This window comes from Pseudomonas sp. PAGU 2196 (genome assembly GCF_022179005.1).
GTDB classification, from domain to species: Bacteria; Pseudomonadota; Gammaproteobacteria; order Pseudomonadales; family Pseudomonadaceae; genus Aquipseudomonas; species Aquipseudomonas kermanshahensis.
This window is the reverse complement of sequence record NZ_BNTL01000020.1, coordinates 115,343-173,013: the sequence shown is the minus strand read 5'-3', so window position 1 is coordinate 173,013 and position 57,671 is coordinate 115,343. Positions and strand designations below refer to the sequence as shown.

The window sequence follows — 57,671 nt, the reverse complement described above, 5'->3', positions numbered from 1 at the left end:
GGCGCAGCGCAAGGCTATCGAAGCGCACCTGCTCAGGTCGGCGCAGGCCTGAACAGCCGCCGCTTCACTGGCCTTGAGCAGGCCGAGCGCGTAATCTGCGGGCCATGTTCGCCACCACCCGCCTGTTCTGGATCCTGCTGCTCGCCTGCCTGAGCCCGTTGGCTCTGGCCGAACGCCTGCGCCTGGTGTCCGACGACTGGGCACCGTACGTGTACCAGCAAGACGGCCAACCCCGGGGCATCGACTACGAAGTGACCACCCAGGTATTCAATCGCCTGGGGGTAGAGGTGGAATGGCAGTTCCTGCCCTGGAAGCGCTGCTTGGCGATGATCGAGCAAGGGCTGGCCGACGGTATTGTGGATGTCTTCCAGTTCGACACGCGCAGGCCCTACCTGGTCTACCCAACGGAGCCCATGTCGGATGTCGAGTTCGTGCTGTTTCAGGCCCGCAGCCGCCGTCATGCCGTCACCGGCCTGGACGATCTTGCGGGCCTGTCCGTCGGCACATCGCCCGGCTACACATATGGCGCCGCGTTCAACGATTCGCCGCGTTTTCGCCGCGAATCAGCCCCTACCCATGAAGCCAACTTCGGCAAACTTCTGCTGGGCCGTATCGATTTGCTGATTACCGACCGCAGGGTCGGGCGCTACCTGATGCGCCAGCTGGGCCTTGAACAACGCATCGAAGAGCTGCCCTGGGTGGTCAGCCGACAGACGCAATACCTGGGGCTGACCCGCAAACCCGGGCGCGAGGCACTGGCCCAGGCGTTCTCCGAAGAATTGCAACGCTTCAAGCAGGAACCCGCCTACGCCGCTATCAGCCACCGCTACATAGGCGACATCGGAAACATTCTCAACGCCGTTGAGCAGCAGGAAAGCAGCACGTCGCGATAGCTCTGTTATACTCGGGCCTTCCCGCCAGGCTTACGCCCGGACGCTCGGCCTAGCAACAGGCATCCCGATCGGCAACGACGCACCATCGCGTCAGCCCTCCGCTTCCTGGATGTGCAGTGAAAGCCAAGCTGGACCGGACGCGATCGCATCTCACCGATGCCCGTCGCGCCAGGCAGAACATCCCAACGGGCCCAGCCCACACGAGAACAGGATTGCCCATGTCCTTTGCTTCCCTCGGTCTCTCCGAGGCTCTTGTCCGCGCTATCGAGGCTGCGGGCTATACCCAGCCGACTCCGGTGCAACAGCGGGCTGTTCCCGCCGTGTTGCAAGGCCGTGATCTGATGGTCGCCGCCCAGACAGGTACTGGTAAAACCGGCGGTTTCGCCTTGCCGATCCTCGAGCGCCTGTTCCCGGGTGGCCACCCTGACAAGTCGCAGCGCCATGGCCCGCGCCAGCCTCGCGTACTGGTCCTGACTCCGACCCGCGAGCTGGCCGCCCAGGTGCATGACAGCTTCAAGGTCTATGCCCGTGATCTGCCGCTGGTCAGCGCCTGTATCTTCGGCGGTGTCGGTATGAACCCACAAATCCAGGCCATCGCCAAAGGTGTCGATGTACTGGTCGCGTGCCCTGGCCGCCTGCTTGACCTGGCTGGCCAAGGCAAGGTCGACCTCGCCCACGTCGAAATCCTGGTCCTCGACGAAGCCGACCGCATGCTCGACATGGGCTTCATCCATGACGTGAAGAAGGTCCTTGCCCGCCTGCCGGCCAAACGCCAGAACCTGCTGTTCTCGGCCACCTTCTCCAAGGACATCACCGACCTGGCCGACAAGCTCCTGCATAACCCGGAGCGCATCGAGGTCACCCCACCGAACACCACGGTCGAGCGCATCGAGCAGCGCATCTACCGCCTGCCCGCCAGCCACAAGCGTGCGCTGCTGGCACACCTGATCACCCAGGGTGCCTGGGAACAGGTGCTGGTCTTCACCCGTACCAAGCACGGCGCCAACCGCCTGGCCGAATACCTGGAAAAGCACGGCCTGACCGCCGCCGCGATCCACGGCAACAAGAGCCAGAACGCCCGCACCAAAGCCCTGGCCGACTTCAAGGCCAACGCGGTACGGGTACTGGTTGCCACCGACATCGCCGCCCGCGGCCTGGACATCGATCAGTTGCCCCACGTGGTCAACTTCGAGCTGCCCAATGTCGAGGAGGACTACGTCCACCGTATCGGCCGTACGGGCCGTGCCGGCCGTTCGGGTGAGGCCATTTCCCTGGTCGCGCCTGATGAAGAGAAGCTGCTCAAGAGCATCGAGCGGGTCACCAAGCAGAAGATTGCTGACGGCGACCTGATGGGCTTCGACGCAAGCCAGGTCGAGGCCGAGAAGCCGGAAGTGCGCGAACGCCCGCAGAACGCCGGCCGTGGCGGTCGCAACCAGCCACGCGGCGAAGGCGGCAAAGACGCCAACGGCGGCCGCAAGGACAAAGGCAAGGACAAGGGCAAGACCCGGCAGCACGCTGCAGAGAAGCCTGCCGAGAAGGAAAAGGCGGGCGACAAGCCGCAACAGCGCAAGCCGCGTGACAACAAGCCACGCCAGCAGCAAGCCAGCCAGAACAGCACACCGAAAGCACCGGCCGACCGTGCCCCGGACGAGTTCCTGGATGACGAAGTCGACAACTTCGGCAACCGCGCTGACTACGTCAGCCCGTACCAGGGCAAGAACCAGGGGCGTAACCGTCGTCCTGGCGGTGGCACTGGCGCAGGTCAAAACCAGGGCCAAGGTGCGGCGGCTCCGCGCAGCAACAACGGCGGCCAACCTCGCACGGGTGGCCAGCCACGCAGCGCCAGCGGCGAGAAACGCCCACCGCGCAACAACGCGGGCGGCGGTGCACGCCGTGACAACAACGGCGGTGGTCGCGGTCGCCCGGCGCGCGATGATGCTGCGCGCCAGGAACCTGCAGTCCGCAGCTCGCGTGAGCCGCAGAACCAGCCAGTGATCATCCGCAAGGAATCCAAGCTCGATCGTTACCCAACGCCTGAGCAACTGGACGATCTGCCAAGCCGCCCACGCGGCGAGCGACCTGCGCTGCTGACGCGCAATCGCTGACATTGAAGTGATCTATGCGGTGGGCTGCTAACGGCCCACCGCATAGCATTCTGCGGATGCTCCCCCACCCTGCAACCTAGCAGTCCTGCGAGTTTCATCATCGTTTCATTGCGCTCATCGTAATTACTCACTCCCCACTGAGTAATAGAAGTGCGCACTACAGAAACCCAGCAGCACCGCAACGCGCAACGTGCACTCATCGACTGCATCGACGCCCACGCCATTGAACAAATCGCAGCTTCAAGACCGCTGATAGAAACGCTTTCGTTGAGAGCGGGTTCCCGCATCGATGTGCGTGGCAGCACGTCAGCTAGAAAAGGCGTAGTCGAAGCCTTTTCAGAAAACCGATGGAAAGGCATCGCCAGTGTGCAGCCCGATGGCACCTTTCATAATGGCGCTGTTCCTGCGAGTTACCTCAAAAGCAAAGACACAATCCTGGTTCGCATCGTCGATGGCGAAGCTTCCATTCCTGTCCTTGCCAACAGCTACTTCGTCCACCCACGCTCGGTCTGGGTCACTCCGACTCCGACTAAACAGGCAGATCAACAAGCCTATCGATGGCTACTTCAATGGGCAGATTACAAACCCACCGGCTACAAGCTTCCGGCGAACACCCGCGCCTCGGTCTTTCTGGAGGGTGATGACTCCAATGTTACCGTGACGATCGGCATTCAGGGCCTGGCGCAGCAAACGGACCGCAGCCAGCAAACCCAGAACATGCGCGAACATCGTCTGCAGCGAGGGGAAAACACACTGCCCCTCGATCCGCTGGGCGGCGTGGTACATATCCGCAATAACGGCACTTCGGGCTGCCGAGTGATTTTCGACGAGGCGCTTCAACCCATCCCGTATTACATCCTCCACCAAACACCGCCTTCGGACTTTCAAGAAATGCTCGTGCGCAGCGACGCTGTGTCCGAGGTGCAGCTTGTCGGTGACCGCGTTGCCATTTCAGCCTACACCGATACCTACAAACGGTTTGCCAATGCCGATGTCGGCGACATTGTCCGCTCCCACCAAGAAGTGCTGAGCATCCACGTACAGGCCTGCGGCCTGGACAGCTCATCGCCAAGGCACCAGCGTAGCGATATGTGGATACACGCTGTGGAGGCAGCGTCGACGATTAACCCAAGCGCAACAACGGGATTGATCCTTCTGCCGCATGGAAGTAACCCAGGTAACGAATACATGTGCGCATTGCTTGCAGGTGAAGCCCACAAACGCTGGGTGACGCTGCATGAGTACGGCCATCACTTTCAGAACGTCGTCAATGCCGTCGCACCCATGTTCCGCGAGAACTCGGTAAACATCTACGCGCTTGCCGTCGGGCGCGTTCACAAACACGACTACAGCGACATTTTCCCTACTCGCTGGCCGGCGTTGAAAGCGTGGCTGGCCAAGCCGCGCGACCAGAAGCGATACATGGAATCCCCAGACTCCCTCGCCATTTTTGAACAACTCAGGAAGGGCTTCGGCGACCACTATCTGCCCGCCTGGGATCGCTACATTCGTGACAATCCACAATGCACGGGCGACTTGATCGGTTTCGCCACTTCCCTGTCCCTGGTCGCAAACTGCAACCTCGCTGATTATTTGGCGGATTGGGGAGTCATCACAATAAGCGATGCCACATGGCATGCCCTGCAGGCCTTGGGCCTTCCAGCGCCTGCGGCGGGGTTGACTGACCTGGTCCCGTATCTCTGACACTGCAAAGCAAAACGCCGGGGATGAGCATCAATCGCTCATCCCCGGCGTTTTTATTCAAATGAAGCGAATTACTTCTGCTTCACGCCTTCAAGGCTGATATCCAGGTCCAGGGTCTGCGAAGTCGCGCCTGGGCCTTTGATGCCGAAGTCGTTCAGGTTCAGCGTGGTGGTGGCATTGAAGCCAGCACGTTCGCCGCCCCATGGGTCTTTGCCTTCACCGTTGAAGGTGGCCTTGAAGGTGACCGGCTTGGTCACGCCGTGCAGGGTCAGGTCACCGGTCACGTCGGCAGTCTTCTCACCGGTCGATTTGACGGCGGTCGACACGAACTTGGCGTCCGGGTACTTCTTCACATCCAGGAAGTCTTTGCTAGCGATGTGCTTGTCACGCTCGGCGTGGTTCGACCACAGGCTGGCAGTCTTCAGGTCGACGTTGATCTTGCTCGCTTCAGGCTTGGCGCTGTCCCAGCTGAAGTTGCCGTCGAAGTCCTTGAAGGTACCGTGAATGAAGCTGTAGCCCAGGTGGCTGATCTTCCAGTCGACGAACGCGTGCTGGCCTTCCTTGTCGATCTTGTAGTCAGCGGCCATGGCCTGGCCAGCGGAGAACAGTGCAGTACCGAGCGCCAGAGCGGCAAAAGTCTTTTTCAACATCCTTTCTATTCCTTGCAATTGAGGTTGAGAGTCAAGCTTTGCGGCCCAGCATGCGGATCAGGGTCGCGTCACGGTCTATGAAGTGGTGTTTCAGTGCTGCCAGGCCATGCAGCACGGCAAAAATCACCAGGCCCCAGGCTAGCCAGAGATGGATCACCCCAGCCAGGTCCGCCTGATCGGGCAGGTCGCTGACCAGAGCCGGTACTTCGAACAAGCCGAATACCGGAATACCGACGCCGTCGGCGGTGGAGATCAAGTAACCGGCGATCATCACCGCGAACAGCCCAACATACAGTGCCAGATGGCCCAGCTTAGCGGCCACGCGGGTGAGTGCCCCGTGGTTGGCCGGTGCCGGCGGTGGCGGGCTGATGAAACGCCAGAGCACGCGCAGCAGCATCACCGCCAGCAGCACCAGGCCGATGCTCTTGTGCAGGTCAGGGCCCGACTTGCGCCAAGGGTCGTAGTAATCCAGGCCGACCATCCACAGCCCCAGGCCAAACAGGCCGAAGACTGCCAGCGCGACACCCCAGTGCAGGATGATGCTGACCACGCCGTAGCGAGAAGGTGAATTGCGCAGTTGCATGTTGGCGTGTTTCCCCGTGAAAGCTGTGCACAGACTAACGCGTAACGTATCGAATAAAAGCGGAAAAAATTGCTTCGGATTATCGAGAAATCCGATGGATATTGTGAAAGCTTCCTATTAAGGAAACATTAACGATAGTCGGTGAGTTCAGGGTTGCCAGTGCCGGCCTCTTCGCAGCACAAGGCTACGCCTACAGGAGGAAGAGGCCGGCACTGTCGGTCAATCAACCCGCCTTGGCCTGGGTATTGGCCACTGGCTTCTTCGCGGGCTCTGATTTGACCGTGGCCTTTTTCGCTTCGACAGGCTTGTGCGCCTGTTTTGCCGCCGGCTTGTGTGCCGGGGCATGCTTGGCAGGCGCGGCTTTGGTCGCGGCAGGCTTGGCAGCAGCAGGTTTTACCGCGGCTTCCTTGGCCACAGGCGCCGGTGCAACCGGCTCTGGAGCGGCCTGTGGCGCCGGTGCCGGGGCCACTTCGTCGGCCTTGGCAATCGGCTGGGCTTTCACCTCAGGCTTGTCAGCCCCACCAAACAGGCGCTTGAAGAAACCTGGCTTGTCCTGCTTGGCCTCTTCTTTCACCGGCTCGGCCTTGGCAGGGGCTTTTTCCACCTTGTCGCTCTTTTCAGCCTTGTCAGAAGCACCACCGAACAGGTTGGAGAAGAACCCGCCCTTGTCCTTGGCCGCCGCGGCGCCTGCTGCTGCTGCTGCCACCGGTACGGCCTTGGCCGGGTCGAACGACTTGCCGGCCAGCAAGTCCTGCACCTGGCCCGCCGCGCGTTGACCGCTGCGCAGGGCGCCTTCCAAGGTGCCTGGGTAGAGGGCGTCAGTGTGCTCACCGGCGAAGCTGATGCGCTGCACCGGTCGCTCCCACAGGCGCCAGTACTTGCTGATCTGCCCTGGGCCGTAGGCCAGGTAGGCGCCACCGGTGCCAGCGTCAGTGCTGTAGCGTTTGACTTCGTAGCCGGTGAACGAACCGCGGGCCTGTGGATAAAACGCATGCAGGCGGATAAGCACTTGGTCGACCATCTGCTTGTCGCCAAACGCCTGCAGCAGGCGGGCGTTGTCGCCGGACAGGTTGATCACCACATTGGCACCACCCTTCAGCGCCGGCTCGATCCACAACATGCCCAAGCCAGCGTTACTGAAGATTTCACCGGACATACGGGCCCGGCTTTCCCACACTGGCTTGTTGAACTTGAGCATCAACTGGTCGCGCCAGCCATAGTTGGTGCCCTTGAGCGCCGCCAGGTGCTGGCTGTCCAGGCCCGGGGTCATCTGGATCTTGGCCAGGGCGCGCAGCGGCACAGCCATGACCAGGTAATCGGCCTGGTAGCCCACGCTGCCAACCTTGACGGTGACGCCGTCCTTGTCCTGCACGATGGCAGTGACCGGCGAGCTGGTCTTGATGGTCTTCAGCTGTTTGACGAACGCCTGGGCCAACACCGGGCTGCCACCGGGCAGGCGCGCGGCACGCAGATCGCGGTCGCTGACACCACGGTAAACGCGGTTCTGCTGAGCGAAATACAGCAGCGACAGGCGCGACGGCTCATCGTAACGGGTACGGATCTGCTGGTTGACCAGCTGACGCGCGGTGGCCGGCAGTTGCAGCTTGTCGAGCCAGGAAGACACGTTGATCTGATCGAGGGCGAACAGCGTGCTGGTCGCCTGGGGGTTCAGCGGGTCGTCGATCGAACGGGCCAGGTCGTCGAGGGTTTTCTCATAGCGCTTGAGCGCCTCGGCAGTGGCGGGCTGCTTGGTAGCAAGGTCCGTCGCACTGAAGTACTCACCGTCGATCAGGTAGCCTGGCGTACGCACGAACTCTGGCGCCGGCAGTGTTTCAAGTTTGAAACGGTCGAGGTACTGGTTGAGTACCGGCTGTGCCTTGGCGTTGCCGATCCACTCACTGGTGGCCAGGCCCGAGCGACCGCCCATGCCCGACTTGGCCTCCAGCAGCGTCACCTGCCAACCCTTGCTCTGCAGTTCATAGGCTGCAGTGAGGCCTGCAAGGCCCCCACCCACCACGATAGCCGTAGGTGTTTTGTCCTTTGCCAGCGCGGCACCGCTGGACACACCAATCAATACCAACGCGCACAGGCGCACCCAAGCAGCAGCCATGTCGGCGAACTCCGAGTCAGACGTTACAGAAATAATGAGAGGCAGGAATGCCCCCAGAGAGATGCGTTAAGAATACGTCAGCTCTGCCAACCCTGCCAGCACGGCGACATCAAGTCCTTTTGGCAACTGACATTTTTGCCAGTAGCCGTGTCACACGCGGGTAGGCGATGCTGGCGACAATCGCCAAAGCCCATCAGGAGGGCCTGCGCATGATCTTCGAGGAGCATTTCACCGGTGTCGTGCCACAGTTTCTCAGGTACCTGGAGCCACTGGATATGCCCTCAGGCCTGAGCATTCTCTCCAGCAGCACTTCCTGGTCGGGCTTATACGAGGCATTCAAGGGCGAGGATGGCACTGAGTTGGTGATAGGCGAACACTCTGAAGTCCAGATTGCTTTCACAGAGGAAGTCGAAAGCTTGTGGCTGGAGTACTACGTGGTGAGTGATTTTCCCTACGATAACGTGAACATGCTCTTTGATGCGCAGAACCATCATTACGACCTGCTCGCTCCGACACCTCGCAACTTCTATTGGCTCACCGTCGAAGGCAGCGGCTACCGGGACTTGAGGCCCGGCCCTATTGCCACTCAACCTTATGAACAAGTCATCGACGGCCCCTTCCGCCGCCTGACCATCTCCACCTCGCAGGCCGGCACGGTGCACATTCGTAAGCTCGAATGGACCGGTACCCGACGACATTGACCGCCAGCGGTTGTGGTGCCCTCCAGCTTTGCTTAGGCTTACGCGGTCCAAGCCAGCAGCAAAGCCAGGAGAAGTACCCATGGGCCTCAACGATCAGTGGATGCAACGTGACCTCAAGGTCCTGTGGCACCCCTGCACCCAGATGAAAGACCACGAGCAACTGCCGCTGATCCCGATCAAGCGTGGTGAAGGCGTGTGGCTGGAGGACTTCGAAGGCAAGCGCTACCTGGACGCCGTGAGCAGTTGGTGGGTTAACGTGTTCGGCCATGCCAACCCGCGCATCAACCAGCGCATCAAGGACCAGGTCGACCAGCTGGAGCACGTGATCCTGGCCGGGTTCAGCCACCAGCCGGTGATCGAGCTGTCCGAGCGCCTCGTCGCCATGACCCCAGCCGGGCTGGACCGGGTGTTCTACGCCGACAACGGCTCATCCTGCATCGAAGTCGCGTTGAAGATGAGCTTCCATTACTGGCAGAACATCGGCAAACCCGAGAAGAAGCGCTTCGTCACCCTGACCAACAGCTACCATGGCGAAACCATTGCCGCGATGTCGGTGGGCGACGTGCCGCTGTTCACCGAAACCTACAAGGCGCTGCTGCTCGACACCATCAAGGTGCCCAGCCCAGATTGCTACCTGCGCCCTGAGGGCATGGGCTGGGAAGAACACTCGCGCAACCTGTTCCAGGCCATGGAACAAACCCTGGCCGAGCACCACGCCACCATCAGTGCGGTGATCATCGAGCCGCTGATTCAGGGCGCAGGTGGCATGCGCATGTACCACCCGGTTTACCTGAAACTGCTGCGCGAAGCGTGTGACCGCTACGGCGTGCACCTGATCCACGACGAAATCGCCGTTGGCTTCGGCCGCACCGGGACGATGTTCGCCTGCGAACAGGCCAGCATCCGCCCAGACTTCCTGTGCCTGTCCAAGGCACTGACCGGGGGCTACCTGCCGCTGGCCGCGTGCCTGACCACCGATACCGTGTACCAGGCCTTCTACGACGACTACCCGACCCTGCGCGCGTTCCTCCACTCGCACAGCTACACCGGTAACCCGCTGGCCTGCGCCGCAGCGCTGGCGACCCTGGATATCTTCGAACAAGACAACGTGATCGAGGCCAACAAGGCCTTGTCCGTGCGCATGGCCACGGCCACCGCGCACCTGGCCGACCACGCGCATGTCGCCGAAATCCGCCAGACCGGCATGGCCCTGGCCATCGAGATGGTCCAGGACAAAGCCGGCAAGGTCGCCTACCCCTGGCAGGAGCGCCGTGGCCTGAAGGTCTTCGAGCACGCCCTGACCCGCGGCGCGCTGCTGCGCCCGCTGGGCAGCGTGGTGTACTTCCTGCCGCCGTATGTGATCACGCCCGAGCAGATCGACTTCCTCGCCGAGGTGGCCAGCGAAGGCATCGACATCGCCACCCGCGACAGCGTCAGCGTTGCCGTACCGGCCAACTTCCACCCCGATTTCCGCGACCCGGGCTAGGCCCGAAAGCCCGCCGCCGACCCTGTGGGAGCGGGTTTACCCGCGAATGCGATGTTGCCCCCACCTTCGCATTCGCGGGTGAACCTGCTCCCACAGGGTCACATGATCCCTTTTCGTCCGAGCTGAACCATGAGACTGTCCCGCTTCTTCATCGACGCCCCCCTGAGCCTTGGCGAGCATGACCTGCCCGAAGCCCAGGCCCACTACATCGGCCGCGTGCTGCGCATGGCCCCCGGTGACGCCGTGCAACTGTTCGACGGCAGCGGCCAGGAATACCGTGGCCAGTTGCTCGAAGTCGGCAAGAAAACCGTGCGCGTGACGCTGGACCAGGCCCTGGCTGGCCAAGCCGAATCGGCGCTGCACATCCACCTCGGCCAGGGCCTGTCCCGTGGCGAGCGCATGGATTGGGCCATTCAGAAGGCCACCGAACTGGGCGCCAACGAAATCACCCCGATCGTCAGCGAGCGCTGTGAAGTGCGCCTCAAGGACGAACGCGCCGACAAGCGCCTGGCCCACTGGCGCCAGGTGGCCATCAGTGCCTGTGAACAGTGCGGCCGGTCGAGCCTGCCGGTGATCCATCCGCCGGTGACACTGGCCGAATGGATCAAAACCACCGAAGCCGACCTGAAACTGGTCCTGCACCCGGTGGCCGAACCACTGACCAGCCACGACACACCGTCACGCCTGGCCTTCCTGATCGGCCCCGAAGGCGGCCTGAACGACGCTGAAGTCGACCAGGCCAAGGCCGCCGGCTTCCACGCCGCGCGCCTCGGCCCACGCGTGCTGCGCACCGAAACCGCGCCAGTGGTGGCGCTGTCGGTGGCACAGCAGTTGTGGGGCGATTTTTAACCCGGCGCCTAAAGTACGTAGAACGACACGGCGATGAAGTGCAGCAGGCTGCCGGCGATCACGAACAGGTGCCAGATGCCGTGCCAGTGGCGAAAGCGGCTGTCGAAGGCAAAGAAGATGATGCCCACCGTGTAGAACACCCCGCCGGCCGCCAACCAGGCGAAACCGGCGGTACCGAGGCTGCGCAGCAGCGGGTTGACCGCCACCAGGACAATCCAGCCCATCACCGCATAGATGATGATCGACAGCACCCGCGCCTCGGAGCGGGGCTTGATCTCCTGCAGCATGCCGATCACCGCCAACCCCCAGACCACCCCGAACAAACTCCAGCCCCAAGGCCCGCGCAAGCTGACCAGGCAGAACGGGGTGTAGCTGCCGGCGATCAGCAGGTAGATCGACAGGTGATCGAGCTTGCGCATGATCACCTTCGCCCGCCCACGCGTGCTGTGGTAGAGGGTGGAAATGCTGTAGAGCAGCAACAGCGTGCCGCCGTAGATGGAGAAACTGACGATCTTCCAGGGGTCGCCCTGCAGGCCCGCGACGACGATCAGCCAGATGGCACCGATGCAGGCCAGAATGGCGCCGACCAAGTGGGTCCAGGCGTTGAAGCGTTCACCGTAATACATGCAAACACAGACCTCCTGTGAGGGGCTGGGTTCCAAAAACCTGCGCGGTCCTCTGGTAATTCAACCCTTTGTAGGAGCAGCCTTGTGCTTTGATTAAGGATGCGACGACACAGTAGATCTGCGCAGCGTTTTGCGGCCTCTTCGCAGCGCAAGGCTGCTCCTACAGGGACCGCGCTATCCGCAGTCTATCCTGCGAGAGGTTGCAGATCCGCGTCACGCACCAGCCGTTCCAAGGCCACCAGGTCCGGCACCCGCGCCACCTGCTCGCCCACCTGCACCGCCGCCAGCTCCAGGCTGCCCAGCGCCACATCCACATAATTGAGCTGGCTGTCGAGCTTGCACGAGCGTGGGATGTCCTGCAGCAGCACCGCCAGGTAGCGCAGCCCGGTATCGCCAAGGGCATTGAGCACCACGATGCGCGCGCGCTCGCCACACGGGGTTTCGCCGCCGCATGCGGCCTCGAAGCCGATCAGTGGCAAACGCTGCTTGCGCCAGTCGATCCAGCCCAGGTGCCAGGTGGGCTCGCCACGCTGGCACACCAGGTTGCGCTGGCCGAACAGTTCGGCCACGGCGACATTGGGCAAGACCAAGGTACGGTCGCCCAAGGGCAACAACAGGCCGGTAAGGCTGCTGCGCTGGCCCGAGATCAGCTCAAGCATGGGTTTGGCTCCAGTGGGCAATGCTCTGCAGCAACACAGACTCCTGGTAAGGCTTGCCCAGGTATTCGTTGACACCAATGGCCATGGCCCGGTCGCGGTGCTTCTGCCCGGTGCGCGAGGTGATCATGATGATTGGCAAATCCTTCAGGCGCTCGTCACGGCGAATGCGCGTGGCCACCTCGAAACCGTCCATGCGGGGCATTTCAATGTCCAGCAGCAACACATCCGGCCGATGCTCTTCCAACTGCGCCATGGCATCGACCCCGTCCTTGGCAGTGAGCACGCTCATGCCATGACGCTCCAGCAGCCGGCTGGTGACCTTGCGCACGGTGACCGAATCGTCCACCACCATCACCAGCAGTGACCGGCGCGGCGCCGGGCCGAACAACTGCCGCTGGGCATCGCCGCCGCCCGGCAAGCGCGCCAGGCGCCGTTGCTGGCCACGCAACTGGCCCAGCAGGTCGAGAATCAACACGACCCGGCCGTCGCCCAACAAGGTCGCGCCAGACAACCCGGCGACCGCAGCGAATTGCGGGCCCAGGCTCTTCACCACGATCTCCCGGCTGGGTGACAGGCTGTCGGCCTGGATGGCGAATGACTGCTCCTGGGAATGCACCAGCAGCACCGGCAGCGGCACGCTTTGCCCAAGCAGGCTGGGCCGTGGCTGGCCTTGCAGCAATTCACCCAGGTAACGCAGGTCATAGGTGTGGCCTGCGTAGACGTAACGCGGGGCATCCAGTTGGTAGCAGGCCGCCAGCTCCGCAGGCGGCACGCGGACAATGCCTTCGATGGTATTGAGCGGGATCGCGTATTGGTCCTCGCCCAGGTGCACCATCAGCGCGCGGTTGATCGACACCGTGAACGGCAGGCGGATCAGAAAGCGTGCACCCTTGCCCTGGGCCGACTCGATGGTCATCGAGCCCCCCAGCTGCTTGACCTCTTCGTGCACCACGTCCATGCCCAGGCCACGCCCGGAAATCTGGGTGATCTTCTCGGCGGTGGAAAAGCCGGGGCGCAGAATGAACTGCAAGACCTCGTGATCGCTCAAGTGCGCCTGCGGGTCCAGCAGGCCACGCTTGATCGCCTTGCGCCGCACGGCCTCCAAGGGTACGCCGGCGCCATCGTCGGTCATCTCGATGACGATGTCGGCGCCCTCGTGCAACAGGGTCAGGTGAATCGTGCCGTGCTCCGGCTTGCCGGCAGCCAGGCGCGCTTCGCGGCTTTCCAGGCCATGGTCGACGGCGTTGCGCAGCATGTGCTCCAGGGGCGCCACCATGCGCTCGAGCACGCTGCGGTCCAGCTCACCTTCGGCGTTGCCCACCACCAGTTCAACCTGCTTGCCCAGTTCGCTGGCCACCTGCCGCACCACGCGTTGCAAGCGCGGCACCAAGCGTTCGAAGGGCACCATCAGGGTCGCGGTCAGGCCTTCCTGCAACTGGCTGTTCACCCGCGCCTGCTGCTGCAACAGGCCGTAGGCTTCCTGGGCACGCTGGGCCAGGGTTTCCTTCAGGTCGAGCAGGTCCGAGGCCGACTCGAACAGGGCCCGCGACAGCTGCTGCAGCTGCGAGTGGCGGTCCATTTCAAGGGGGTCGAAGTCGTCGTAGGCATCACTCTCGAACGGCTGCCGGCTCGAGATCCGCCCTTGGGTCTCGACATCCAGGCGCAGCAGCTGGTCACGCATGCGCTCCAGGGTGGTTTCCATTTCGTTGAGCGTGAACTGGGCGTCGTTGACCTGCTGCTCGATGCGGCCACGGATCACCGAATGCTCACCGGCCAGGTTGCCCAGGTCGTCGAGCAGTTCGGCATCGACCTTGACCATGTCGCCCGCTGCCCGCTCCGGCGCGGCAGCAGGCACTTCGAGGGCCGAAGCCTCGACAGCACCTTGGCCGGCCGCGCTGTCGGTCAGGGCCGCACTGCTGAAGTTGCGGATGTAGTCGATCAGCGCCGTGGCGGCATGCAGCGGCTGCCCCAGGCGCACCGCATCGAGCATGTGCGCCAGGCGGTCATGGCAATTCTGCAACAATGCAAACAACGGCGGGCTCGGCGGCAGGCGGCCGGCGGCGAGCAGTTCGTAAAGAAATTCCAGCTCGTGGGCCAGGTCGCCGATGGCGGCGATCTCGACCATGCGTGCACCGCCTTTGAGGGTATGCAGGTCACGCAGCAGGTTATCCACCTCGACACTGCTGCGCGGGTCGGCCTGCCAGCGCGCCAGGGCCGCAGCGGCGCTTTCGACGATGTCCGAGCTTTCTTCCAGAAAGACTTCCAGCAGCTCCTTGTCGCCTGGGCTCTCAGGCTCCTCAGTCAACGGCTCGCCCGCAGGCGGCAGTGCCAGGTTGCGCGACAGCCCTAGGCCAAGGTCCATGTCGGGGTGCAACGGGGTGACCGTATCAATGCCCACAAGGCCCGTGGCCTCAGGTGCCAAGGCCTGCGCCAAGAGGCTGCGCAAGCTGTCGACCAGCGCCGGCCTGGGTGAAATTTCCTGCCCGGCAGCCACCTCGTCGAGCATGTCCAGCAGCGCTTCATGGCCTGCCTGCGCCTGGGCGAAAAAGCGTGCGTCGGCGGCCAGGCTGCCCTCTTCCACGGCGCCATAGACGTCGAGCAGCGCCTCGCAGACATCGTCCATCTGCCACAGGTCGGCCAGGTGCGCTGCGTGGCCCAGGCTGGTCAGCTCATCGAGCAGGGTGTCCAACGCCTGGCGCTGCCCCGGCTGCTCTTGCCAGCGCGACAGCAACGACTCGGCGTCGAGCAGAATGTCCATGGCCTGGGCCAGGAAGCTGGCGGTCAATTGCGGGTCGCGCTTGTTGCGGCGCGCATGCTGCGGGTCTTCATGCAGGGTGGCCAGGCGCACATCCACCGCCTGGCCCACTTGCTCGATCAATTCGGCGGCACCCGGGATGGCCGCCAGCGGCGTGCTGTCCAGCTGTGCCAGGCCCAGGTGGAACAATGAACGCCCGGCCTCCAGCCATTCGATCTCCGCCACTTGCAGGGGCAACTGGTGGCCCTTGTACTCACGCGCCAGGCGGTCGAAAGCAGTGGCCAGTTCGGCGACTGGCATCACGCCCGCCATGGCGGCGCTGCCCTTGAGCGTGTGCAAGGCGCGTTGCAGGCTGTCGCTGACCGGCGTGTCGTGGCCGTCGGCGCCCTGCAAGAATGCCTCGAGGCTGGCCAGGTGGCCGTGTGCCTCGCTGCGGAAGATGTCCAGCAGGTGTGGATCGAGGCCATCCACCTCAGCAGCAGGTGGCGCATCGTTTTCGGCCAGGGCATGCAGATGCCCGGCCAGTTGCTCGATTTCGGTCAGCTGCGGTAACTGCCCGGCGGCAAAGTCGGCCAACAGGTCAGGCAGGTGGACGAACACTTGCTGCAAGGCGACCACCCCTTCCGGAGTGAGCACGCTTCGGCCTTCTAGCATTCGATTGAGCAGATGCTCCGCGCCCCAGGCCAGCTCGGCCACCGCCTCGGCATGCACCATGCGCCCGCTGCCCTTGAGCGTATGCAGCGCACGGCGCACTTCCAGCAGTGCCTCGCGCTGCTGGTTGTCGGCGCGCCAGCGCAGCCAGTGGCGCTCGATTTCCGGCAGCAGTTCACCGGCCTCGTCGAGGAACACGTCGCGCAGCTCGTCGTCGATGCCATCGCCGTAGTCTTGTTGGCCGAAGCCGGTTTCGCTGACCGCGCAGGCCACGCCCAGTGCCGCCAGGCTAGCGCGCGCCATTTCGATGAAGGGCTGAGCATCGGCAAGCGGGTCGGCCACCCGCCATTGCAGGTAGCATTCGGCTGCGCTCAGGGCATCGGCCAGGTGCGCCAGCTCATCGGCTGGCGGCTCGACGTCCAGGTGCTGCAACCAGCGTTGCACGTAGCTGGCGCAGCCGGCAAACACGTCGGCAGGGCCCGGCAGCATCAGCATCGCCAGCGCCCCGCGCACTTGCTGCAGCAGCCCTGGCAGCGGCTGCAGGCGCTGCCGGGGCCAGTCGGACTCCAGGCAATCACCAATCAAGTCCTTGGCCTGCTGCAGTACGGCCAGCGACTCGCTCAGCACCAACTGGCGGATCTCGGTCAGGTCTGAGCCCGGCATTCCGCCCTGCCCGCTTTCTTCCAGCGGGCCGACCATGCCATTGAGGGTCGCCTCCACATACAACAGGGCACCCGCCACATCCATCAAGACCGCGTCATCCACCGAGCCCTCGCCGGGGGCCAAGGCCTGCAGCGCCAGCACCTGGTCGATGATCACCCGCCGCGGCTGCTGGAAGCCCAGCACCGCCAGGGTGTCGGCGACATGGCGCAGCGGTGCGAGCAGGGCTTCAGACTGTTCGCTGTGCTGGCGGTCGCCGCGCACGAACTGGTCCAGGCGTTCCTTGATACGCATCAGGTCGTCGCACAGGGCGCTCACCACCGAGCGCAGGGCATCGCGGCCGGGCCCGGCCTGCATCTGTTCCCGCCAGTTGCCCAGCGACAGGTCAAGGTTGGCCAGGTCATCGGAGCCGGCAAAGCGCTGGGCAGTGCCACTGATGAGGCTGGCCTGGGCCAGGGGCTCCACGCCGCGGCAGGCGCGCAGCTGGTTGAGCAACGGCAGCATCACCAAGGGCAGGTCGTGGCGAGCGCCGCGCAGCCGTTCCAGGTACGACGGCAGTTGCTCCAGGCCACGGAACAGCGCCCCCAGGCAGTCGCCGCGCGGGCTGACCTGGCCGTCAGCCAAGGCCCGAGCGAACAGCTCCAGCTCTTCAGCCAAGCGCGTCGCACCGCGCAACTCGAGCATGCGCAGACAACCGTGCACCTGGTGCAGGTTGTCGACCACGAACGCCAGCATGGACAGATCGCCCGGCTCGCCAGCAAAGCGCTCCAGGGCCTGTCGCGCCTGGCCCAGGCAGTCGAGGATGGCGGCCTTGGTCCAGGCCAGCGCTACCGTTTCGTGACGCTCGGGGCTTACAGCGGCAGAAGCCATGGGCATTCCTCAGCGCGGCTCGGCAGGTGCCGGCAGGGTGAAACCAGAAACAGACCGGCGCATCTCGCTGGCCATGCGTGCCAGGTGGCGGATGCTGTCGGCAGTGGCGCCGGACCCAGCAGACGTCTGCGCGGTGATCTGCTGGATGACAGCCATGGTGTGGGAGATCTGCCCGGCAGAGGACGTCTGCAACTGGGCCGCGTCGGAAATACTGTGGATCAGCTCGGCCAGGTTCTGCGACACCCCTTCGATCTCCGCCAGCGCCACCCCGGCATCCTGGGCCAGGCGCGCGCCGCGCACCACTTCGGCGGTGGTCTGCTCCATGGAGATCACCGCCTCGTTGGTATCGGCCTGAATGGTGCGCACCAGCGCCTCGATCTGCCGCGTGGCCGACGACGAACGCTCGGCCAGGCGCTGCACTTCGTCGGCAACCACCGCGAAACCCCGCCCGGCTTCACCGGCCAGCGAAGCCTGGATCGCGGCGTTGAGGGCCAGGATGTTGGTTTGGTCGGCAATGTCGTCGATCAAGCTCACGATATCGCCGATCTCCTGGGACGACTCACCCAGGCGCTTGATCCGCTTGGCGGTGTCCTGGATCTGTTCGCGAATGTTGTCCATGCCGTTGATGGTGTTGTGCACCACCTCGTTGCCCTTGTTGGCGATCGCCACCGAGCGCTCGGCCACCTTGGCCGACTCATAGGCATGCGCCGACACCCGGTCGATCGATTCGACCATGTCGCCCACCGCCTCGGACGCCTCGCTGATTTGCGCGGCCTGGTGCTCGGATGCCTTGGCCAGCTGACGCGCGGTGTTCTGCGTGTCCTGCACGGCAGCGGCCACCTGCACGGCGCTGTGGTTGATCGTGGCGACCAGGTCGCGCAGTTGGTCGACGGAGTAGTTGATCGAGTCGGCGATGGCGCCGGTAAAGTCTTCGGTGACCGACACGGTGACGGTCAGGTCGCCATCGGCCAGCTCTTCGATCTCGTCGAGCAGGCGCATGATCGCCTGCTGGTTGCGTTCGTTCTTCTCTGCGGTCTCGCGCAGTTGCCGGTTGGTGGTGCGCACCATGACCAGGCCAATGAGGATGATCGAGGCCAGCGCCAGCAGGCCCAGGACGTAGCCGCCGACCGTGTCCAGGGTACGCCCGCCGGCCAGGTTCTCGAAGCCGTTGGCCAGGTGCGAGGCCTCGTCGAGCAGGGTTTGCGACAGGCTGAAGATGTTGCCTGCGGCTTCACGCACGCGGAACAGTTCGGGCGATGTTTCGAGGATTTCGTCCACCGAGCCGGCCACGAACTGGAACAGCTCGGCGATTTCAGCCAACCGCGCCCGGGCATCGGCGTCCTCGACGCGGGTCACCTGCAGCGCGGGGTTGCCGTTGAGCATGCCCTCCAACACCTGGCCAAAACGCCCGGCATCGCGGCCGAAGGCATCGGCGGCCTGGGCCGCGGTGTCGTCACCGGCCAGCACCGTGTTGACCGATCCGAGGATGCGCTCAGCCAGCAGCAACTGGCGCTGGGCGACGACCACCTGGTTGGCCGGGGCACCGCTCTGCAGCAGGATTTCGACCACTTTTTCGTATTCGACCTGCAACTGCGGCACGGTCTCAGCAAGCGTCGCCGCCACCTGGTGCAACGACAACACCGTCTGTTCGCTGGCCAGAATGGTATCGGTGTTCTTGCGCAGGTTCTCCCAGTCCTGGCGGACGGCTTCCATCTCATCACGCACCGTGGCCGGTGCCGCTGGCAGGCCGGTGGACCTGTCACCTTCGCGCAGGTAGCTCCAGCGCCGCTCGAAATCGTTGCGCGCATCCGACAGCAGCTTGAACGCCAAGGCCTTGCCCGTCGCTGCCTCGGTGGCGTTCTTGGCAATCCGCTGGGACAGCACGCGAAGCTCACCGGCATGGCCGATGTACTGTTTGTCGTAGTTGGACTGGGTGCTCAGGTAGGCGAAATTGGCGAACAACAGGATGATCGACAGGATCAGCACCAAAAACAGCACGGTGATCTGCGCGATGCTACGCGTACGCGGAGCCATGGGCGTTGCGGTAGCGCTGGTGGCAGGCTTGTTCACGTTCGCAGGTCCTATAACGCCACATCAAGAAAGCCCGGCGCCTGGGCCAGGGCGAAGGGGCTGAAGATTGCCCAATTGCGTTCACGCGGGAAGTGCCCCTGCACAAAGCGGGCTGCCGCGCGGATCAATGGCTGCGGGGGCGACAGCTCCAGGCTGCTCAGGGCAAAGTGCTGCAGCCCCAGTACTTCGTCCACCAGCAGGCCGACGAACAGGTCCTCATGGTCCAGCACCAGCACCCGCCGCTGCTTGCCGGGGGCGGCCGGGCCAAGCCCGAAGAAGCTGCTCAGGTCCATTACCGGCAGCAACCGCCCGCGCAAGTTGGCAACCCCGCAGACCCAGGGCTGAACCCCAGGAACACGGCTGCTGCGCGGTTCGCGCAGCACTTCGGCCACCTCGCCCATGGGCGCGACGAACCACTGCCCGGCGATCCGAAAGCCGATCCCGCTCCACTGTTGCAGGCGGGTGTCCTGCGGGGGCTGGTCCGCCACCAGCAGGCGGCAGCGCCGGTCGATGTCCAGCAGCAACTCGAAGGCGGTCAGCGACGCGCCATGAGGGCGGGTGGTCAAGCCCCCAGCACTTCTTTGAGCTTGGCGATCAGTGCGTCTTCTTCGACCGGTTTGGTCAGGAAGTCGCGGGCGCCCTGGCGCGTCGCCCAGATACGGTCGGTTTCCTGGTCCTTGGTGGTTACCACAATCACCGGAATGGCGCTGGTTTCCTTGTCCTTGCTCAGCTGGCGAGTGGCCTGGAAGCCGTTCATGCCGGGCATAACGATGTCCATCAGCACCGCGTCGGGCTTTTCCTGACGGGCCAGGGCCACGCCATCGCCACCGTTGTTGGCCTTGAGCACCTCGTAGCCGTGCTTTTCCAGCCATTCGGTCAATCTGTACATCTCTGTCGGCGAGTCGTCGACAATCAGAACTCGGGCCATGCTATTTCCCCATCAGGAAAGTAAGACCGCGCCATGGCGGACGCGGTCAGGGTGCGTGTTGTTGGTGTTCGGCAAAACCAGGCACATGAGCCCTGATCGCCTCGAGCAGTTCTTCTTTGCTGAATGGCTTGGTGAGGAACTGGTCGGAGCCCACCACCCGCCCGCGGGCCTTGTCGAACAGGCCGTCGCGCGACGACAGGAGGATCACCGGTATGTCCTTGAAAGCGCTGTTGTGCTTGATCACGGCGCAGGTCTGGTACCCGTCCAGGCGCGGCATCAGCACATCGACGAAGATGATGCGTGGCTGGTGATCGACGATCTTGGCCAGGGCATCGAAACCATCGCTGGCGGTAATCACCTCGCAACCCGCTTCGCCGAGCAACATCTGCGCGGTACGGCGGATCGTGCGTGAGTCGTCGATCACCATGACCTTCAGGGGTTGTTCCATCACTTGGGCTACCGTCGCTGCTCAGGCCAGAATTGCTGGGGCCGCGTTGCGACCCTTTCGCGACACAAGGCCGCTCCTACAGGTTTGCGCAGCATTGTGCCTCGCATTTTTAGCACACTCCGGGTGGCCATTCCATCTGCTGCGCCCCTTGACCATCGGCGCTCCCGGCGCCACCCTGAGCCACTTTTCTTTCGATCCATCGCGGCTGCGCGCCGCCAAGAGGAACCACCCCATGAGCGTTCGCCTCGGCATTGTCATGGACCCCATCGCGTCCATCTCCTACAAGAAGGACAGCTCGCTGGCCATGCTGCTGGCCGCCCAGGCACGCGGCTGGAGCCTGTTCTACATGGAACAGCGCGACCTGTACCAGGGCGAAGGCAAGGCCCGTGCACGCATGCGCCCACTAAACGTGTTCGCCGACCCGGCGCGCTGGTTCGAGCTGGGCGACGAGCAGGACAGCCCCCTGGCCGAGCTGGACGTGATCCTGATGCGCAAGGACCCGCCGTTCGACATGGAGTTCGTCTACAGCACCTACCTGCTGGAGCAGGCCGAGGCCGAAGGCGTGCTGGTGGTCAACCGCCCGCAGAGCCTGCGCGACTGCAACGAAAAACTGTTCGCCACGTTGTTCCCGCAGTGCACGCCACCGACCCTGGTCAGCCGCCGCCCGGACATCATTCGCGAATTCGCGGCCAAGCATGGCGACGTGATCCTCAAGCCGCTGGACGGCATGGGCGGCACTTCGATCTTCCGCCACCGGGTCGGCGACCCCAACCTGTCGGTGATCCTTGAAACCCTGACCGCCCTGGGCGCGCAGCAGATCATGGCGCAGGCCTACCTGCCAGCGATCAAGGACGGCGACAAGCGCATCCTGATGATCGACGGCGAGCCGGTCGACTACTGCCTGGCGCGCATCCCGGCCAGCGGCGAAACCCGTGGCAACCTGGCCGCTGGTGGCCGCGGCGAAGCGCGCCCGCTGACCGAACGTGACCGCTGGATCGCCGCCCAGGTCGGCCCAACCCTGCGCGCGAAAGGGCTGCTGTTCGTTGGCCTGGACGTGATTGGCGAGCACCTCACCGAAATCAACGTTACCAGCCCGACCTGTATTCGCGAGATCGACAATGCCTTCAACACCGACATCGGCGGGCAATTGATGGACGCCATTGATCGCCAGCTGAAGGCGCGCTGACCGGCAACGCGCGGCACAATCGCGGAGTGGGGTATGATACGGGTCCTTTTTACTTGGCCTGCTGCCCCGCCCCGCGGTTGCTGGATACCTGATGACGCTGCCCGCTGACATCCCCTCCGACCTGCTGCCACCGCGCGTTCGCCCGATGGACCGGCTCGGCTTTACCCTGTTCCTGGCTGTCCTGGTGCACCTGGCGCTGATCCTTGGCGTCGGTTTTACCGTGGTCAAGCCGGCTGAAATCCGCCATACCATGGACATCACCCTCGCCACTTTCAAAAGCGAGAAAGCGCCCGAGAAGGCCGATTTCCAGGCTCAAGACAACCAGCAAGGCAGCGGCACCCTGGAGAAGAAGGCGGTGCCCAAGACCACCGAACTCGCCCCCTTCCAGGACAGCAAGATCAACAAGGTCACGCCCCCGCCTGCGGCCAAGCCCGAGGTCGCACCGCCGCCCACGCCTGAGAAGTCAGCCGTGGTGACCAAAGCCGCCAAGCCTCACAAAGTCGAGCCCAAGCCCAAGGAAAGCAAGGCGCAACCAAAGCCTGCAACGCCCACGCCTGATTTTGACAGCTCGCAGTTGTCCAGCCAGATCGCCAGCCTTGAGGCAGAGCTGTCCAATGAACAGCAGCTGTATGCCAAACGCCCGCGCATCCACCGCCTCAACGCCGCCTCGACCATGCGCGACAAGGGCGCCTGGTACAAGGAAGAATGGCGCAAGAAGGTCGAGCGGGTGGGCAACCTCAATTACCCGGACGAAGCGCGGCGCCAGCAGATCTACGGCAACTTGCGCATGATGGTCTCGATCAACCGCGATGGCTCGCTGTACGAAGTGCTGGTGCTGGAATCGTCCGGGCAACCGGTGCTGGACCAGGCGGCGCAACGTATTGTGAGGCTGGCGGCGCCGTTTGCGCCGTTTACAGGGGACCTGGCTGAATTCGACCGGTTGGAGATCATCCGTACCTGGCGCTTTGCGCGTGGGGACCGGTTGTCCAGTAACTGATTTGCTGGCTGTACTGGCCTGTGTGGGAGCGGGTTTACCCGCGAAAGCGTTCGACAAGGCAACCTAATTGCCTGATCTGACGCATTCGCGGGTAAACCCGCTCCCACAGGGATCGAGTAAGCCCTTCAGAGCACCTTGTCAGCCTCGCCACCTGGCGCCACACTATCCCCCATGAAAACCCTCGCCCCGAGCTACCTCAAGCATCAGTTCCTGATCGCCATGCCGCACATGGCCGATCCGAACTTTGCCCAGACCCTCACGTACATCGTCGAGCACAACGCCAATGGCGCCATGGGCCTGGTGGTCAACCGACCGCAGGAGCTCAGCCTGGCCGACATCCTCGAACAGTTGCGCCCGGACGATGAACCCCCGGCCAGCACGCTGCACGTGCCGATCTACCAGGGCGGCCCGGTGCAAACCGATCGCGGCTTCGTGCTGCACTCCAGCGAGTGCACCTACCAGGCCACCGTCGAACTGCAGGGCCTGTCGCTGTCCACCTCGCAGGACGTTCTGTTTGCCATTGCCGAGGGCGTGGGGCCGCAAAACAGCCTGATTACCCTGGGCTACGCGGGCTGGGAAGCCGGCCAACTGGAAGCCGAGCTAGCCGACAATGCCTGGCTCAACTGCCCGTTCGACCCCGAGATCATCTTCGGCCTCGCCAGCGACCAGCGCCTGAACGCCGCCGCCGCCAGCCTGGGCATCAACCTCAGCCTGCTGACCAGCCAGGCGGGCCACGCCTGATGGCCGAGCTACGCCTGCTGCTGGGCTTTGACTACGGCACCAAACAGATCGGGGTGGCGGTTGGCCAGGTCATCACCGGCCAGGCCCGCGAGCTGTGCACCCTGAAAGCGCAGAACGGCGTGCCGGACTGGGCCCAGGTGGAAAAACTGGTCGCTGAATGGAAACCCGACGCCATCGTCGTCGGCCTGCCGCTGAACATGGACGGCACCCCCAGCGAGATGAGCGCGCGCGCCGAGAAATTCGCCCGGCGCCTGAACGGCCGCTTCAACCTGCCCGTGCACACCCACGACGAACGCCTGACCACCTTCGAGGCTAAAGGCGAACGCCTGACCCGTGGTGGCCAGCGCGGCAGCTACCGCGACAACCCGGTCGACGCCATTGCCGCCGCCCTGCTGCTGCAAGGCTGGCTGGAGGCCAATACCTGACCATCTTTGCCGCCGGGCAGAGCCGGCGGCCCCCGAGGAGCACGCAATGAGCCTACCCAATCCCGCCGATCTGATCCGGCAGATGGCTGTCGACCTTCGCGCCCACCTGGCCCGCCGTGCTATCACCGAGCCGCGCTTCATCGGCATCCGCACGGGCGGCGTCTGGGTCGCCCAGGCCCTGCAGGAAGAAATGGGCGATACCAGCCCCATGGGCACCCTGGACGTGTCGTTCTACCGCGATGACTTCAGCCAGAACGGCCTGCACCCGCAAGTACGCCCGTCTGAGCTACCGTTCGAAATCGAAGGCCAGCACCTGGTCCTCATCGACGACGTCCTGATGAGCGGTCGCACCATCCGGGCCGCGCTCAACGAGCTGTTCGATTACGGCCGCCCCGCCAGCGTCACCCTGGTCTGCCTGCTCGACCTGGATGCCGGCGAGCTGCCAATTCGCCCCAATGTGCTGGGTGCCAACCTGTCGCTGGCAGCCCATGAACGGGTAAAATTGACCGGACCCGCACCGCTCGCCCTCGAGCGCCAGGACCTCGCCTCCGCTTCCGCCCTTTAAGAGTCCCCCGCGATGACGCCAATCGACGCCAAGCGCCCGCTGCAGCTCAATGATCAGGGCCAGCTGCGCCACTTTCTCTCGCTCGACGGTTTGCCCCGCGAACTGCTGACCGAGATCCTCGACACCGCCGACTCCTTCCTGGAAGTCGGTGCCCGGGCCGTGAAAAAAGTCCCGTTGCTGCGCGGCAAGACCGTCTGCAACGTGTTCTTCGAGAACTCGACCCGTACCCGCACCACTTTCGAACTGGCCGCGCAGCGCCTGTCTGCCGACGTGATCAGCCTCAACGTGTCGACTTCCTCGACCAGCAAGGGCGAAACCCTGTTCGACACCCTGCGCAACCTGGAAGCCATGGCTGCCGACATGTTCGTCGTGCGCCACTCCGATTCGGGCGCCGCGCACTTCATCGCTGAACACGTGTGCCCGGATGTGGCCGTGATCAACGGTGGCGATGGCCGCCATGCGCACCCAACCCAAGGCATGCTCGACATGCTGACCATCCGTCGGCACAAGGGCAGCTTCGAGAACCTGTCTGTCGCCATCGTCGGCGATATCCTGCATTCGCGCGTGGCGCGGTCCGACATGCTCGCGCTCAAGGCGCTGGGCTGCCCGGACATCCGCGTGATCGGCCCGAAAACCCTGATCCCGATCGGCATCGAGCAATACGGCGTAAAGGTCTACACCGACCTCGCCGAAGGCCTGAAAGACGTCGACGTGGTGATCATGCTGCGCCTGCAGCGTGAGCGCATGGCCGGTGGCCTGCTGCCGAGCGAGGGCGAGTTCTACCGCCTGTTCGGCCTGACCACCGCACGCCTGGCCGGTGCCAAGCCCGATGCCATCGTCATGCACCCTGGCCCGATCAACCGCGGTGTGGAGATCGAATCGGCAGTGGCCGACGGCAAGCACTCGGTGATCCTCAACCAGGTGACGTACGGCATCGCCGTGCGCATGGCCGTGCTGTCCATGGCCATGAGCGGGCAAAACGCGCAACGCCAACTCGACCAGGAGAACGCCCTGTGAGCATCAGTATTCTTGGCGCCCGGGTTATCGACCCCAACAGCGGCCTGGACCAGATCACCGACCTGCACCTGGACGGCGGCCGCATTGCCGCCATCGGCGCAGCACCGGCCGGCTTCAGCGCCAGCCGCACGATCCAGGCCGATGGCCTGATTGCAGCGCCTGGCCTGGTCGACCTCGACGTCGCCCTGCGCGAGCCGGGCTACAGCCGCAAAGGCAACATCGCCAGCGAAACCCGCGCCGCCGTGGCCGGCGGTGTGACCAGCCTGTGCTGCCCGCCGCAGACCAAACCGGTGCTGGACACCTCGGCCGTGGCCGAGCTGATCCTCGACCGTGCCCGCGAAGCCGGCAACAGCAAGGTCTACCCGATCGGCGCCCTGACCAAGGGCCTGGAAGGCGAGCAACTGGCCGAGCTGGTGGCCCTGCGCGACACCGGTTGCGTGGCCTTCGGCAATGGCCTGCAGCAAATCCCCAACAACCGTACCCTGGCCCGTGCCCTGGAGTACGCCGCCACCTTCGACCTGACCGTGGTGTTCCACTCCCAGGACCGCGACCTGTCCCAGGGTGGCCTGGCCCATGAAGGCGCCATGGCCAGCTTCCTCGGCCTGCCGGGCATCCCGGAGACTGCCGAAACCGTGGCCTTGGCGCGCAACCTGCTGCTGGTCGAACAGAGCGGCGTGCGGGCGCACTTCACCCAGATCACCAGCGCCCGCGGCGCGCGCTTGATCGCCCAAGCCCAGGAACTGGGCCTGCCGGTGACCGCCGACGTGGCGCTGTACCAGCTGATTCTCACCGATGAGTCGCTGCGCGAGTTTTCCAGCCTGTACCACGTGCAGCCACCGCTGCGCACCGCCGCCGACCGCGACGGCCTGCGCGCAGCCGTCAAGTCGGGGGTGATCCAGGCGATCTCCAGCCATCACCAGCCGCACGAGCGCGATGCCAAGCTGGCGCCGTTCGGTGCCACGGAGCCGGGTATCAGCAGTGTCGAAGTGCTCCTGCCACTGGCCATGACCCTGGTCGAAGACGGCCTGCTCGACCTGCCGACCTTGCTGGCACGCTTGACCTGCGGCCCGGCTACCGCCATGCGCCTGCCGGCGGGTGAACTGAAGGTAGGTGGCGCGGCGGACCTGGTGCTGTTCGACCCGAAAGCCTCGACCGTTGCCGGCGAGCAGTGGCTGTCCCGTGGCGAGAACTGCCCGTTCATCGGCCACTGCCTGCCTGGCGCTGTGCGTTATACCTTGGTCGATGGGCACATCTGCCACGAGGCCTGACCAACCCCAGGGGCCGCTCTGCGGCCCATTCGCGGGGCAAGCCCGCTCCCACACGACCTTCGCAATCATCAAGGCAAGCGGAGAACCTGTGGGAGCGGGCTCGCCCCGCGAATGAGCCAGCACAAATGTGCCTGCCAAGCTCAACCGCTCATCCCCCAAGGTTGAAATCCTTCCCCCCACCCCCATATGAGTCTGCATCAGGCACTTTCGCCCCGCTGCGTGGAGACTCTCCCCTTGACCACCATCGTTTCTGTCCGCCGTAACGGCAAAGTCGTCATGGGCGGCGACGGCCAGGTTTCCCTCGGCAACACCGTGATGAAAGGCAACGCCAAGAAGGTTCGTCGCCTGTACCACGGCCAGGTCATTGCTGGCTTCGCCGGTGCCACCGCCGATGCCTTCACCCTGTTCGAACGCTTTGAAGGCCAACTGGAGAAACACCAGGGCCACCTGGTCCGTGCCGCCGTCGAGCTGGCCAAGGAATGGCGTACCGACCGCTCCCTGAGCCGCCTGGAGGCGATGCTTGCCGTGGCCAACAAGGACGCATCCTTGATCATTACCGGTAACGGCGATGTGGTCGAACCCGAAGACGGCCTGATCGCCATGGGTTCCGGTGGCGCCTACGCCCAGGCCGCCGCCCGCGCCCTGCTGAACAAGACCGACCTCTCGGCCCGCGAAATTGCCGAGACCGCGCTGAACATCGCCGGTGACATCTGCGTATTCACCAACCACAACCTGACCATCGAGGAGCAGGACCTGGCCGACTGATCAGTTGTTTTGGCGTCCCGCCCTGGGCGGGACTTTTCCACACTGATTGCTCTGCTCGAGGACCATTTTCATCATGTCCATGACCCCCCGCGAAATCGTTCACGAACTCAACCGCCACATCATCGGCCAGGACGACGCCAAGCGCGCCGTGGCCATCGCCCTGCGCAACCGCTGGCGGCGCATGCAGCTGCCGACCGAGCTGCGTGCCGAGGTGACCCCGAAAAACATCCTGATGATCGGCCCGACCGGTGTCGGCAAGACCGAAATCGCTCGTCGCCTGGCCAAGCTGGCCAACGCGCCGTTCATCAAGGTCGAAGCGACCAAGTTCACCGAAGTCGGCTACGTCGGCCGTGATGTCGAATCGATCATCCGCGACCTGGCCGATGCCGCGCTGAAGATGCTTCGCGAGCAGGAAATCATCCGCGTGCGCCACCGCGCCGAAGACGCCGCCGAAGACCGCATCCTCGATGCCCTGCTGCCGCAGGCGCGGGTCACCAGCTTCAGCGAAGAAGCCGCGCAGACCAGCAGCGATTCCAACACCCGCCAGCTGTTCCGCAAGCGCCTGCGCGAAGGCCAACTGGACGACAAGGAAATCGAGATCGAAGTGGCTGACGCCGTAGGTGTCGAAATCGCCGCGCCGCCTGGCATGGAAGAGATGACCAACCAGCTGCAGAGCCTGTTCGCCAACATGGGCAAGGGCAAGCGCAAGGCGCGCAAGCTCAAGGTCAAGGAAGCGTTGAAGATGGTCCGCGAAGAAGAAGCGGGCCGCCTGGTCAACGAAGAAGAACTCAAGGCCAAGGCCCTGGAAGCTGTTGAACAGCACGGTATCGTGTTCATCGACGAAATCGACAAAGTGGCCAAGCGTGGCAATGTCGGCGGCGCCGATGTGTCCCGCGAGGGTGTCCAGCGCGACCTGCTGCCGTTGATCGAAGGCTGCACCGTCAACACCAAGCTGGGCATGGTCAAGACCGACCACATCCTGTTCATTGCCTCGGGTGCGTTCCACCTGAGCAAGCCAAGCGACCTGGTGCCTGAGCTGCAGGGCCGCCTGCCGATCCGTGTCGAACTCAAGGCACTGACCCCAGAAGACTTCGAGCGCATCCTGCAGGAGCCGCACGCTTCGCTGACCGAGCAGTACCAGGCACTGCTGAAAACCGAAGGGCTGAACATCGAGTTCCTCACCGACGGTATCAAGCGCCTGGCCGAGATCGCCTACCAGGTCAACGAGAAAACCGAGAACATCGGTGCCCGCCGCCTGCACACCCTGCTTGAGCGCCTGCTCGAAGAGGTGTCGTTCAGTGCCGGTGACCTGGCCAGCACCCACGATGAAACGCCGATCCAGATCGATGCGGGCTATGTGAACAGCCACCTGGGTGAACTGGCGCAGAACGAAGATCTGTCGCGCTATATCCTGTAAGACCGTATGGGGCCGCTTTGCGGCCCATTCGCGGCACAAGGCCGCTCCTACACTAAATGCAGCGGTGTACCTGTAGGAGCGGCCTTGTGCCGCGAATGGGCTGCACAGCAGCCCCAATCAAGCTTGAATCCCTCCCTCAGAAGCTGGAAGCTTGCAGCATCAGCTCCCGAGAGATTCAGCCCATGGCCCGCCTGCCCACCGCCATCAACCTGCACAAAGCCTCTAAGACCTTGAGCCTTACCTACGACCCCAACGAGGTCTACCACCTGCCCGCCGAATTCCTGCGCGTGCACTCCCCTTCCGCCGAGGTCCAGGGCCACGGCAACCCCATCCTGCAAGTTGGTAAGGTCAACGTCGGCCTCGCTGGCCTCGAACCCGCCGGCCAATATGCACTGAAATTGACCTTCGACGACGGCCATGACAGCGGCCTGTTCACCTGGGAGTACCTCGAGCAACTGTGCCTGCGCCAGGAACAGCTGTGGGCCGAGTACCTCGACGCGCTGCACAAGGCCGGAAAATCCCGCGATCCGGCCGAATCGGTCGTGAAACTCATGCTCTAGCGCAAGCCCTCGAACGTTTAGAGCGCATTTTCTAATCTCATCTGCTTGAATGCCCCTACAGGCAGCTCAGTGACGGGCTGTCTTGCGCATTACATGAAAGTCGGGTAACCAATGGAGCTGGCAAGTTCCCTGCATCGCCTTGAAGGCAATCAGGGCCTGGCCGGTATGTAGAGGTCGCGAGCGAAAGCAGGCTGTCTTCACACGCAGAATTCCCCGCAGCTCATCGCCGAATGCATCCGGCCCGCAGCACCGCTGTTCCTTATCACTGGTCACCCGAGTAGCAGTACCGGGCTCTGGACTGTGCAAGCGCCACAGGCAACCGGTACTCGTCTCTGGACAACGGAGCGTCGCAGATGAGTAACAAGAACAACGATGAGTTGCAGCGGCAGGCCTCGGAGAACACCCTGGGGCTGAACCCGGTCATCGGCATCCGCCGCAAGGACCTGTTGAGCTCGGCACGCACTGTGCTGCGCCAGGCCGTGCGCCAACCTTTGCACAGCGCCAAGCACGTGGCGCACTTCGGCCTGGAGCTGAAGAACGTGCTGCTGGGCAAATCCAGCCTCACCCCCGAAAGCGACGACCGCCGCTTCAACGACCCGGCCTGGAGCAACAACCCCCTTTACCGCCGCTACCTGCAAACCTACCTGGCCTGGCGCAAGGAGCTGCAGGAGTGGATCGGCAACAGCGACCTGTCACCCCAGGACATCAGCCGCGGGCAGTTCGTCATCAACCTGATGACCGAGGCCATGGCGCCGACCAACACCTTGTCCAACCCGGCCGCGGTCAAGCGCTTCTTCGAAACCGGTGGTAAAAGCCTGCTCGATGGCCTGTCCAACCTGGCCAAGGACGTGGTCAACAACGGTGGCATGCCCAGCCAGGTGAACATGGACGCCTTCGAAGTGGGCAAGAACCTGGGCACCAGCGACGGCGCCGTGGTGTTCCGCAACGACGTGCTGGAGCTGATCCAGTACAGCCCCATCACCGAACAGGTGCATGCGCGGCCGCTGCTGGTGGTGCCGCCGCAGATCAACAAGTTCTACGTGTTCGACCTGAGCCCGGAAAAAAGCCTGGCGCGCTTCTGCCTGCGCTCACAACAGCAGACCTTCATCATCAGCTGGCGCAACCCGACCAAGGCCCAGCGCGAGTGGGGCCTGTCGACCTACATCGATGCGCTCAAGGAAGCGGTCGATGCCGTGCTGGCGATTACCGGCAGCAAAGACCTGAACATGCTCGGCGCCTGCTCTGGCGGCATCACCTGCACCGCACTGGTGGGCCATTACGCCGCCCTGGGCGAAAACAAGGTCAATGCCCTGACCCTGCTGGTCAGCGTGCTGGACACCACCATGGACACCCAGGTCGCGCTGTTCGTCGATGAACAGACCCTCGAAGCCGCCAAGCGCCACTCCTACCAGGCCGGCGTGCTCGAAGGCAGCGAGATGGCCAAGGTGTTCGCCTGGATGCGCCCCAATGACCTGATCTGGAACTACTGGGTCAACAACTACCTGCTCGGCAACGAGCCGCCGGTGTTCGACATCCTGTTCTGGAACAACGACACCACGCGCCTGCCGGCTGGTTTCCATGGCGACCTGATCGAGATGTTCAAAAGCAACCCACTGACCCGCCCCGGTGCACTGGAAGTGTGCGGCACGCCGATCGACCTGAAGCAGGTCACCTGCGACATCTACAGCCTCGCCGGCACCAACGACCACATCACCCCGTGGCCGTCCTGCTACCGCTCAGCGCACCTGTTTGGCGGCAAGATCGAGTTCGTGCTGTCCAACAGCGGCCACATCCAGAGCATCCTCAACCCACCGGGCAACCCCAAGGCGCGCTTCATGACCGGCGCCGATCGCCCGGGCGACCCCGTGGCCTGGCAGGAGAACGCGACCAAGCATGCCGACTCCTGGTGGCTGCACTGGCAAAACTGGCTGGGCGAACGTGCCGGCGACCTGAAAAAAGCGCCAACCCGGCTGGGCAACCGCGCCTATGCCGCTGGCGAGGCATCTCCGGGCACCTACGTTCACGAACGTTAAGTTGCAGCGCCGTGGCCACCTGCGGGTGGGCCACGGTGTTCACTTCACCACAGAGCCACGCGCATGCCGTCACCCTATATCTTCAGGACCGTCGAACTGGACAACCAGTCCATCCGCACTGCCGTGCGCCCGGGCAAGCCGCACCTGACGCCGCTGCTGATCTTCAACGGCATCGGCGCCAACCTGGAGCTGGTGTTTCCGTTCATCGAAGCGCTGGACCCGGACCTGGAAGTCATCGCCTTCGACGTACCGGGCGTAGGCGGCTCGTCGACGCCACGTCAGCCCTATCGCTTTCCGGGGCTGGCCAAGCTCACGGCACGCATGCTCGATTACCTCGACTACGGCCAGGTGAATGTGATCGGCGTGTCGTGGGGCGGCGCCCTGGCGCAGCAGTTTGCCCACGACTACCCCGAGCGCTGCAAGAAGCTGGTGCTGGCGGCCACGGCTGCCGGCGCGGTGATGGTGCCGGGCAAGCCCAAGGTGCTGTGGATGATGGCCAGCCCCCGGCGCTACATCCAGCCTTCGCATGTGATCCGCATCGCCCCGCTGATCTACGGCGGTGGCTTTCGCCGCGACCCGGACCTGGCCATGCGACACGCAGCCAAGGTGCGCTCCGGTGGCAAGCTGGGCTATTACTGGCAACTGTTCGCCGGGCTTGGCTGGACCAGCATTCACTGGCTGCACAAGATCCAGCAGCCCACCCTGGTACTGGCTGGCGATGACGACCCGTTGATCCCGCTGATCAACATGCGCCTGCTGGCCTGGCGGATTCCCAATGCCCAGCTACACATTATCGACGACGGCCATCTGTTTCTGATCACCCGGGCCGAGGCCGTCGCCCCGATCATCATGAAGTTCCTCCAGCAAGAGCGTCAGCGCGCGGTCATGCATCCGCGCCCGGCTTCGGGCGTGTAGGGGCGGGTTCGCCCGCGACGGGGCCAGCAGGCGCCAAGGGTCAAGACGAGGGAGTGTTGCCATGAAAGACAAACCGGCCAAAGGAACGCCAACGCTTCCCGCCACCAGCATGAACGTGCAGAACGCCATCCTCGGCCTGCGCGGGCGCGACTTGATTTCCACGTTGCGCAGTGTCGGCCGTCATGGCTTGCGCAACCCGCTGCACACCGCCCGCCACCTGCTGGCCCTGAGCGGCCAGCTGGGCCGCGTGATGCTCGGCGACACCCCTTACCAGCCGAGCCCGCGAGACACCCGTTTCAGCGACCCGACCTGGAGCCAGAACCCGTTCTACCGGCGCGGCCTGCAAGCCTACCTGGCCTGGCAAAAGCAGACCCGCCTGTGGATCGATGAAAGCCACCTGGACGACGATGACCGCGCCCGCGCGCAGTTTCTGTTCACGCTGATCAACGATGCCCTGGCGCCCAGCAATTCGCTGCTCAACCCACTGGCCGTGAAGGAGCTGCTCAACACCGGCGGGCAAAGCCTGGTGCGTGGTGTGGCGCACTTGCTCGACGACTTGCGCCATAACGATGGCTTGCCCCGCCAGGTGGACGAACGCGCCTTCGAGGTGGGTGGCAACGTGGCGGCAACTCCCGGCGCCGTGGTGTTTCGCAACGAACTGCTGGAGCTGATCCAGTACCAGCCGATGAGCGAGAAACAGCACGCCCGCCCACTGCTGGTGGTGCCGCCGCAGATCAACAAGTTCTATATCTTCGACCTCAGCTCGACCAACAGCTTTGTCCAGTACATGCTCAAGAACGGCCTGCAGGTGTTCATGGTCAGTTGGCGCAACCCCGACCCACGGCACCGCGAGTGGGGGCTGTCGAGCTACGTTCAGGCCCTGGAAGAAGCGCTTAACGCGTGCCGCAGCATCAGTGGCAACCGCGACCCCAACCTGATGGGCGCCTGCGCTGGCGGGCTGACCATGGCAGCGCTGCAAGGCCACCTGCAAGCCAAGCACCAGTTGCGCCGAGTGCGCAGCGCCACCTACCTGGTCAGCTTGCTGGACAGCAAGTTCGAAAGCCCCGCGAGCCTGTTCGCCGACGAGCAGACGATCGAGGCGGCCAAGCGCCGCTCTTACCAGCGCGGTGTGCTGGACGGCGCCGAGGTGGCGCGGATCTTCGCCTGGATGCGGCCCAATGACTTGATCTGGAACTACTGGGTCAACAACTACCTGCTCGGCAAGACCCCGCCCGCCTTCGACATCCTCTACTGGAACGCCGACAGCACACGCCTGCCGGCGGCGCTGCATGGCGACCTGCTGGATTTCTTCAAGCACAACCCGCTGACCCACCCGGCAGGCCTTGAGGTGTGTGGCACGCCTATCGACCTCAAGCAGGTCGACCTCGACAGTTTCACCGTGGCCGGCAGCAACGACCACATTACCCCGTGGGATGCCGTGTACCGCTCAGCCATGCTGCTGGGCGGCGACCGACGCTTCGTGCTGGCCAACAGCGGGCATATCCAGAGCATCATCAACCCACCTGGCAACCCCAAGGCCTACTACCTGGCCAACCCGAAGCTGTCCAGCGACCCGCGTGCCTGGTTCCACGACGCGCAGCGCAGCGAAGGCAGTTGGTGGCCTTTGTGGCTGGAGTGGGTCACCCCGCGCTCCGGCCCGCTGAAAGCGCCACGTACCACGCTTGGCAATGCCACCTATCCGCCGCTGGGCCCTGCGCCAGGCACCTACGTCCTGACCCGATGAGCACACCGCCCGGATGAAGACCCGCGACCGTATCCTTGAATGCGCCCTGCAGCTGTTCAACCAGCAAGGCGAACCGAATGTCTCGACCTTGGAGATCGCCAACGAACTGGGCATCAGCCCTGGCAACCTGTACTACCACTTCCATGGCAAGGAACCGGTGGTGCTAGGGCTTTTCGAGCGTTTCGAAGAAGCGCTGATGCCGCTGCTCGATCCACCGCTTGAAGTGCGCCTGGAGGCCGAGGACTACTGGTTGTTCCTGCACTTGATCGTCGAGCGCATGGCCCAGTACCGCTTCCTGTTTCAGGACCTGTCCAACCTGACCGGGCGCCTGCCGAAGCTTGCCCGCGGCATGCGCAGCCTGATCAACGCACTGAAGCGCACCCTTGCCGCGTTGCTGGCCAGCCTCAAGGGCCAGGGGCAAGTGGTGAGCGAAACCCAGGCGCTGGGGCAGTTGGTGGAGCAGATCACCCTGACGCTGATGTTCTCGCTGGATTACCAGCGCGTGCTGGGGCGGGAGGGGGATGTGGGGATCGTGGTGTACCAGGTGATGATGCTGGTGGCGCCGCATCTGCAGGCCCAGGCCCGGGCGGCGGCGGAGCAGTTGGCGGTGCGGTATCTGGAGGGGTAGTGCCGCATCGGCGGTGCCCTCTTCGCGGGGCAAGCCCGCTCCCACAGAGACCCAGCTCAGGGTTTGCAAGCTGAGCTGAATCTGTGGGAGCGGGCTTGCCCCGCGAAGAAGGCGACGCGGTTAGATCAGGGTACCGGTACCAGTCGGTGCCGACGGTGTGTTGCTGGCCGGGGCCGCGCTTGGCGCTGGCGCTGCAGCAGTCGGAGCCGGTGCCGCACTGGCCGCAGGTGCTACCGGTTTGGCGGCGGCCGGTTTGGCCGGGGCCTTCTTCACTGCCGGTTTCTTCGCCGCTGCAGGCTTGGCCGCAACAGGCTTGGCAGCCGGTTTGGCCGCAGGCTTGGCAGCAGCGGTTTTCGCAGCAGGTTTAGCCGCTGGTTTTGCCGCAGCCGCTTTGGCCGCCGGCTTGGCTGCTGCGGTTTTCGCAGCAGGTTTGGCAGGCGCCTTGGCCAGTGGCTTGGCAGCGGCCTTGCTCGCAGCCGCCTTGGAGATCGGCGTGACCGAAGCACCGGTCAGTTTCTCGATCTGCTTGGTCAGGCTGTCCACTTGCTGGTGCAGCGCCTTGATCTCATTGCGGCTTGGTACGCCCAGGCGCGAGATGGCGCTGTTCAGGCGCTTGTCGAACGCCTCTTCAAGCTCGCTCCACTTGCCCAGCGCGCGATCTTTCACGCCGGACACGCGCGACGTGGTCGACGCCTTGGCGCTATCAGCCACGTCTTCGGCGGTCTTCTTCGCCTGCTTCTCGGCCTTCTCGCCGTCCTTCACCAGCGTATCGAACAGCTTCGGGCCGTCCTGGTCGATCTTCGAATAGATCCCCAGGCCCGCCAGCCAGATCTTGCGGGAGTACTTCTCGATCCCGCCGACCCAGGAGCTGCTTTCTTTGTCGGAATTCTTCTTGCCAGCCATCCTGCTCTCCTTATGGTTTGTGCGCGACGCGCTCAAGCAGCTCGTGCAGCTGTTCAAGCTTGATGGACAACGCCTCAACGTCATGTTTAGACGGAATGCCAAGGCGATTCAAGGCGCGACCAACCCGTGCGTCGAAAGCTTTTTCGATCTTGTCGAGTTGAACTTCGACCTTGCCGCGTACGCGGCTGACTTCCTGGGTCGCTTCATCCAGCTGGTTGTTGGCCGCATCGAGCTCTTTGTCGATGCGCTTCTTGCCACGTTTTTCAACGCCTTCGCCGGCTTTGACCAGCTCGCTGAAGTACTCGGAACCTTCCTGGCCGACGCGGGCATAGGCGCCGATACCTGCCAGCCAGATCTTGCGCGCATAACCGCGCACTTCGCCCAGGGTGCCTGGGGCGTCGTCCTTTTTCTTCACATTCACTTTGGCCATGCTCTGTACCTCATGCTCATGAGTGGAGAGGAACTGCCCATGGAGGTTGGGCTTGAGCATAAGGTAGGGAAGAAAATTAGAAACCTCACCCTAAGCTCACGCGGCATAAGGGGGCCAAACATGTACCGCCGCCGCCACAGGCATGGGCGCTAGCGTGCGAGCATTCCCGCCACCGGAGCTCACACCTCATGCCTGCGTCCCCACCCTTGCAGCCCACCACGTTCAAGCAACGGGTAGCCAGCCAATTCGCCCAACGCCCCACGCTGCGCGAGGTGGTTGCCAAGGCCGGCTTGACGATCCTGGCCAACCGCTACCCCTGGATCACCCGCAACCACCCGCAGTTGCAGTCCCTCGAGCCCTTCACGCTGATCCACGGCGCAGGCAAGCAACCGGCACAGGTCTCCCTGGTAACCACGCTGCTCGACCATTTTCTGACGGGCAAAGGCATGGCCCTCACGCGCACAGACGTGCTCAGCATCGCGCCGCCCCTGCCCTTTCTGCCGCAGGCGGCAGGTGTCGGCCCGAACGCCCAGCCCGAAGTCAGCCTGAACATGGACAACCTCAACCGCGACTTCGATGAACTGCTGGCGGCCCTGACCGAAGCCTTTCAGCAGGCGCAGATTGGTTTCTGGGCTGCAAGCGACGCCACATCGGGCCTGTCCCATGTGCACAGGTTGGCGCAGACCTTGAAAGCCGCCCTGCTGCTAGGCGTGGAGCGGCAGGGCTTGTCCGAACCGGTGAAAGCCGTGCTGTATGGCGTGGTCAACGGCACTGCCAGCGCACTGGCGATCAACCGGCTGCAGGTCACCCTCGATGAGCATGCGCCCCAGGCCTTACCGGACCTGTTGATCATCGCCGAGCCCAGCCTAGTGCTGTGGTGCAAACCTTCAGGCGCGGTGCGCAGCTACGTTGACCTTGCAGCGTTCGCCGAGGCCCTGCGCGACGCACTGGCGCAGCAGTATCAATTCAACACGCTGCGCTGGGCACAGCAACCACTGAACACAGACCCTTTCGCTTTCCAGTCCACTGAATTACTCAATGGCATCCTCGACAGGGTCGGCCGCCTGCGGTTGTCCACGCTCAACAGCCTCCACGCGCTTGAAGAGGCCTTCAGCACCTTGAGCGACCCTTCGTCCCATTTCCTCGACCTGCCCCTGCCAAGCACCGAGCAGCCACTGCTAAGCCTGCCCACCTGGCTGAATCAAGCAGACAGCACCGGCCACCTGCTGTACGCCGAAGCCCTGCTTGAGCTCGCCGCCAGCCAGGCGCACGCCCAGGGCAGGACGTCGCTCGACGCGATAGAACCCCTGGGCCGCTATGCCGCTCGCCGGCTGCGCGAACAGATGCATGCGGACTTCCCAGCCGAAACACCACAGGACCCCGACCAGCTGCTCGTGCAGATCTCGGTGGTGGTACCGCTGTCGTCATCCGGCCCCGCGCAATTGAACTACCTGAAAAGCATGACCCTGACGGAACTGGCCATTGCACGCCTGCACACGGGCAGCGACGAAGTAGCGTCCGGCCTGCTCGACACCCACGCACGGCCTCCGGGCAGCTGGCTGAACCTGGATTACGTCAACCGCTTGATCTCGACCGTGGATGTCGGCGGGCGTTACCCCGCTTATGTCGCCCACCAACTGCAGGACGCCACGCTCAAGGCCGGCCGCCTCCAGCGCCATGCCACGGAATGGCGCAGCACCCTGCAGTTCGCCGCGCTCAGGGCCAGGATCGAAGCCAAGCTCAGCGCACAGGCCTGCCAGGCAATCGTCGATTTCTGCCGTGCCAATCAAGCGTCACCTGATGCGCTCAGCATTGCGCCACTGGCGTTTTTGCCTGCACCGGGTGCCTCCGAAGGCAACACGGTGCACGGCATGTTCCTGATCAAGGTAAAGGCCAACCAGCGCTGGGTCCTGTATCGCCCCCTGTTCGCGGATGACGCCGTGGCGGAGTTTGCCAGCCTGGACAGCCTGATGGCGCAGATACGGGCTGATCAGGCGTTGCAGCAACAGCTGCTGGCCTGGATGGATGACGACGCCAGGGGCATCTACCAGCACGGCGGATTCGAACGTCCGCACCTGCATAGCCGCCTGTCGGCCTTGGCGCACTTGATTGGCACGCAGTCGGCGCTAGTGGACACTCTGGTGGAACGGCTTAGGGTCCCTGTTACAGCCGTTCACACCCCTTGGCTGGAAGATTTGGACAACCACCTCCACAACGCACGCATTCAGACAATGCTACTGCTGGCCTCCCGGCAGAGCCGCTCGAATGCGCAAGAGCGTTGGGCCTTGATCGTGCAGTGCGGCTGGGTCGTGTTCAACACGGTCACGCCCCTGCTACGTGGCCCTGCGGCCATGCTGGCTTGGTTGGTCGCCGCCGTGGCAACGCTCAAGGATGACCTGCCCGCGCTGTCCGATGGCAGCGCGGAAGAACAGGCCTTGGCAGCGGCAGATGTGCTGACCAACCTGGCCCTGTTGCTGATGCAGGGCCCCACAGCCCCAATGCATGCGGGGGTCAGCTCGACAGCGGTGGACGCCATGGCCCTGGAGGGCCCCGCCCGCAGAGCACCCTCCACGCCGGTTACCGTTGAGACACCCAAGACAGCGGACTGGGTCGACCCCCATCAGGCACAACGCCCCGGCCACGTCAGTGTGAGCCGTTGGCACAACAGCCAGCGGGTGGGCAATTTGCCCTCCCACGCCCGCCAGCGCCTGGGTGAACTGCGCGCAGGCGTTTCCCTGCAAGGCCATGCCGCTGAAACACAAGGCCGCCTGCGCGGGTTGTACACGGTGCAAGAGCGGCTCTACGTGAACCTGCAGGACATGGCCTACGAGGTGCAAGAAACCTGGGGCGGAATCCAGATCATCGGCCCAGACACCAGCCAGGGCGAATGGCACACACGTTGGGGCGGCGCGCCCGACGGCTATTACATCGTCGGACGCGAGCGCAGCAAAGGCCCTTGGCTGCGGCGCTGGAATGACGAATGGGTACTGGACCTGCACTTGGCCGGCGGCATGCCAAAAACCCGGGAAGCCGTCACCGCGCAGAATCGCCAGCACTACGATGCACTGCAAGCGACCGGTCAAGCCAACCAGGACAAACTGACCCAGCTCGAGCCCTTCATGGAGCGTAACCGCATCGAGCTTGAAGCGTTTGACGACGAGGCGGCCGCGTTCAGCCTGGCGTTCAATGCGTTGCCCAAACCCGACGTCAAGGCACTTCCACCGGCGCTCCGGGTGCAGCGCCAGGCAGTGCTCGAACTGCGCAGGCAGCACATGCCACAGATCGCCGCGGGGTCGCTATACCTGGAGAAGCAGGCCAGCTTGCTGCATGCCAATGCCGACCTCTACCGGCAGATGCTCGAGCCTCGCTACCTGAAGTACGACCGTTCGGGCACCACTGCACGCCGGCTCGGCAACTGGACAGAAGCCGCCATCGACAATGACATGCTGCTGGTGCGGCGCCTGCTCGAACTGGTCGACCACGAACACTTGCAGGAGCAATCCGTGGGCTTGCGTGGGGTGCCAGACAGTGACGAGCAGAGGGGCCGACACGCTGTATTTCGCGAATCGACCCGGGACGCGCTGAAGGTCAGCCGCCGCCTGCTCGTGGTCAGCGAGCGGCTGGATAAAACGCTTTCCGAAGTGCTCAGCGATGCCCGAATCGCCTACCCGGACAAGAAAGCCAAGATCGAACGCGCCATCAAGCTGCGCCCTTACTCGTCATTGATCGTCCGCGCTCAGATTGTCAGCGACCTGGCATACCTGACACTGGACAAGACCCTGCTCACTGCCGAAGCGGCCATTGACTTGCTGCCCTTGCAAAACAGCCTGAGCGACACGGACCTGTCAGCAGCACTGTGGAGCCACGATGGCGTGGCCTCTGCCAACCTGCCTGCCGACCAACAAGCGGAGGTGCTGGGCAACGCCCTGCGCGTTTACCGGGCCGTCATCGGCAGGGCCAGGTACATGCAATCGTTCACCGCACCCGCCGTGGACACCACAATGCTGCAGGCCCACATCGAGGCGATGACGGGCCTGGAGCGCCTGGCAGAAACCGACTTGAGCACCGCCTTGATGAATGCCGAACAGGGCACATCGTCCCCTGCGCGACAGCTGACCCACCGCGTCAGGGCCGGCAAACGCACCCTGATCCGAACCTCCCGAGGGCGCTCGGTGCTGGTCGAGCGGGACCTGGAAGGCGATCATGCCGTTCAACGCAACCCGGCCACCGAGCAACCTGGGGGCGCCTATGAGCGGCGCAATGGCCAATGGTTCGAAGTCCCAGGCGAGGAGCGCCCCGCCGCGCAAGACACCGCCCAGCTGCGCAGTCGCGCGCAACACCTGCTGGCGCACGTGAATGACCGGGTCGCGCTGGCAGCGCGCTACGCGAACGAGCCGAACAGCCTGGCCGACCTCATGGATTGGCAGATCGAGGACATGCGCAATGTCGAGCAGCAGGTGAGCGCCGCCGATGACCGGGCGTCCGAAGGCCTGGCCAGCCAACTGCGCGATGCCATCGCTTCGCTGAACACCGAAAAACGCCGACTGCTCACCGATGCCTACCTCAACACCCGCCACCCGGACAGCAGTGCGTTACGTTACCTGTATCAGCAACAGCGGATCGAGATCGCCCTGAGCACATCGCGAAAGCCGCTGCGCACTGCCAACGACTACCTGGACGTCTATCAGATCAAGGACGTGCAGGTGCCCAATGCGGTGCTGTGGGAGGCTCACTTCCACTACCGCAGCGCCGACGCGGCGCCCCGCACGTTCGTCAAAGGCCACCTGAAACACTGGGAGCCGCGCCCCGCGCGTGCCAGCAGGGCCGAAAAGGCGCGCGAAGTCAGGCTTGAGCACGCCCATACAGCGGCTGAACGGATCGACATCTACCGCGGCGACCTGCGCCTGGACCAGATAGAGGGCATCATCCCCTTTCCGGCCCACTGACGGGCCGGTCAACGGCACAGCCCTGGTGTCAGGCCAGGGCTTTGTCCAGCGCCCGCTCGATCTCGCTCTTGATGCTAGCGCCCATGATCGACAGCATCATGCCGAGCTTGAGCTCGACGCGGATGGTGTCTTCGCCAATCTGCACGCTGCCGTTGGCGCCGCTGCGCGCGACGTCGACGCGGTCGCCGTTCCAGGTGGCCTTGAGGTCATATTCGCGGCTGAGCTTTTCTACCAGCGCCTCGGCCTTGGCGCGGGCAGCCTCGCGGCCGAGGGAATGTTTGCGTTCGACGCTGATCTGGGTCATGCGGGTGATCCTGGGTATGAAGACATAATCAGCATTATGCCCGCCCCTGCCCCCTGGCACACCCCGCCAAGACAAATCCGCCCGTTCGCCCTAGAATGGCGGTAATTTTTTCCGGTGAAGCGATATGAACGACCAGCGCAAAGGCGAACACGCCGAACCCACCACCCATTTTGGCTACCAGGACGTCCCGGAGAGCCAAAAGGCGAAGAAAGTCGCCGAGGTGTTCCACTCCGTGGCCGCCAAGTACGACCTGATGAACGACGTGCTTTCCGGCGGCATGCACCGCCTGTGGAAGCGCTTCACCATCGAGCTGTCGGGCGTGCGCAGCGGCAACCGCGTGCTGGACATCGCCGGCGGTACCGGTGACCTGGCCGCCAAGTTCTCGCGCCTTGTAGGCCCGACTGGGCAAGTAGTGCTCGCCGACATCAACGATTCGATGCTCAAGGTCGGCCGTGACCGCCTGCTCGACCGTGGCGTGGCCGGCAACATCGAGTTCGTCCAGGCCGACGCCGAGAAGCTGCCGTTCCCGGACAACCACTTCGACTGCGTGACCATCGCCTTCGGCCTGCGCAACGTCACCCACAAAGACGAAGCCATTCGCTCGATGCTGCGCGTGCTCAAGCCCGGCGGCCGCCTGTTGATCCTGGAATTCTCCAAGCCGACCAACAAGCTGATGTCCAAGGCCTATGACGCCTACTCGTTCGCCTTCATGCCACTGGCTGGCAAGCTGATCACCAACGACTCGGAAAGCTACCGCTACCTGGCCGAATCGATCCGCATGCACCCCGACCAGGAAACCCTCAAGGCCATGATGGTCGACGCCGGCTTCGACCGCGTCACCTACCACAACATGACCAGCGGTATCGTCGCCGTGCACCGGGGAATCAAGCCCTGATGCTGCTGGCCGGGCTGCTCGCCAGCGCCGAACATGGCCTGAACCGCGTCCTGCGCATGGACAGCACGGCGCTGCCGCGGCTGGCCGCGCTCGAAGGCAAGGTCATCGAGATCGATTGCCGTCAGCCGGCCCTGCAGGTGTTCATCCTGCCCGATGAAGACGGCCTGATGCTGGCCGCGCACTGGGAGGGCGAGGTCGACTGCAGCCTGCGCGCCCCTGCCGGCAGCCTGGCGCAACTGGCCCTGGCCAAGGACAAGACCGCCGTGCTGCACAGCCCACAGGTCGAACTGCATGGCGACAGCGCTGTGTTGCTCGACCTGTTCGGCGTGCTGCAAGACCTCGAACTGGACTGGGAGCACGAGCTGCAGCGCTGGCTCGGCCCGGTGGCCACGGCGTTGCTGGCCGGCCACATTCGCCTGCGCGCGCGCTGGACCCGTCAAGGCCTGACGCGCTTCAGCCAAAACCTCTCCGAGTACCTGGCCGAAGAGTCGCGCACCCTGGTGGGCAAACGCGAAGCCGAAGCCGCCTTCAGCGAGCTCGATACCCTGAAGGTCGATATAGAACGCCTCGAGGCGCGCCTGCAGCGCCTCTCCCGATCCCTTGATACCAGCGATAACGCATGAAGCTGCTCGCCGTCCGCCGTCTCTTTCGCATCCAGCGTGTGGTGATCCGCTACCGTCTCGATGACCTGTTGTTCGACCTGCCCCTGCCCTGGTGGCTGATGAGCCTGCGCCTGCTGATGCCTTGGCGCTGGCTGCCGCGCAAGCCCTCCGCGCTCAGCCGCGGTGCGCGCCTGCGCCTGGCGCTGCAGGACCTGGGGCCGATTTTCATCAAGTTCGGCCAGCTGTTGTCCACCCGCCGCGACCTGCTGCCCACCGACATCGCCGACGAACTGATGGGGCTGCAAGACCGCGTGCCGCCGTTCGACCCGAAACAGGCCGTGGCGTTGATCGAAGAACAGCTCGGCGCCAAGGTTGGCGAGGTGTTCAGCCGTTTCGACGTCGAGCCGCTGGCCTCGGCCTCGGTGGCCCAGGTACACGCCGCCCGCCTGAAAAGCGGCGAAGAAGTCGTGGTCAAGGTGGTCCGCCCGGGCCTCAAGCCGGTCATCGCTCAAGACCTGGCCTGGTTGTTCCTGATCGCCAAGGGCGCCGAGCGGGTGTCTGCCGACGCCCGCCGCCTGCACCCGGTGGAGGTGGTCAACGACTACGAAAAGACCATCTACGACGAACTCGACCTGCTTCGCGAGGCGGCCAACGCCAGCCAGCTGCGGCGCAACTTCGAAGGCTCCGAGCTGATGTACGTGCCCCAGGTGTACTGGGACCTGTGCCGGCCCAAGGTGCTAGTGATGGAGCGTATCTACGGCGTGCCGGTCACCGACATGGCGACCCTGGCTGACCAACGGACCGACATGAAGCTGCTGGCCGAACGCGGTGTGGAGGTGTTCTTCACCCAGGTGTTCCGCGACAGCTTCTTCCATGCCGACATGCACCCCGGCAACATCTTCGTCAGCACGGTCAAGCCGTGGAGCCCGCAGTACATCGCCATCGACTGCGGCATCGTCGGCAGCCTCACGTCGGAAGACCAGGACTACCTGGCGCGCAACCTGTTTGCCTTCTTCAAGCGTGACTACCGCCGCGTTGCGCAACTGCACATCGATTCGGGTTGGGTGCCAGCGCACACCAAGGTCAACGAATTCGAGGCGGCGATCCGCACCGTGTGCGAGCCGATCTTCGAAAAACCATTGAAAGATATTTCCTTCGGCCAGGTGCTGATGCGCCTGTTCCAGACCGCCCGGCGCTTCAACATGGAAGTCCAGCCTCAGCTGGTGCTGCTGCAGAAGACCTTGCTCAACATCGAAGGCCTGGGCCGTCAGCTCTACCCGGACCTGGACCTGTGGAGCACCGCCAAGCCGTTCCTGGAGCGCTGGATGCGCGAGCGCTACAGCCCCAAGGCCATGGTCGGCAACCTGTACAGCCAGGCCGAGCAGCTGCCGCACCTGGCCGGCATGACCCGCGACCTGCTCGAACGCCTGTCGCAACCGCACCTGCACGACCCGCAGATGCCCGAGCGCCGCCGCCAAGGTGACCGCTGGGCGCTGCGCCTGCTGGGCGCGGGCTTGCTGGGTGGTGGCGCGGTACTGGCCGCCGGCGCCGCCGAGGCCGCCAGCCTGGCCGCCCCAGCCGCTTGGCCAGCCTGGCTGATGCTGGCCGCCGGCCTTTACCTGATCGTGCGCCAATAGCCAGCCGGCCCGCTGGCTGGCACACTAGCGCAAAGGGCCTGGCACAGGAGCGGGCCCGTTTTGGAGTGGACGATGAAAGACTGGCTGGACGAGATCAAGTGGAACAGCGATGGCCTGGTACCGGCCATTGCCCAGGACCACAAGACCGGACGCGTGCTGATGATGGCCTGGATGAACCGCGAGTCCCTGGCCCTGACCGCCGCCGAGCAACGCGCCATCTACTGGTCGCGCTCGCGTGGCAAGCTGTGGCGCAAGGGCGAGGAATCTGGCCATGTGCAAAAACTGCACGAAATGCGCCTGGACTGTGATGCCGACGTGATCATCCTGATGGTCGAGCAACTGGGCCATATCGCCTGCCATACCGGCCGCGAAAGCTGCTTCTACCGCGTCTTCGAAGACGGCCAGTGGAAAACCGTCGATCCGGTCCTGAAAGACCCGGACGCCATTTATAGCGCAGGACACTGACATGAGCGACACCCTCAACCGCCTGGCCGAAGTGCTGGAACAACGCAAGCACGCGGCACCCGACAGCTCCTACGTGGCAAGCCTGCATCACAAGGGCTTGAACAAGATCCTCGAAAAGCTCGGCGAAGAGTCTATCGAAACGATCATCGCCGCCAAGGACGCCGCTGTCAGCAAGGATTACAGCGATGTCATCTATGAAACCGCCGACCTGTGGTTTCATAGCTTGGTCATGCTCAGCGCGTTGGGGCAACACCCACAGGCCGTGCTCGATGAACTGGAGCGCCGTTTCGGGCTTTCCGGGCATGACGAGAAGGCTGCGCGTCAACCTTCCGCCTGACTGTATAGAATTCTAGGAGAGCAACATGGGTATCTTTGACTGGAAACATTGGATTGTCCTGCTGGTCGTCGTCGTTTTGGTGTTCGGCACCAAGAAGCTGAAAAACCTCGGCAGCGACCTCGGCGAGTCGATCAAAGGCTTCCGCAAGGCCATGAACGACGAAGAAAACAAGCCGGCCGAGCAGACCCCGCCGCCTGCCCAGCCTGTGCCACCGGTGCAGAACACTGCACAACAGCCTCAGGGCCACACCATCGAAGGCCAGGCCCAGCCGGTCCAAGAGCCGCAGCGGAAAGACTGACCCATGTTCGGCATCAGTTTCAGTGAGTTGCTGCTGGTAGGCCTCGTCGCCTTGCTGGTGCTCGGCCCCGAGCGCCTGCCCGGCGCCGCGCGCACGGCAGGGCTTTGGATCGGCCGCCTCAAGCGCAGCTTCAACAGCATCAAGATGGAAGTCGAGCGCGAGATCGGCGCCGACGATATCCGTCGCCAGCTGCACAACGAGCACATCCTGCAAATGGAAGAGCAAGCCCGGCGCATCCTCAACCCGCAGACGCCACCGGTGCAGCCCCCTGTCACCACGGCCACGGTGCAGCCACCCGCTGGGCTCGAAGCCACGCCAGACGCTACGCCGGCCGCCCCGACAACGCCGGCTGCCCCCTCTGAACCGCCACAACCGCCGCGAGCCCCATGAGCGAAAATCCGGAACACGACCAGCCCATGCCGCTGGTCTCGCACCTGACTGAACTGCGCACCCGCCTGTTGCGCTGTGTCGCCGTCATCTTCCTGATCTTTGCCGGGTTGTTCTCCTTCGCCCAGCAGATCTACACCCTGGTGTCCGCGCCGCTGCGCGACCACCTGCCGGCCAATGCAACGATGATCGCCACCGACGTGGCCTCGCCGTTCCTCACGCCGTTCAAGCTGACCATGATCGTTTCGCTGTTCCTGGCGATCCCGTTCATCCTTCAGCAGATCTGGGGCTTTATCGCACCTGGGCTGTATCGCCACGAAAAACGCATCGCCATACCGCTGCTGGTGTCGAGCATCTTCTTGTTCTACGCCGGCATGGCGTTCGCCTATTTCCTGGTGTTCCCGCTGATTTTCGGCTTCTTCGCCAGCGCCACGCCCGAGGGTGTGTCGATGATGACCGACATCGCCAGCTACCTCGACTTCGTCATGACCCTGTTCTTCGCCTTTGGCGTCGCCTTCGAGATCCCGGTCGCCGTGGTGCTGCTGGTGTGGATCGGCGTGGTCGACGTGAAGTACCTGAAGAAGGTCCGCCCCTACGTGATCATCGGCTGCTTCGTGGTCGGCATGGTCCTGACCCCGCCAGACATCTTCTCGCAGACCCTGCTGGCCGTGCCCATGTGGCTGTTGTTCGAGGTCGGCGTGCTGTGTGGCAGCCTGATCCGCAAGCGCGGTGCGCACGATGAAGCGGCCAACGACCACAACGACCAGCCGCCAGCGACGCAACCGTGAACCTGCTGCTACTCGAAGAAGCCGATTTTATCGCGGCCGACCGCGTGGTGCTGGCCGACCGGCGTTTCACCCACATGCAGGAGATCCACAAGGTCGCGGTGGGCGATAGCCTGCGCGTCGGCCAGGTCAACGGCTTGATGGGCCGCGCCACCGTGGCGCGCCTGGAAGGCCATGAGGCAGAACTGCACGTCGGCTTCGACCAGCCACCGCCCGCCAAGCTGCCGCTGACCCTGGTGCTGGCCGTGCCACGGCCAAAAATGCTGCGCCGGCTGTTCCAGACCATCGCCACGCTGGGTGTACCGCGCCTGATTCTGGTGAACAGCTACAAGGTCGAGAAGAGCTTCTGGCAAACGCCATTTCTGAACCCCGACAGCATTCGTGAAAACCTCATCCTGGGCCTGGAGCAGGCACGCGACACCGTGCTGCCCGAGGTGATCATCGAGAAGCGCTTCAAGCCCTTCGTCGAAGACCGCCTGCCCGCCATTGCCGAAGGCACGCTGGGCCTGGTGGGCCACCCGGGCCCCTACCCCGCCTGCCCGCGCGCCGTCGAACAAACGGTGACCCTGGCCATTGGCCCCGAGGGCGGCTGGATCCCCTACGAGGTCGAGTTGCTGGGCAAGGCTGGCCTGGCACCGGTGCAACTGGGCGAACGCATCCTGCGCGTGGAGACTGCCGTTACCGCGCTGCTGTCGCGCATTTTCTGACGCATCAGTCAGTCTTTTCCCCCATCAAGTTTCTCTCTCCCAGGCCGATGCCTTGGCAACACAATAATTATCCGTGCTGCCAAGTTACCGGAGAGTCGAACATGTACCGATGGTTAGCCCACTCGCTGGGGAACGTAAGCGTCAATCGCAAGCTAGGGCTGGGCTTTGGCCTGGTATTGCTACTGACCCTGGCCATTACCCTGACCGGCTGGCACGGCCTGGACAGCGTCATCGACCGCGGTGACAAGCTGGGCAATATTTCGGTGATCCAGCAGTACACCCAGGAACTGCGCATCGCGCGCCAGCATTACCAGCGCAACCGCGATGACGCCGCCGTCGCCGAGCTGGAAAAGGCCTTGACCAACCTCGATCGCCAGGTGACGTTGATGCTGGGCCAGATCGACCACCCTGCCGACCGCCAGCACCTCGAACAACAACACGAGGCGGTGCGCATCTACCAACAAGCGTTCAACGACCTGAAGCAGGCCGGCCAGCGCCGCGAGGCCAGCCGCAGTGTGCTCGGCGACAGTGCCGACAAAGCCGTCGAGCTGGTCGGCCGCGTGCAGCGAGGCCTGCTGAAAGGGGGTGATATCGCCCAATACCAGCATGCGGTCGAGGTAAGCGCGCTGCTGCAACAGGCGCGCTTCCAGGTCCGCGGTTACACCTACAGCGGCAACGCCGAGTTCCAGCAGACCGCACTGAAGGCCATCGACGCAGCCCTGGCCGAACTCAAGGCACTGCCCGCCAAGGTGCCGGCAGAGCATGCCGCCAGCCTCGACGACGCCGCTACCGCCATGGCCGGCTACCGTGATGCGGTCAACCAGTTCAGCAACGCGCAGACGGCCAGCGAGCAAGCGCTGCAACACATGGCTGACCAAGGCACGGTGTTGCTGCAAGCCAGCCAGGCGATGACCACGTCGCAAACCGCAGTGCGCGACGCTGGCGCCACCCAGGCCAAAACCCTGCTCGCCGCCGCCACCGCCTTGGCCTTGGCCCTGGGCCTGCTGGCGGCCTGGGCGATCACCCGGCAGATCATCATCCCGCTGCGCCAGACCCTCACCGCTGCCGAACGCGTGGCCAATGGCGACCTGAGCCAAGACCTGCAGGTGCAGCGCCGCGACGAGCTGGGCCAACTGCAGGCCAGCATGCAGCGCATGACCCAAGGCCTGCGCGAACTGATCGGCGGCATCGGCGACGGCGTCACGCAGATCGCCAGCGCTGCCGAAGAGCTGTCGGCGGTCACCGAGCAGACCAGCGCCGGGGTCAACAACCAGAAGGTCGAGACCGACCAGGTGGCGACGGCCATGAACCAAATGACCGCCACCGTGCACGAGGTGGCGCGTAGCGCCGAGCAGGCCTCGGAAGCGGCCCTGATGGCCGACCAGCAGGCCCGCGAGGGCGACCGGGTGGTGGGTGAAGCGGTGGCGCAGATCGAACGCCTGGCCTGCGAAGTGGCCAACTCCAGCGAAGCGATGAACCAGCTCAAGGCCGAGAGCGACAAGATCGGCAGCGTCCTTGATGTGATCAAGTCGGTGGCCCAGCAGACCAACCTGCTGGCCCTTAACGCGGCGATCGAAGCGGCACGCGCAGGTGAAGCCGGGCGGGGCTTTGCCGTGGTGGCCGACGAAGTGCGTAGCCTGGCCCAGCGCACGCAGCAGTCGACCGAAGAAATCGAAGAGTTGATCGCCGGCCTGCAAAGCGGCACCCAGCGCGTGGCCAGCGTGATGGACAACAGCCGCCAGCTGACCGACAGCAGCGTCGAGCTGACCCGCCGCGCGGGCGGCTCGCTGGAGACCATCACCCGGACCGTGTCGTCGATCCAAGCGATGAACCAGCAAATTGCCACGGCGGCAGAGGAGCAGACCGCCGTGGCTGAAGAGATCAACCGCAGCGTGATGAATGTGCGGGACATCTCTGACCAGACGTCGGCGGCCAGTGAAGAGACGGCCAGTTCCAGTGTCGAGTTGGCGCGGTTGGGTACGCACCTCCAGGGGTTGGTCGGACGGTTCCGGCTCTGATCAGCGATTTTCGGCGCCTGTGCCGTCCTCTTCGCGGGTAAACCCGCTCCTACAGGTAAAGCGCCACCCCTGTGGGAGCGGGTTTACCCGCGAAGAGGCCGGCACAGGCAGAGCCTTCCTACCAGCTACAGCGAAATTTCCTACCTGATTTTCAGGTCAAGTCCTACACCTCCGCTGCCGATGGGCAGGAGTGTCATGCCGGCATTGTGCCCGCACGACCTCTCTCAAATGGACGGAGACTCACCATGCTCGGTTACCTTAACCGCAGGCTCGGCAACATCGGTGTCGGCGCCAAGCTCGCCCTCGGCTTCGCCGTGGTCTTGCTGCTTACCCTGGCCACCACCCTCAGCGGTTGGCGCGCGCTGGATGGCGCCATCAGCCGTTCGGAACAACTCAGCGAAATCGGCCTGATCAACGACCTGGTCAAAGACCTTCGCGCAGAGCGCATCACCTACCGCGTGCTCAGTGATGACGCCAGCAAGTCGCGTATCGTGCGCATCCTCGATCAGCTGGAAGGCATGCTGAGCACCCTGCAGCAGCGCAGCACCGTCGATGACTCACGCCAGATGCTCACCCAGAAACTGCAGTTGCTGCAGCGTGTGCGCGACGACTTCGCTGAACTGCAACGCCTGGTCGGCCAACGCCAAGCGCGGCGCGACGCGATGCAGGCGCAGGAACAGAAACTCAACGACGTCATCGATGAGCTGCAGACCCAGGCTTTGCTGAAGATGCCCGACGATAGCCGGCAAAGCGGCCTATTGGGCCTGATGGACACCCTTAGCCGTCACGTCGACGTTGCCAACCAGCAGAGCCTGGTGCCGGCCTATACCTTCTCGCCCGTCGAGGACTTCGCCAAGGTCGGTGATGCCGCCCTGAATGCCGCCGACAGCAGCCTGGGGCAGTTGCTCAAGGACCTTGCGCCCTTGGGCCTGTCGCGCACCTTGACCGAACAACCCGGCACCGAACTGGCCAACTACCGTGCCAGCCTGGACCAGTACCGCAACGTCGCCGTACGGGTCGAGCAGCTGCAAGGCAACCTGGAGAAAATGGGCGATGACCTCAGCGCCGTCAGCGTGGAGCTGGGCGAGCGCAAAATCGAACAACGCGACAGCGAGGCCCTGGCTGCCCGCTCGTTGCTGACCAGCGTGGCCGTACTGGCGCTGGTGGTCGGCGTGCTCGCCGCCTGGCTGATCACCTTGCAGATCACCCAACCGCTGCGCCAGACGCTGACCTTGGCCGCCCGTATCGCCAAGGGCGACCTGAGCCAGGTCGAGCCGGTGCTGCGCCGCGACGAGATGGGCCAGTTGCAGTCCAGCATGCGCGACATGACCGTGAGCCTGCGCGAGCTGATCGGCGGCATCGACCAGGGCGTCGGCCACCTGTCGCAGGCCGCCTCACAGCTGGCGGCCAGCAGCGAAGACACCAAGCTGCGCATCAGCCAGCAACGTGAAGAAACCGACCAGGTCGCCACCGCCATGAACCAGATGAGCGCGACCGTGCAGGAAGTCGCGCAAAATGCCGAGCAGGCCTCCATGGCCGCGACCAACGCCGACCAGCAGGCGCAGATGGGCGATCAGGTGGTGGCCGAAGCCATCGGCCGCATCGAGCAACTGGCCGGGCAGATGGACCATTGCCTGGCGGCCATGCAGCACCTGGCGGGCGAGAGCCAACGCATTGGCAGCATCCTCGATGTGATCAAGTCGGTGTCCGAACAGACCAACCTGCTTGCCTTGAACGCGGCGATCGAAGCGGCACGGGCCGGTGAAGCCGGGCGTGGCTTTGCCGTGGTGGCCGATGAGGTGCGGGGTTTGGCCCAGCGTACCTCTACGGCAACCGAAGAGATTGGGCAGCTGATCGACAGCCTGCACAGCGGTACTGACGAAGTGAACCGTTTACTGGACAGCAGCAAGAGCCTGACCGAGCAGAGCGTGGAGCTGAGCCGCAAGGCCGGGCATGCGCTGGGGCAGATCACCGACACGGTGTCGAGTATTCAGGGCATGAACCAACAGATCGCCACGGCCAGTGAAGAGCAAAGCGTGGTGGCCGAGCAAATCAACCGCAGTGTGCTTAATGTGCGCGATGTGTCGGACCAGACCAGCGCGGCCAGTGAACAGACGGCGGCGTCGAGCGGGGAGCTGGAGCAGTTGGGGCGGCAGTTGCGGGGGATGGTGGGGCGGTTCAGCCTTTAATACTGCTTGTGTTCATGCGCCCCATGTAGGAGCAGCCTTGTGCTGCGAAGAGGCCGGTAGACTACCCGTGATCTTCGCAGCGCTTACCGGCCTCTTCGCAGCACAAGGCTGCTCCTACAGGGCTGTCGTCACAGTACCTGCCGCAGAAACGCCTGCGCCCGCGGGTCCTTCGGTGCATCGAAGAACTGCGCCGGCGAGGCATCTTCCAGCAACTTGCCGTGATCGAAGAACAGCACCCGGTCCGCCACTTCACGGGCAAAGCCCATTTCGTGAGTGACGCAAACCATGGTCATGCCTTCCTGGGCCAGGGTCTTCATCACGTCCAGCACTTCACCGACCATTTCCGGGTCGAGCGCCGAGGTCGGCTCGTCGAACAACATCACCTTCGGCTCCATCGCCAAGGCGCGGGCGATCGCCACCCGCTGCTGCTGGCCGCCAGAGAGGCGCGACGGGTACTCGTTGGCTTTCTGCGATATACCCACTTTCTCCAGCAGCGCACGGGCCTTGGCCTCGCGCTCGGCCTTGCCGCGCTTGCGCACGACTTTTTGCGCCAGGCACAGGTTTTCCAGCACGGTCATGTGCGGGAACAGGTTGAAATGCTGGAACACCATGCCGACTTCGCGGCGGTAGGCGTTGATGTCGGTCTTCGGGTCGGCCAGTTGCAAGCCGTCGATGGCGACAACGCCTTCGTCGAAATGCTCCAGGCCGTTGAGGCAGCGCAGGAAGGTCGACTTGCCCGACCCCGAGGGGCCAAGCACCACCACCACTTCGGCCTTGGCCACACGCGTGGTGACGTTGTCCACCGCACGCACAACGTGGCCGCGGGTGTCGAAGACTTTTACCAGATCACGGACTTCAATCACTTTGCGCAAGCCTCCGCTCGAGCCGGCTGGCCAAATGCGACAGCGGCAGGTTGATCAGCAGGTACAAGCCTGCCACGCAGAACCAGATCTCGAACGTCGAGAACGAGGTGGTGATGGCCTCGCGGCCGCTCTTGGTCAGTTCGGTGATGGCAATTACCGACACCAGCGAAGTGTCCTTGACCAGGCTGATGAACTGGCCAGCCAAGGGCGGCAGCACACGCTTGAAGGCCTGGGGCAGGATCACGTGGCGCATCGACTGGCTGGCATTCAAGCCCAGCGAACGGGCCGCCTCGTTCTGGCCGCGGGCAATGGACTGCACGCCAGCACGCACGATCTCGGCGACATAGGCGCCGGTGAACAGCGCCAGCGCAGCCACCCCGGCGAACTCGCGGGACAGGTTGAGCACAGTGCCGATGAAGAAGTAGAAGATGAAAATCTGCACCAGCAGCGGTGTGCCGCGCACCAGTTCGACGTAAACGGTCGACAGGTCACGCAGGGTCGGGTTGTTCGACAGCCGGCACAGGCCCGCGAACAGGCCGATCACCAGGCCCAGGGCACCGGACACCACCGACAGCCACAAGGTGGTCCACAGGCCCCACGCCAACGGGCCTGCCGCCCAATGGCGGGTCACGCCGATCTGGTCGCCCTCGGCAACATCATCGCCACGGCTCAGCAGCAGGCTATTGCTGTCGACGTCGAGCACCTGCTCGGCGCCCCCTTCTTCCTTCAGCGTTACGCGGGCAGTGTCACCGGAAACGACGATGTCCTGCACGGTGCCGTAGCCGGCCGCGCGCTGGGCTTCTTCGGCCTGGTAGGCAAAGTACTGCGGGACGCGGTTCCAGCGCCACTCGTAAGACATCATCGAGGTGGCCAGGTACAGGCTGACCGCCAGGCCCACCAACACCAGCGCGGTCAGCGCGTGCCAGGGCCACTGGGCTTTCTTGTGTTTGATCACGTGGGGTACTTCCGTAAATGCGAACGCGCAGGGTTTGCCTGCGCGTTGGGGTCAAAGGCTGGGCTTGTGGCCTGGGCCTTATTCCATTTCCTTCAGCCAGTCCTTGTTCTTGAACCACTTGTCGTGGATACGATCGTAGGTCCCGTCATGCTTGATCTGGTGCAGGAAGTTGTTGATGAAGTTGATGCTGTCGTAATCGCCCTTCTTCAGGCCGAACGCCAGTGGCTCGTAGGTGAAGGGTTCTTCGAGGAACAGCAGCTTGCCAGCGCCGGCCTTTTCCACCGCTACCACGTTGTACGGGGCATCGTAGACGAAGGCATCGGCCTTGCCGTTGACCACGTCCATCACCGCTTCCTGCTCGTTGTCATAGCCGTGGTACTTGGCTTTGCCGATCAGCTTTTTGGAAACCATCTCGCCGGTGGTGCCGAGCTTGGAGGTGATGCGGTACTTCTCGTTGTTCAGGTCTTTGTAGGTCTTGATCTCGCCTGCCAGCTCCTTGCGGATCAGCAGGGTCTGGCCGACCACGATGAAGGGTTCGCTGAAGTTCAGGCGCAGGTTGCGTTCCTGGGTCAGGGTCATGCCGCTGCCGATCATGTCGAACTTGTTGGTCAGCAGGGCTGGGATGATGCCGTCATAGGCGGTAGAGACCGTCTCCAGCTTGACACCCATGGACTTGGCCATGGCCTTGAGGATATCGACTTCGAAGCCGATGATCTCGCCACGCTTGTTGGTCATCTGGAACGGCATGTAGGTAGGGTCCATGCCCACTTTCAGGGTGCCGCGCTTGACCGCGTCTTCGATGGCGCCAGCCTGGGCTGCCGAGACCGCGACCAGGGCGGTGACACCGACCAGCAGTCGCGAAAGGTATTTCTTGATCATCACCAAGTCCCCTAGCAAGAAAAGAAGCAAATCTTATTGTTGGCACGGCCGTACGGCCGAAGCGTTCTATCGGAGAGGGATGCTAACGCATGGCGGCCCGGGGACCTAGAGCTGGGGGGGACTTTGTTGGCCAAAATCGAGTAGCGGGGGATATTGCTGGCGAGGGCTTCGCCCTCGTTTCGCGGCACAAGGCCGCTCCTACAGAGGAATGCATATTCTGTAGGAGCGGCCTTGTGTCGCGAATGGGCCGCAAAGCGGCCCCGGGGTCTATCAGGCGCCGACGAGTGCCGGTTGGCCTTCATTCTCAGGATGCAACGGCAACAACGGCGAGTGCGGGTCGTTGTCGATCGACGCACGCCACACATCGATCCACACCGCGTTTTGCCCGGCCCAGACCTGCTCATGCAGGCGCGACAAGGCAACCGGGTCGCTGAGCAAGGCCAGGCGGGTGCTGAGGTCGAGCCCTTGCGGCCCCACTTCCAGCGCCTTGGCCACACGCTCGGCACGCAGCGCTTCGATCGGCGCTGCCTGGCCATGGCGAGCCGTCGCCATGGCGCAGGCCAGGGCGTTCTGCCGTGGGTCGACCACTGCCCGCACGAAGCCGTCATGCAGGGCATGCCAGCGGTTTTCGTGGGTGTACTGGTCGGTTGCCAGCAGCTCTTGCGGCGTGGCGTATTCCTCAGGGATCAGGAACAGCTTCTCGTCCTTGGCCGCCAGGCCCAGGCGGGTACGGCTGGAAATCACCGACACCGGGATCGACAGCACCAGCGAACCCACGATCGGCGCCAGCCACCACAGGAAGCTCGGGTTCAGCCAGGCCACCAGCGCTGCCCAGGCAAAGCCCAGCAGGGTTTGCGGGCCATGGCGGCGCACAGCCTCGCTCCACGGCGTGGAGTCGTCGTCACGCTGCGGCGAGTTCCAGGTCGCGGCCCAGCCGAGGAACGCGGCCAGCACGAAGCGGGTGTGGAAGATCATGCGCACCGGCGCCAGCAGCATGGAGAACAGCATCTCCATCAGCATCGACAAGGTGACCTTGATGCGCCCGCCAAACTCGACCGCGCCCTTGGCCCAGATCAGGATGATGCTGAGCAGCTTGGGCAGGAACAGCAGCACGATGGTGGTGGAGAACAGCGCGACGGCCTTCTCCGGGTGCCATTGCGGCCACAGTGGGTAAAGCTGGTACGGCTCGATGAAGTACTGCGGCTCCATCAAGGTGTTGGTCGCCAGCAGCGCCGTCGACAGCACCAGGAAGAAGAACCACAACGGCGCCGACAAGTACGACATCACGCCGGTGAGGAACACCGCACGGTGCACCGGGTGCATGCCCTTGACCAGGAACAGGCGGAAGTTCATCAGGTTGCCGTGGCACCAGCGGCGGTCGCGCTTGAGTTCGTCGAGCAGGTTCGGCGGCAGCTCTTCGTAACTGCCCGGCAGGTCGTAGGCAATCCACACGCCCCAGCCGGCACGGCGCATCAGCGCGGCTTCGACGAAGTCGTGGGAGAGGATCGCACCGGCGAACGCACCCTTGCCCGGCAACGGCGCCAAGGCGCAGTGCTCGATGAACGGCTTCATGCGGATGATCGCGTTGTGGCCCCAGTAGTGCGACTCGCCCAGCTGCCAGAAGTGCAGGCCGGCGGTGAACAGCGGGCCATACACGCGGGTGGCGAACTGCTGCATGCGCGCATACAGGGTGTCCATGCCCGACGCCTTCGGCGCGGTCTGGATGATGCCGGCGTCCGGGTTGGCCTCCATCAGGCGCACCAGGCTGCTCAGGCACTCGCCGCTCATGACGCTGTCGGCGTCGAGCACGACCATGTACTTGTACTCGCCACCCCAGCGACGGCAGAAGTCGTCGAGGTTGCCGCTCTTGCGCTTCACCCGGCGCCGACGACGGCGGTAGAAGATGCGGCCAAAGCCTTTGGTCTCGCGGCACACGTCCAGCCAGGCCTGTTGCTCGGCCACGGCGATGTCGGTGTCGTTGGTGTCGCTGAGCACGAAGAAGTCGAAACGGTCGAGGTTGCCGCTGGCGGCCACCGACTCGAACGTTGCCCGCAGGCCAGCGAACACGCGCGGCACATCTTCGTTGCAAATCGGCATGACCAGCGCGGTGCGTGCCTCGGGTGCGATCGGCTCATTGCCGGCACTGCTGCCGGAAATGCGGTACTTGTCGCGCCCGGTAAGCAGCTCGAGGAAGCCCATCAACGCGGTCCAGAAGCCCGCCGACACCCAGCAGAACAGGATGCCGAACAGAATCAGGATGGACGTCTGCAAGGCATACGGCCAGACCTGCACGACGGTATCCCACAGCGGCTGGTTGACCACCTCGTCGAGGTCGACGAACGACCAGCCCTGGTACGGCAGGATGCCCTTCATGTACCAGCCGGCAACGATGGTCTGGCCGATCATCAGGGTCAGCAGGATATAACGGCGGATCGAGCCGACCGTGCGCCAGCGGGCCTTGGGCAGCTCGCGCTGCTCTGGCTGCGGCGCGTTGGTGCGCCCGGTCATGCGGCGCCACATGCGGATCAGCACGTTGGTGCGCCAAGGCTCGGGCACGACACGGGTGCGCTTGATCGGCGGTGCGATTTTCAGGCACAGCCGGCCGCTGCCGTCGACGCCGAGCATTTCGGCGTCTTCGAGTTCGGCGGCGCTGCCCACGGTCAACCGCGGGCCCACCGAAGCCTGCACGGCCTCGGCGGCGTTGGCGGCCGGGTTGGCCGCCAGGCGTTGGTGCAGCTCACTGAACGAGGTGCAGCTGGCGAGTTCCGCGCGCTGCTCATCGCTCAGTGGGAGGTGGGCCAGGTATTCGCCAAGCGATACCGGCCTTGCGCTTGAGTTACTCATCGGCAGGCAACTGATAGGTCCAGGTCTCGGTCAGCACTTTTTCGGTGGTGGCCGGGGTACCGTTGGTGGACGCCGCATCGGCGGCAGGTTGTTCGGCCTTGGCGTCTTTCTCGGCCTTGGCATGCTTGGCAGCGGCCTTGTCCTGCTTGGCGTCCTTGGCAGCAGGCTTGGCAGGCTCGACAGGCACGTCGCGCACCAGCGCAGCGCGCATTTCCGTC

At 64.0% G+C, this 57,671-nt stretch carries 51 protein-coding genes and 2 pseudogenes (2 of these 53 running past the window's edge); 35 read left to right on the top strand and 18 right to left on the bottom strand.

The window, feature by feature from the left end:
* From MFF34_RS18285 to MFF34_RS18270, 4 genes are all read left to right on the top strand, one after another.
* Positions 1-52: the 3' portion of a hypothetical protein gene (locus tag MFF34_RS18285; RefSeq protein WP_238215682.1), read on the top strand. It extends 1,025 nt beyond the left edge of the window; only the last 52 of its 1,077 coding nucleotides appear in the window; the start codon falls outside the window, past its left edge; the stop codon is at positions 50-52.
* 52 nt (positions 53-104) lie between these two features.
* The gene (locus MFF34_RS18280) at positions 105-893 is read left to right on the top strand and encodes an ABC transporter substrate-binding protein (RefSeq protein ID WP_238215680.1); all 789 of its coding nucleotides are present in this window, start codon (positions 105-107) and stop codon (positions 891-893) included.
* Positions 894-1,111: 218 nt separating this feature from the next.
* Positions 1,112-2,998: a DEAD/DEAH box helicase gene (locus tag MFF34_RS18275; RefSeq protein WP_027592448.1), complete on the top strand. Its 1,887-nt coding sequence runs from the start codon at positions 1,112-1,114 to the stop codon at positions 2,996-2,998.
* Between the two features lie 150 nt (positions 2,999-3,148).
* Positions 3,149-4,702 (top strand): M60 family metallopeptidase, encoded by a 1,554-nt coding sequence (locus MFF34_RS18270; RefSeq protein WP_238215678.1) that lies wholly within the window; start codon positions 3,149-3,151, stop codon positions 4,700-4,702.
* Positions 4,703-4,773: 71 nt separating this feature from the next.
* Here the strand turns inward: MFF34_RS18270 and MFF34_RS18265 are convergent, their stop codons facing one another.
* The 3 genes from MFF34_RS18265 to MFF34_RS18255 all read right to left on the bottom strand — a co-directional run bounded on the left by MFF34_RS18265 (position 4,774) and on the right by MFF34_RS18255 (position 8,045).
* The gene (locus tag MFF34_RS18265; protein ID WP_027592446.1) at positions 4,774-5,352 is read right to left on the bottom strand and encodes a YceI family protein; all 579 of its coding nucleotides are present in this window, start codon (positions 5,350-5,352) and stop codon (positions 4,774-4,776) included.
* A 31-nt stretch (positions 5,353-5,383) separates the two neighbouring features.
* A complete protein-coding gene (locus tag MFF34_RS18260; protein ID WP_099430628.1) occupies positions 5,384-5,935 on the bottom strand; it encodes a cytochrome b in 552 nt (183 codons plus the stop codon).
* A gap of 223 nt (positions 5,936-6,158) precedes the next feature.
* A complete protein-coding gene (locus MFF34_RS18255) occupies positions 6,159-8,045 on the bottom strand; it encodes a flavin monoamine oxidase family protein (RefSeq protein WP_238215676.1) in 1,887 nt (628 codons plus the stop codon).
* Between the two features lie 209 nt (positions 8,046-8,254).
* Between MFF34_RS18255 and MFF34_RS18250 the strand changes: the two genes are divergently transcribed.
* From MFF34_RS18250 to MFF34_RS18240, 3 genes are all read left to right on the top strand, one after another.
* Positions 8,255-8,746 carry a hypothetical protein gene (locus tag MFF34_RS18250; protein WP_238215775.1) on the top strand — a complete coding sequence of 164 codons (492 nt, stop codon included), beginning with the start codon at positions 8,255-8,257 and terminating at the stop codon, positions 8,744-8,746.
* A 79-nt stretch (positions 8,747-8,825) separates the two neighbouring features.
* The gene (locus MFF34_RS18245) at positions 8,826-10,232 is read left to right on the top strand and encodes an adenosylmethionine--8-amino-7-oxononanoate transaminase (protein WP_238215674.1); all 1,407 of its coding nucleotides are present in this window, start codon (positions 8,826-8,828) and stop codon (positions 10,230-10,232) included.
* A 129-nt stretch (positions 10,233-10,361) separates the two neighbouring features.
* A complete protein-coding gene (locus MFF34_RS18240) occupies positions 10,362-11,081 on the top strand; it encodes a 16S rRNA (uracil(1498)-N(3))-methyltransferase (protein WP_085272272.1) in 720 nt (239 codons plus the stop codon).
* Positions 11,082-11,089: 8 nt separating this feature from the next.
* Here MFF34_RS18240 and MFF34_RS18235 read toward each other — a convergent pair whose 3' ends face one another.
* From MFF34_RS18235 to MFF34_RS18205, 7 genes are all read right to left on the bottom strand, one after another.
* Entirely contained in the window at positions 11,090-11,707 is a 618-nt protein-coding gene (locus MFF34_RS18235) for a hemolysin III family protein (protein ID WP_027592440.1), read from the bottom strand.
* Positions 11,708-11,892: 185 nt separating this feature from the next.
* Positions 11,893-12,366 carry a chemotaxis protein CheW gene (locus MFF34_RS18230; protein WP_238215672.1) on the bottom strand — a complete coding sequence of 158 codons (474 nt, stop codon included), beginning with the start codon at positions 12,364-12,366 and terminating at the stop codon, positions 11,893-11,895.
* The gene (locus tag MFF34_RS18225; RefSeq protein WP_238215670.1) at positions 12,359-17,302 is read right to left on the bottom strand and encodes an Hpt domain-containing protein; all 4,944 of its coding nucleotides are present in this window, start codon (positions 17,300-17,302) and stop codon (positions 12,359-12,361) included. Before MFF34_RS18225 ends, MFF34_RS18230 begins: the two co-directional genes overlap by 8 nt.
* 9 nt (positions 17,303-17,311) lie before the next feature.
* Positions 17,312-19,336: a methyl-accepting chemotaxis protein gene (locus tag MFF34_RS18220; protein ID WP_238215773.1), complete on the bottom strand. Its 2,025-nt coding sequence runs from the start codon at positions 19,334-19,336 to the stop codon at positions 17,312-17,314.
* Positions 19,337-19,383: 47 nt separating this feature from the next.
* Positions 19,384-19,938 (bottom strand): chemotaxis protein CheW, encoded by a 555-nt coding sequence (locus MFF34_RS18215; RefSeq protein WP_027592436.1) that lies wholly within the window; start codon positions 19,936-19,938, stop codon positions 19,384-19,386.
* Positions 19,935-20,300, bottom strand: a complete 366-nt coding sequence (pilH, locus tag MFF34_RS18210; protein WP_085272270.1) for a twitching motility response regulator PilH — start codon at positions 20,298-20,300, stop codon at positions 19,935-19,937. Before pilH ends, MFF34_RS18215 begins: the two co-directional genes overlap by 4 nt.
* 46 nt (positions 20,301-20,346) lie before the next feature.
* On the bottom strand, positions 20,347-20,748 hold the full coding sequence (locus MFF34_RS18205; RefSeq protein WP_027592434.1) for a PleD family two-component system response regulator: 402 nt from the start codon (positions 20,746-20,748) through the stop codon (positions 20,347-20,349).
* A gap of 232 nt (positions 20,749-20,980) precedes the next feature.
* On the opposite strand from MFF34_RS18205, the gene gshB reads away from it, so the two are divergent.
* The 14 genes from gshB to MFF34_RS18135 all read left to right on the top strand — a co-directional run bounded on the left by gshB (position 20,981) and on the right by MFF34_RS18135 (position 35,009).
* A complete protein-coding gene (gene gshB, locus MFF34_RS18200) occupies positions 20,981-21,934 on the top strand; it encodes a glutathione synthase (RefSeq protein ID WP_027592433.1) in 954 nt (317 codons plus the stop codon).
* A gap of 91 nt (positions 21,935-22,025) precedes the next feature.
* Positions 22,026-22,931 carry an energy transducer TonB gene (locus tag MFF34_RS18195; protein WP_238215668.1) on the top strand — a complete coding sequence of 302 codons (906 nt, stop codon included), beginning with the start codon at positions 22,026-22,028 and terminating at the stop codon, positions 22,929-22,931.
* Positions 22,932-23,102: 171 nt separating this feature from the next.
* Positions 23,103-23,672, top strand: coding sequence for a YqgE/AlgH family protein (locus MFF34_RS18190; RefSeq protein ID WP_027592431.1), 570 nt, complete (start codon positions 23,103-23,105; stop codon positions 23,670-23,672).
* On the top strand, positions 23,672-24,097 hold the full coding sequence (gene ruvX, locus MFF34_RS18185; protein WP_027592430.1) for a Holliday junction resolvase RuvX: 426 nt from the start codon (positions 23,672-23,674) through the stop codon (positions 24,095-24,097). The genes MFF34_RS18190 and ruvX overlap by 1 nt, the downstream gene beginning before the upstream one ends.
* Before the next feature lie 46 nt (positions 24,098-24,143).
* Positions 24,144-24,662 carry a bifunctional pyr operon transcriptional regulator/uracil phosphoribosyltransferase PyrR gene (pyrR, locus tag MFF34_RS18180; RefSeq protein WP_238215666.1) on the top strand — a complete coding sequence of 173 codons (519 nt, stop codon included), beginning with the start codon at positions 24,144-24,146 and terminating at the stop codon, positions 24,660-24,662.
* A gap of 12 nt (positions 24,663-24,674) precedes the next feature.
* Complete coding sequence (locus MFF34_RS18175) at positions 24,675-25,679, top strand: aspartate carbamoyltransferase catalytic subunit (RefSeq protein WP_027592428.1); 1,005 nt, start codon at positions 24,675-24,677, stop codon at positions 25,677-25,679.
* The gene (locus MFF34_RS18170; RefSeq protein WP_238215664.1) at positions 25,676-26,947 is read left to right on the top strand and encodes a dihydroorotase; all 1,272 of its coding nucleotides are present in this window, start codon (positions 25,676-25,678) and stop codon (positions 26,945-26,947) included. The genes MFF34_RS18175 and MFF34_RS18170 overlap by 4 nt, the downstream gene beginning before the upstream one ends.
* 234 nt (positions 26,948-27,181) lie before the next feature.
* Positions 27,182-27,712: an ATP-dependent protease subunit HslV gene (hslV, locus tag MFF34_RS18165; protein ID WP_003249309.1), complete on the top strand. Its 531-nt coding sequence runs from the start codon at positions 27,182-27,184 to the stop codon at positions 27,710-27,712.
* 73 nt (positions 27,713-27,785) lie between these two features.
* Positions 27,786-29,129, top strand: coding sequence for an ATP-dependent protease ATPase subunit HslU (gene hslU / locus MFF34_RS18160; protein WP_099430637.1), 1,344 nt, complete (start codon positions 27,786-27,788; stop codon positions 29,127-29,129).
* A 182-nt stretch (positions 29,130-29,311) separates the two neighbouring features.
* The gene (locus MFF34_RS18155; RefSeq protein ID WP_238215662.1) at positions 29,312-29,689 is read left to right on the top strand and encodes a gamma-butyrobetaine hydroxylase-like domain-containing protein; all 378 of its coding nucleotides are present in this window, start codon (positions 29,312-29,314) and stop codon (positions 29,687-29,689) included.
* A gap of 353 nt (positions 29,690-30,042) precedes the next feature.
* On the top strand, positions 30,043-31,722 hold the full coding sequence (phaC, locus tag MFF34_RS18150; protein ID WP_099430639.1) for a class II poly(R)-hydroxyalkanoic acid synthase: 1,680 nt from the start codon (positions 30,043-30,045) through the stop codon (positions 31,720-31,722).
* 63 nt (positions 31,723-31,785) lie between these two features.
* The gene (gene phaZ / locus MFF34_RS18145) at positions 31,786-32,637 is read left to right on the top strand and encodes a poly(3-hydroxyalkanoate) depolymerase (protein ID WP_099430640.1); all 852 of its coding nucleotides are present in this window, start codon (positions 31,786-31,788) and stop codon (positions 32,635-32,637) included.
* 61 nt (positions 32,638-32,698) lie between these two features.
* Positions 32,699-34,381 carry a class II poly(R)-hydroxyalkanoic acid synthase gene (gene phaC / locus MFF34_RS18140; protein ID WP_099430641.1) on the top strand — a complete coding sequence of 561 codons (1,683 nt, stop codon included), beginning with the start codon at positions 32,699-32,701 and terminating at the stop codon, positions 34,379-34,381.
* 13 nt (positions 34,382-34,394) lie between these two features.
* On the top strand, positions 34,395-35,009 hold the full coding sequence (locus MFF34_RS18135) for a TetR/AcrR family transcriptional regulator (RefSeq protein ID WP_027592421.1): 615 nt from the start codon (positions 34,395-34,397) through the stop codon (positions 35,007-35,009).
* A 120-nt stretch (positions 35,010-35,129) separates the two neighbouring features.
* On the opposite strand, the gene MFF34_RS18130 is transcribed toward MFF34_RS18135, so the two are convergent.
* Both MFF34_RS18130 and MFF34_RS18125 read right to left on the bottom strand, forming a co-directional pair.
* Positions 35,130-35,912, bottom strand: coding sequence for a phasin family protein (locus MFF34_RS18130; RefSeq protein ID WP_238215660.1), 783 nt, complete (start codon positions 35,910-35,912; stop codon positions 35,130-35,132).
* Between the two features lie 10 nt (positions 35,913-35,922).
* Complete coding sequence (locus MFF34_RS18125; protein ID WP_238215657.1) at positions 35,923-36,342, bottom strand: phasin family protein; 420 nt, start codon at positions 36,340-36,342, stop codon at positions 35,923-35,925.
* A 188-nt stretch (positions 36,343-36,530) separates the two neighbouring features.
* On the opposite strand from MFF34_RS18125, the gene MFF34_RS18120 reads away from it, so the two are divergent.
* Positions 36,531-41,288 carry a dermonecrotic toxin domain-containing protein gene (locus MFF34_RS18120; RefSeq protein ID WP_238215655.1) on the top strand — a complete coding sequence of 1,586 codons (4,758 nt, stop codon included), beginning with the start codon at positions 36,531-36,533 and terminating at the stop codon, positions 41,286-41,288.
* A 28-nt stretch (positions 41,289-41,316) separates the two neighbouring features.
* Here MFF34_RS18120 and MFF34_RS18115 read toward each other — a convergent pair whose 3' ends face one another.
* Complete coding sequence (locus MFF34_RS18115; RefSeq protein WP_027592417.1) at positions 41,317-41,592, bottom strand: polyhydroxyalkanoic acid system family protein; 276 nt, start codon at positions 41,590-41,592, stop codon at positions 41,317-41,319.
* 124 nt (positions 41,593-41,716) lie between these two features.
* Here MFF34_RS18115 and ubiE point away from each other — a divergent pair, with 124 nt between their 5' ends.
* The 13 genes and pseudogenes from ubiE to MFF34_RS28340 all read left to right on the top strand — a co-directional run bounded on the left by ubiE (position 41,717) and on the right by MFF34_RS28340 (position 51,912).
* Positions 41,717-42,487: a bifunctional demethylmenaquinone methyltransferase/2-methoxy-6-polyprenyl-1,4-benzoquinol methylase UbiE gene (ubiE, locus tag MFF34_RS18110; RefSeq protein WP_012312396.1), complete on the top strand. Its 771-nt coding sequence runs from the start codon at positions 41,717-41,719 to the stop codon at positions 42,485-42,487.
* Complete coding sequence (locus MFF34_RS18105) at positions 42,487-43,110, top strand: SCP2 domain-containing protein (protein WP_238215653.1); 624 nt, start codon at positions 42,487-42,489, stop codon at positions 43,108-43,110. The genes ubiE and MFF34_RS18105 overlap by 1 nt, the downstream gene beginning before the upstream one ends.
* On the top strand, positions 43,107-44,726 hold the full coding sequence (gene ubiB, locus MFF34_RS18100) for a ubiquinone biosynthesis regulatory protein kinase UbiB (protein WP_099430646.1): 1,620 nt from the start codon (positions 43,107-43,109) through the stop codon (positions 44,724-44,726). The genes MFF34_RS18105 and ubiB overlap by 4 nt, the downstream gene beginning before the upstream one ends.
* A gap of 72 nt (positions 44,727-44,798) precedes the next feature.
* Complete coding sequence (hisI, locus tag MFF34_RS18095; protein WP_027592414.1) at positions 44,799-45,191, top strand: phosphoribosyl-AMP cyclohydrolase; 393 nt, start codon at positions 44,799-44,801, stop codon at positions 45,189-45,191.
* A 1-nt stretch (position 45,192) separates the two neighbouring features.
* A complete protein-coding gene (locus MFF34_RS18090; RefSeq protein WP_099430647.1) occupies positions 45,193-45,528 on the top strand; it encodes a phosphoribosyl-ATP diphosphatase in 336 nt (111 codons plus the stop codon).
* A 25-nt stretch (positions 45,529-45,553) separates the two neighbouring features.
* Complete coding sequence (locus tag MFF34_RS18085; protein WP_099430648.1) at positions 45,554-45,826, top strand: twin-arginine translocase TatA/TatE family subunit; 273 nt, start codon at positions 45,554-45,556, stop codon at positions 45,824-45,826.
* Positions 45,827-45,829: 3 nt separating this feature from the next.
* Positions 45,830-46,216, top strand: coding sequence for a Sec-independent protein translocase protein TatB (tatB, locus tag MFF34_RS18080; protein WP_238215651.1), 387 nt, complete (start codon positions 45,830-45,832; stop codon positions 46,214-46,216).
* Positions 46,213-47,001, top strand: coding sequence for a twin-arginine translocase subunit TatC (gene tatC / locus MFF34_RS18075; protein ID WP_027592411.1), 789 nt, complete (start codon positions 46,213-46,215; stop codon positions 46,999-47,001). The genes tatB and tatC overlap by 4 nt, the downstream gene beginning before the upstream one ends.
* Entirely contained in the window at positions 46,998-47,705 is a 708-nt protein-coding gene (locus tag MFF34_RS18070) for a 16S rRNA (uracil(1498)-N(3))-methyltransferase (protein ID WP_238215649.1), read from the top strand. The genes tatC and MFF34_RS18070 overlap by 4 nt, the downstream gene beginning before the upstream one ends.
* Positions 47,706-47,752: 47 nt before the next feature.
* Positions 47,753-48,868: pseudogene (locus MFF34_RS28355) on the top strand (methyl-accepting chemotaxis protein); the annotation flags it as partial.
* Positions 48,851-49,723 (top strand): methyl-accepting chemotaxis protein, encoded by an 873-nt coding sequence (locus MFF34_RS28350; RefSeq protein ID WP_371097101.1) that lies wholly within the window; start codon positions 48,851-48,853, stop codon positions 49,721-49,723. The pseudogene MFF34_RS28355 and the gene MFF34_RS28350, both read left to right, overlap by 18 nt.
* A gap of 245 nt (positions 49,724-49,968) precedes the next feature.
* Positions 49,969-51,009: pseudogene (locus MFF34_RS28345) on the top strand (methyl-accepting chemotaxis protein); the annotation flags it as partial.
* A 9-nt stretch (positions 51,010-51,018) separates the two neighbouring features.
* Entirely contained in the window at positions 51,019-51,912 is an 894-nt protein-coding gene (locus MFF34_RS28340; RefSeq protein WP_371097099.1) for a methyl-accepting chemotaxis protein, read from the top strand.
* Between the two features lie 128 nt (positions 51,913-52,040).
* Here the strand turns inward: MFF34_RS28340 and MFF34_RS18055 are convergent, their stop codons facing one another.
* The 5 genes from MFF34_RS18055 to MFF34_RS18035 form a co-directional block, all read right to left on the bottom strand.
* A complete protein-coding gene (locus MFF34_RS18055) occupies positions 52,041-52,775 on the bottom strand; it encodes an amino acid ABC transporter ATP-binding protein (protein ID WP_027592407.1) in 735 nt (244 codons plus the stop codon).
* A complete protein-coding gene (locus tag MFF34_RS18050; RefSeq protein ID WP_027592406.1) occupies positions 52,768-53,730 on the bottom strand; it encodes an amino acid ABC transporter permease in 963 nt (320 codons plus the stop codon). Before MFF34_RS18050 ends, MFF34_RS18055 begins: the two co-directional genes overlap by 8 nt.
* Before the next feature lie 78 nt (positions 53,731-53,808).
* Positions 53,809-54,606, bottom strand: coding sequence for a transporter substrate-binding domain-containing protein (locus MFF34_RS18045; protein WP_027592405.1), 798 nt, complete (start codon positions 54,604-54,606; stop codon positions 53,809-53,811).
* A 273-nt stretch (positions 54,607-54,879) separates the two neighbouring features.
* Entirely contained in the window at positions 54,880-57,453 is a 2,574-nt protein-coding gene (gene mdoH, locus MFF34_RS18040) for a glucans biosynthesis glucosyltransferase MdoH (RefSeq protein ID WP_238215643.1), read from the bottom strand.
* Positions 57,446-57,671 carry the final stretch of a glucan biosynthesis protein G gene (locus MFF34_RS18035; RefSeq protein ID WP_216642083.1) on the bottom strand. Its footprint extends 1,499 nt past the window's final position, so only the last 226 of its 1,725 coding nucleotides appear in the window; the start codon falls outside the window, past its right edge; its stop codon occupies positions 57,446-57,448. The genes mdoH and MFF34_RS18035 overlap by 8 nt, the downstream gene beginning before the upstream one ends.

Coding starts and splice junctions, on each gene's coding strand:
- MFF34_RS18175 (WP_027592428.1), top strand. CDS start 24,675: ATGACGCCAATCGACGCCAAGCGCCCGCTGCAGCTCAATGATCAGGGC.
- MFF34_RS18250 (WP_238215775.1), top strand. CDS start 8,255: ATGATCTTCGAGGAGCATTTCACCGGTGTCGTGCCACAGTTTCTCAGG.
- MFF34_RS18125 (WP_238215657.1), bottom strand. CDS start 36,342: ATGGCCAAAGTGAATGTGAAGAAAAAGGACGACGCCCCAGGCACCCTG.
- MFF34_RS18090 (WP_099430647.1), top strand. CDS start 45,193: ATGAGCGACACCCTCAACCGCCTGGCCGAAGTGCTGGAACAACGCAAG.
- mdoH (WP_238215643.1), bottom strand. CDS start 57,453: ATGAGTAACTCAAGCGCAAGGCCGGTATCGCTTGGCGAATACCTGGCC.
- MFF34_RS18190 (WP_027592431.1), top strand. CDS start 23,103: ATGAAAACCCTCGCCCCGAGCTACCTCAAGCATCAGTTCCTGATCGCC.
- MFF34_RS28350 (WP_371097101.1), top strand. CDS start 48,851: ATGCAGCGCATGACCCAAGGCCTGCGCGAACTGATCGGCGGCATCGGC.
- pilH (WP_085272270.1), bottom strand. CDS start 20,300: ATGGCCCGAGTTCTGATTGTCGACGACTCGCCGACAGAGATGTACAGA.
- MFF34_RS18130 (WP_238215660.1), bottom strand. CDS start 35,912: ATGGCTGGCAAGAAGAATTCCGACAAAGAAAGCAGCTCCTGGGTCGGC.
- MFF34_RS18235 (WP_027592440.1), bottom strand. CDS start 11,707: ATGTATTACGGTGAACGCTTCAACGCCTGGACCCACTTGGTCGGCGCC.
- MFF34_RS18220 (WP_238215773.1), bottom strand. CDS start 19,336: ATGGCTCCGCGTACGCGTAGCATCGCGCAGATCACCGTGCTGTTTTTG.
- MFF34_RS18225 (WP_238215670.1), bottom strand. CDS start 17,302: ATGGCTTCTGCCGCTGTAAGCCCCGAGCGTCACGAAACGGTAGCGCTG.
- MFF34_RS18230 (WP_238215672.1), bottom strand. CDS start 12,366: ATGCTTGAGCTGATCTCGGGCCAGCGCAGCAGCCTTACCGGCCTGTTG.
- MFF34_RS28340 (WP_371097099.1), top strand. CDS start 51,019: ATGGGCCAGTTGCAGTCCAGCATGCGCGACATGACCGTGAGCCTGCGC.
- gshB (WP_027592433.1), top strand. CDS start 20,981: ATGAGCGTTCGCCTCGGCATTGTCATGGACCCCATCGCGTCCATCTCC.
- MFF34_RS18275 (WP_027592448.1), top strand. CDS start 1,112: ATGTCCTTTGCTTCCCTCGGTCTCTCCGAGGCTCTTGTCCGCGCTATC.
- MFF34_RS18265 (WP_027592446.1), bottom strand. CDS start 5,352: ATGTTGAAAAAGACTTTTGCCGCTCTGGCGCTCGGTACTGCACTGTTC.
- tatB (WP_238215651.1), top strand. CDS start 45,830: ATGTTCGGCATCAGTTTCAGTGAGTTGCTGCTGGTAGGCCTCGTCGCC.
- ruvX (WP_027592430.1), top strand. CDS start 23,672: ATGGCCGAGCTACGCCTGCTGCTGGGCTTTGACTACGGCACCAAACAG.
- ubiB (WP_099430646.1), top strand. CDS start 43,107: ATGAAGCTGCTCGCCGTCCGCCGTCTCTTTCGCATCCAGCGTGTGGTG.
- MFF34_RS18240 (WP_085272272.1), top strand. CDS start 10,362: ATGAGACTGTCCCGCTTCTTCATCGACGCCCCCCTGAGCCTTGGCGAG.
- MFF34_RS18105 (WP_238215653.1), top strand. CDS start 42,487: ATGCTGCTGGCCGGGCTGCTCGCCAGCGCCGAACATGGCCTGAACCGC.
- MFF34_RS18245 (WP_238215674.1), top strand. CDS start 8,826: ATGGGCCTCAACGATCAGTGGATGCAACGTGACCTCAAGGTCCTGTGG.
- phaC (WP_099430639.1), top strand. CDS start 30,043: ATGAGTAACAAGAACAACGATGAGTTGCAGCGGCAGGCCTCGGAGAAC.
- MFF34_RS18255 (WP_238215676.1), bottom strand. CDS start 8,045: ATGGCTGCTGCTTGGGTGCGCCTGTGCGCGTTGGTATTGATTGGTGTG.
- phaZ (WP_099430640.1), top strand. CDS start 31,786: ATGCCGTCACCCTATATCTTCAGGACCGTCGAACTGGACAACCAGTCC.
- MFF34_RS18155 (WP_238215662.1), top strand. CDS start 29,312: ATGGCCCGCCTGCCCACCGCCATCAACCTGCACAAAGCCTCTAAGACC.
- MFF34_RS18135 (WP_027592421.1), top strand. CDS start 34,395: ATGAAGACCCGCGACCGTATCCTTGAATGCGCCCTGCAGCTGTTCAAC.
- MFF34_RS18205 (WP_027592434.1), bottom strand. CDS start 20,748: ATGGAACAACCCCTGAAGGTCATGGTGATCGACGACTCACGCACGATC.
- tatC (WP_027592411.1), top strand. CDS start 46,213: ATGAGCGAAAATCCGGAACACGACCAGCCCATGCCGCTGGTCTCGCAC.
- phaC (WP_099430641.1), top strand. CDS start 32,699: ATGAAAGACAAACCGGCCAAAGGAACGCCAACGCTTCCCGCCACCAGC.
- hisI (WP_027592414.1), top strand. CDS start 44,799: ATGAAAGACTGGCTGGACGAGATCAAGTGGAACAGCGATGGCCTGGTA.
- MFF34_RS18115 (WP_027592417.1), bottom strand. CDS start 41,592: ATGACCCAGATCAGCGTCGAACGCAAACATTCCCTCGGCCGCGAGGCT.
- MFF34_RS18260 (WP_099430628.1), bottom strand. CDS start 5,935: ATGCAACTGCGCAATTCACCTTCTCGCTACGGCGTGGTCAGCATCATC.
- pyrR (WP_238215666.1), top strand. CDS start 24,144: ATGAGCCTACCCAATCCCGCCGATCTGATCCGGCAGATGGCTGTCGAC.
- MFF34_RS18085 (WP_099430648.1), top strand. CDS start 45,554: ATGGGTATCTTTGACTGGAAACATTGGATTGTCCTGCTGGTCGTCGTC.
- ubiE (WP_012312396.1), top strand. CDS start 41,717: ATGAACGACCAGCGCAAAGGCGAACACGCCGAACCCACCACCCATTTT.
- MFF34_RS18280 (WP_238215680.1), top strand. CDS start 105: ATGTTCGCCACCACCCGCCTGTTCTGGATCCTGCTGCTCGCCTGCCTG.
- MFF34_RS18195 (WP_238215668.1), top strand. CDS start 22,026: ATGACGCTGCCCGCTGACATCCCCTCCGACCTGCTGCCACCGCGCGTT.
- hslU (WP_099430637.1), top strand. CDS start 27,786: ATGTCCATGACCCCCCGCGAAATCGTTCACGAACTCAACCGCCACATC.
- MFF34_RS18120 (WP_238215655.1), top strand. CDS start 36,531: ATGCCTGCGTCCCCACCCTTGCAGCCCACCACGTTCAAGCAACGGGTA.